Annotated in this window: 41 protein-coding genes, 2 rRNA genes, 8 pseudogenes and 2 riboswitches; of the genes and pseudogenes, 31 read left to right on the forward strand and 20 right to left on the reverse strand. The window is 69.5% G+C overall.

The window, feature by feature from the left end:
• The 12 genes and pseudogenes from G412_RS0129050 to G412_RS0129105 all read left to right on the forward strand — a co-directional run.
• Positions 1 to 136 (forward strand): 23S ribosomal RNA (locus G412_RS0129050); the annotation flags it as partial.
• A gap of 74 nt (positions 137 to 210) precedes the next feature.
• Positions 211 to 327: ribosomal RNA gene (gene rrf, locus G412_RS0129055) — 5S ribosomal RNA — on the forward strand.
• 146 nt (positions 328 to 473) lie between these two features.
• Positions 474 to 1,082, forward strand: a complete 609-nt coding sequence (gene clsA / locus G412_RS0129060) for a cardiolipin synthase ClsA (RefSeq protein WP_028815120.1) — start codon at positions 474 to 476, stop codon at positions 1,080 to 1,082.
• A gap of 118 nt (positions 1,083 to 1,200) precedes the next feature.
• Entirely contained in the window at positions 1,201 to 3,696 is a 2,496-nt protein-coding gene (locus G412_RS0129065; protein ID WP_028815121.1) for a mannose-1-phosphate guanyltransferase, read from the forward strand.
• Positions 3,697 to 3,793: 97 nt separating this feature from the next.
• Positions 3,794 to 4,714, forward strand: a complete 921-nt coding sequence (locus tag G412_RS0129070; protein WP_037650193.1) for a DUF881 domain-containing protein — start codon at positions 3,794 to 3,796, stop codon at positions 4,712 to 4,714.
• Positions 4,711 to 5,043, forward strand: a complete 333-nt coding sequence (locus G412_RS0129075) for a small basic family protein (RefSeq protein WP_023543062.1) — start codon at positions 4,711 to 4,713, stop codon at positions 5,041 to 5,043. The genes G412_RS0129070 and G412_RS0129075 overlap by 4 nt, the downstream gene beginning before the upstream one ends.
• Positions 5,044 to 5,048: 5 nt before the next feature.
• Positions 5,049 to 5,880: pseudogene (locus tag G412_RS36495) on the forward strand (DUF881 domain-containing protein).
• A gap of 82 nt (positions 5,881 to 5,962) precedes the next feature.
• Positions 5,963 to 6,871, forward strand: a complete 909-nt coding sequence (locus G412_RS38655) for an FHA domain-containing protein (protein ID WP_078607491.1) — start codon at positions 5,963 to 5,965, stop codon at positions 6,869 to 6,871.
• Positions 6,872 to 6,888: 17 nt separating this feature from the next.
• Positions 6,889 to 7,641: a transcriptional regulator FtsR gene (gene ftsR, locus G412_RS0129090; RefSeq protein WP_028815124.1), complete on the forward strand. Its 753-nt coding sequence runs from the start codon at positions 6,889 to 6,891 to the stop codon at positions 7,639 to 7,641.
• Between the two features lie 53 nt (positions 7,642 to 7,694).
• A complete protein-coding gene (locus tag G412_RS0129095) occupies positions 7,695 to 8,168 on the forward strand; it encodes a bifunctional nuclease family protein (RefSeq protein ID WP_006123076.1) in 474 nt (157 codons plus the stop codon).
• 169 nt (positions 8,169 to 8,337) lie between these two features.
• Complete coding sequence (locus G412_RS0129100; RefSeq protein WP_028815125.1) at positions 8,338 to 8,958, forward strand: MerR family transcriptional regulator; 621 nt, start codon at positions 8,338 to 8,340, stop codon at positions 8,956 to 8,958.
• A gap of 69 nt (positions 8,959 to 9,027) precedes the next feature.
• Positions 9,028 to 10,509: a DNA polymerase IV gene (locus G412_RS0129105; protein WP_028815126.1), complete on the forward strand. Its 1,482-nt coding sequence runs from the start codon at positions 9,028 to 9,030 to the stop codon at positions 10,507 to 10,509.
• Here the strand turns inward: G412_RS0129105 and G412_RS0129110 are convergent.
• Entirely contained in the window at positions 10,413 to 10,802 is a 390-nt protein-coding gene (locus G412_RS0129110; protein ID WP_028815127.1) for a PRC-barrel domain-containing protein, read from the reverse strand. The two genes, G412_RS0129105 and G412_RS0129110, sit on opposite strands and share 97 nt — an antisense overlap.
• A gap of 114 nt (positions 10,803 to 10,916) precedes the next feature.
• Positions 10,917 to 11,013, forward strand: a riboswitch (glycine riboswitch).
• A 1-nt stretch (position 11,014) separates the two neighbouring features.
• Positions 11,015 to 11,181: riboswitch (glycine riboswitch) on the forward strand.
• Between the two features lie 66 nt (positions 11,182 to 11,247).
• On the opposite strand from G412_RS0129110, the gene gcvP reads away from it, so the two are divergent.
• Positions 11,248 to 14,133 (forward strand): aminomethyl-transferring glycine dehydrogenase, encoded by a 2,886-nt coding sequence (gene gcvP / locus G412_RS0129115; protein WP_028815128.1) that lies wholly within the window; start codon positions 11,248 to 11,250, stop codon positions 14,131 to 14,133.
• A gap of 146 nt (positions 14,134 to 14,279) precedes the next feature.
• Here gcvP and G412_RS0129120 read toward each other — a convergent pair whose 3' ends face one another.
• On the reverse strand, positions 14,280 to 14,477 hold the full coding sequence (locus G412_RS0129120; protein WP_028815129.1) for a DUF5999 family protein: 198 nt from the start codon (positions 14,475 to 14,477) through the stop codon (positions 14,280 to 14,282).
• A gap of 325 nt (positions 14,478 to 14,802) precedes the next feature.
• On the reverse strand, positions 14,803 to 15,405 hold the full coding sequence (locus G412_RS0129125) for a hypothetical protein (protein ID WP_028815130.1): 603 nt from the start codon (positions 15,403 to 15,405) through the stop codon (positions 14,803 to 14,805).
• A 493-nt stretch (positions 15,406 to 15,898) separates the two neighbouring features.
• Between G412_RS0129125 and G412_RS0129130 the strand changes: the two genes are divergently transcribed.
• Together G412_RS0129130 and G412_RS0129135 are read left to right on the forward strand one after the other, a co-directional pair.
• Complete coding sequence (locus tag G412_RS0129130) at positions 15,899 to 17,407, forward strand: glutamate-cysteine ligase family protein (RefSeq protein ID WP_028815131.1); 1,509 nt, start codon at positions 15,899 to 15,901, stop codon at positions 17,405 to 17,407.
• A gap of 172 nt (positions 17,408 to 17,579) precedes the next feature.
• Positions 17,580 to 18,386: a CPBP family intramembrane glutamic endopeptidase gene (locus G412_RS0129135; RefSeq protein ID WP_037650196.1), complete on the forward strand. Its 807-nt coding sequence runs from the start codon at positions 17,580 to 17,582 to the stop codon at positions 18,384 to 18,386.
• Between the two features lie 54 nt (positions 18,387 to 18,440).
• Here G412_RS0129135 and G412_RS0129140 read toward each other — a convergent pair whose 3' ends face one another.
• Positions 18,441 to 19,259, reverse strand: coding sequence for a PhzF family phenazine biosynthesis protein (locus G412_RS0129140; RefSeq protein WP_028815133.1), 819 nt, complete (start codon positions 19,257 to 19,259; stop codon positions 18,441 to 18,443).
• Between the two features lie 139 nt (positions 19,260 to 19,398).
• Here G412_RS0129140 and G412_RS0129145 point away from each other — a divergent pair, with 139 nt between their 5' ends.
• On the forward strand, positions 19,399 to 19,986 hold the full coding sequence (locus tag G412_RS0129145; protein ID WP_078607494.1) for a PadR family transcriptional regulator: 588 nt from the start codon (positions 19,399 to 19,401) through the stop codon (positions 19,984 to 19,986).
• A gap of 159 nt (positions 19,987 to 20,145) precedes the next feature.
• Here G412_RS0129145 and G412_RS0129150 read toward each other — a convergent pair whose 3' ends face one another.
• The gene (locus tag G412_RS0129150) at positions 20,146 to 20,574 is read right to left on the reverse strand and encodes a type II toxin-antitoxin system Rv0910 family toxin (RefSeq protein ID WP_028815135.1); all 429 of its coding nucleotides are present in this window, start codon (positions 20,572 to 20,574) and stop codon (positions 20,146 to 20,148) included.
• A gap of 246 nt (positions 20,575 to 20,820) precedes the next feature.
• Here G412_RS0129150 and G412_RS0129155 point away from each other — a divergent pair, with 246 nt between their 5' ends.
• The 3 genes from G412_RS0129155 to G412_RS0129165 all read left to right on the forward strand — a co-directional run bounded on the left by G412_RS0129155 (position 20,821) and on the right by G412_RS0129165 (position 23,562).
• The gene (locus G412_RS0129155) at positions 20,821 to 21,339 is read left to right on the forward strand and encodes a Clp protease N-terminal domain-containing protein (RefSeq protein ID WP_028815136.1); all 519 of its coding nucleotides are present in this window, start codon (positions 20,821 to 20,823) and stop codon (positions 21,337 to 21,339) included.
• A 58-nt stretch (positions 21,340 to 21,397) separates the two neighbouring features.
• Entirely contained in the window at positions 21,398 to 22,414 is a 1,017-nt protein-coding gene (locus G412_RS0129160) for an EamA family transporter (RefSeq protein WP_037650198.1), read from the forward strand.
• A gap of 161 nt (positions 22,415 to 22,575) precedes the next feature.
• Positions 22,576 to 23,562: a DMT family transporter gene (locus G412_RS0129165; protein ID WP_037650200.1), complete on the forward strand. Its 987-nt coding sequence runs from the start codon at positions 22,576 to 22,578 to the stop codon at positions 23,560 to 23,562.
• A 141-nt stretch (positions 23,563 to 23,703) separates the two neighbouring features.
• On the opposite strand, the gene G412_RS0129170 is transcribed toward G412_RS0129165, so the two are convergent.
• Together G412_RS0129170 and G412_RS0129175 are read right to left on the reverse strand one after the other, a co-directional pair.
• A complete protein-coding gene (locus tag G412_RS0129170) occupies positions 23,704 to 24,369 on the reverse strand; it encodes an FMN-binding negative transcriptional regulator (RefSeq protein ID WP_028815139.1) in 666 nt (221 codons plus the stop codon).
• 12 nt (positions 24,370 to 24,381) lie between these two features.
• Entirely contained in the window at positions 24,382 to 25,056 is a 675-nt protein-coding gene (locus G412_RS0129175) for a pyridoxamine 5'-phosphate oxidase family protein (protein WP_028815140.1), read from the reverse strand.
• A 23-nt stretch (positions 25,057 to 25,079) separates the two neighbouring features.
• Here G412_RS0129175 and G412_RS0129180 point away from each other — a divergent pair, with 23 nt between their 5' ends.
• Positions 25,080 to 26,414 carry an aminotransferase class I/II-fold pyridoxal phosphate-dependent enzyme gene (locus G412_RS0129180; protein ID WP_028815141.1) on the forward strand — a complete coding sequence of 445 codons (1,335 nt, stop codon included), beginning with the start codon at positions 25,080 to 25,082 and terminating at the stop codon, positions 26,412 to 26,414.
• 50 nt (positions 26,415 to 26,464) lie between these two features.
• On the opposite strand, the gene G412_RS0129185 is transcribed toward G412_RS0129180, so the two are convergent.
• The gene (locus G412_RS0129185) at positions 26,465 to 27,526 is read right to left on the reverse strand and encodes a DMT family transporter (protein WP_028815142.1); all 1,062 of its coding nucleotides are present in this window, start codon (positions 27,524 to 27,526) and stop codon (positions 26,465 to 26,467) included.
• Between the two features lie 38 nt (positions 27,527 to 27,564).
• Here G412_RS0129185 and G412_RS0129190 point away from each other — a divergent pair, with 38 nt between their 5' ends.
• On the forward strand, positions 27,565 to 28,470 hold the full coding sequence (locus tag G412_RS0129190) for a LysR family transcriptional regulator (RefSeq protein ID WP_028815143.1): 906 nt from the start codon (positions 27,565 to 27,567) through the stop codon (positions 28,468 to 28,470).
• Positions 28,471 to 28,650: 180 nt separating this feature from the next.
• On the opposite strand, the gene G412_RS0129195 is transcribed toward G412_RS0129190, so the two are convergent.
• Complete coding sequence (locus tag G412_RS0129195) at positions 28,651 to 29,118, reverse strand: pyridoxamine 5'-phosphate oxidase family protein (RefSeq protein ID WP_028815144.1); 468 nt, start codon at positions 29,116 to 29,118, stop codon at positions 28,651 to 28,653.
• A gap of 106 nt (positions 29,119 to 29,224) precedes the next feature.
• Here G412_RS0129195 and G412_RS0129200 point away from each other — a divergent pair, with 106 nt between their 5' ends.
• Positions 29,225 to 29,890, forward strand: coding sequence for a cysteine hydrolase family protein (locus G412_RS0129200; RefSeq protein ID WP_028815145.1), 666 nt, complete (start codon positions 29,225 to 29,227; stop codon positions 29,888 to 29,890).
• Here the strand turns inward: G412_RS0129200 and G412_RS0129205 are convergent.
• On the reverse strand, positions 29,877 to 30,365 hold the full coding sequence (locus G412_RS0129205; RefSeq protein WP_028815146.1) for a Rieske (2Fe-2S) protein: 489 nt from the start codon (positions 30,363 to 30,365) through the stop codon (positions 29,877 to 29,879). The two genes, G412_RS0129200 and G412_RS0129205, sit on opposite strands and share 14 nt — an antisense overlap.
• A gap of 318 nt (positions 30,366 to 30,683) precedes the next feature.
• Between G412_RS0129205 and G412_RS39900 the strand changes: the two genes are divergently transcribed.
• Both G412_RS39900 and G412_RS36500 read left to right on the forward strand, forming a co-directional pair.
• Positions 30,684 to 30,827 carry a hypothetical protein gene (locus G412_RS39900; protein WP_157839188.1) on the forward strand — a complete coding sequence of 48 codons (144 nt, stop codon included), beginning with the start codon at positions 30,684 to 30,686 and terminating at the stop codon, positions 30,825 to 30,827.
• Positions 30,824 to 32,586: pseudogene (locus G412_RS36500) on the forward strand (beta-galactosidase). The gene G412_RS39900 and the pseudogene G412_RS36500 overlap by 4 nt, the downstream one beginning before the upstream one ends.
• A 237-nt stretch (positions 32,587 to 32,823) precedes the next feature.
• Here the strand turns inward: G412_RS36500 and G412_RS0129220 are convergent.
• A complete protein-coding gene (locus G412_RS0129220; protein WP_028815147.1) occupies positions 32,824 to 35,667 on the reverse strand; it encodes a glycoside hydrolase family 3 C-terminal domain-containing protein in 2,844 nt (947 codons plus the stop codon).
• A 337-nt stretch (positions 35,668 to 36,004) separates the two neighbouring features.
• Here G412_RS0129220 and G412_RS41670 point away from each other — a divergent pair.
• The 6 genes and pseudogenes from G412_RS41670 to G412_RS0129245 all read left to right on the forward strand — a co-directional run.
• Positions 36,005 to 36,103 (forward strand): annotated as a pseudogene (locus G412_RS41670) (twin-arginine translocation signal domain-containing protein); the annotation flags it as partial.
• Positions 36,082 to 36,351: pseudogene (locus G412_RS38670) on the forward strand (carbohydrate ABC transporter permease); the annotation flags it as partial. The pseudogenes G412_RS41670 and G412_RS38670, both read left to right, overlap by 22 nt.
• 85 nt (positions 36,352 to 36,436) lie before the next feature.
• Positions 36,437 to 38,659: a WD40/YVTN/BNR-like repeat-containing protein gene (locus G412_RS0129230; RefSeq protein ID WP_028815149.1), complete on the forward strand. Its 2,223-nt coding sequence runs from the start codon at positions 36,437 to 36,439 to the stop codon at positions 38,657 to 38,659.
• Positions 38,659 to 40,626: a beta-galactosidase gene (locus tag G412_RS0129235; RefSeq protein WP_028815150.1), complete on the forward strand. Its 1,968-nt coding sequence runs from the start codon at positions 38,659 to 38,661 to the stop codon at positions 40,624 to 40,626. The genes G412_RS0129230 and G412_RS0129235 overlap by 1 nt, the downstream gene beginning before the upstream one ends.
• Positions 40,623 to 42,833 (forward strand): glycosyl hydrolase family 95 catalytic domain-containing protein, encoded by a 2,211-nt coding sequence (locus G412_RS0129240; protein WP_028815151.1) that lies wholly within the window; start codon positions 40,623 to 40,625, stop codon positions 42,831 to 42,833. Before G412_RS0129235 ends, G412_RS0129240 begins: the two co-directional genes overlap by 4 nt.
• Before the next feature lie 38 nt (positions 42,834 to 42,871).
• A complete protein-coding gene (locus G412_RS0129245) occupies positions 42,872 to 43,588 on the forward strand; it encodes a glycoside hydrolase family 12 protein (protein ID WP_028815152.1) in 717 nt (238 codons plus the stop codon).
• 80 nt (positions 43,589 to 43,668) lie between these two features.
• Here the strand turns inward: G412_RS0129245 and G412_RS0129250 are convergent, their stop codons facing one another.
• The 8 genes and pseudogenes from G412_RS0129250 to G412_RS36515 all read right to left on the reverse strand — a co-directional run.
• The gene (locus tag G412_RS0129250) at positions 43,669 to 45,423 is read right to left on the reverse strand and encodes a cellulase family glycosylhydrolase (RefSeq protein ID WP_028815153.1); all 1,755 of its coding nucleotides are present in this window, start codon (positions 45,421 to 45,423) and stop codon (positions 43,669 to 43,671) included.
• Positions 45,424 to 45,487: 64 nt separating this feature from the next.
• Positions 45,488 to 47,002, reverse strand: coding sequence for a glycoside hydrolase family 43 protein (locus tag G412_RS0129255; protein WP_051338682.1), 1,515 nt, complete (start codon positions 47,000 to 47,002; stop codon positions 45,488 to 45,490).
• A gap of 44 nt (positions 47,003 to 47,046) precedes the next feature.
• Positions 47,047 to 47,346, reverse strand: coding sequence for a hypothetical protein (locus G412_RS0129260; RefSeq protein ID WP_028815155.1), 300 nt, complete (start codon positions 47,344 to 47,346; stop codon positions 47,047 to 47,049).
• A gap of 98 nt (positions 47,347 to 47,444) precedes the next feature.
• Positions 47,445 to 47,975, reverse strand: a pseudogene (locus G412_RS36505) (SGNH/GDSL hydrolase family protein); the annotation flags it as partial.
• Between the two features lie 518 nt (positions 47,976 to 48,493).
• A pseudogene (locus G412_RS0129270) lies at positions 48,494 to 48,667 on the reverse strand (ATP-binding protein); the annotation flags it as partial.
• Between the two features lie 361 nt (positions 48,668 to 49,028).
• Positions 49,029 to 49,652: an SGNH/GDSL hydrolase family protein gene (locus G412_RS36510; RefSeq protein WP_244283292.1), complete on the reverse strand. Its 624-nt coding sequence runs from the start codon at positions 49,650 to 49,652 to the stop codon at positions 49,029 to 49,031.
• A 10-nt stretch (positions 49,653 to 49,662) separates the two neighbouring features.
• A pseudogene (locus tag G412_RS41200) lies at positions 49,663 to 50,582 on the reverse strand (RICIN domain-containing protein).
• Between the two features lie 433 nt (positions 50,583 to 51,015).
• A pseudogene (locus tag G412_RS36515) lies at positions 51,016 to 51,768 on the reverse strand (transposase); the annotation flags it as partial.
• Positions 51,769 to 52,733: 965 nt separating this feature from the next.
• On the opposite strand from G412_RS36515, the gene G412_RS0129285 reads away from it, so the two are divergent.
• Positions 52,734 to 53,408, forward strand: a complete 675-nt coding sequence (locus tag G412_RS0129285) for a DUF642 domain-containing protein (RefSeq protein WP_157839189.1) — start codon at positions 52,734 to 52,736, stop codon at positions 53,406 to 53,408.
• 151 nt (positions 53,409 to 53,559) lie between these two features.
• Here G412_RS0129285 and G412_RS0129290 read toward each other — a convergent pair.
• A partial coding sequence (locus G412_RS0129290) for an IS5/IS1182 family transposase (protein WP_028814333.1) occupies positions 53,560 to 53,857 on the reverse strand: 298 nt, incomplete at its 5' end.

The following is a 53,857-nucleotide window of genomic DNA, read 5'->3' on the forward strand; positions in this document are numbered from 1 at the left end:
GCCTGCTTCGAGATGAGTGTTCCCACCCCCTTTGAGGGGTTAAGGCTCCCAGTAGACGACTGGGTTGATAGGCCAGATGTGGAAGCCCGGTAACGGGTGGAGCTGACTGGTACTAATAGGCCGAGGGCTTGTCCTCAGTTGCTCGCGTCCACTGTGTTAGTTCTGAAGTAACGAACTGTGCCAACATCCGGTTCGATATCTTCATAGTGTTTCGGTGGTCATAGCGTTAGGGAAACGCCCGGTTACATTCCGAACCCGGAAGCTAAGCCTTTCAGCGCCGATGGTACTGCAGGGGGGACCCTGTGGGAGAGTAGGACGCCGCCGAACAATCATTGTGGGAAAGCCCCGCACCTTTCATGGTGCGGGGCTTTTCTGCGTTCAGGTCCGGTCCGTACCCCTGTGTGCCCGGCTGACGTGGCTGAGGGTAAGGTCAGGGGCGCATCATCGACACCGTTCCCACAGGAGGCCCCCGGGTGGAGGTCCAGGAGACCCGCGTTCAGACGGACCGGGTGCTCACCATCCCGAACATCCTCAGCATGGCCCGCCTCGCCGGCGTGCCTCTGTTTCTGTGGCTGATTCTCCTGCCTGTGTTCGGTGGGCCCAAGAGTGACGGCTGGGCCTTGCTGGTGTTGATGCTCAGCGGCATCAGCGACTATCTCGACGGAAAGCTTGCCCGTCGCTGGAACCAGATCAGTAAGCTCGGGCGCCTGCTGGACCCCGCTGCCGACCGGCTGTACATCCTTTCCACCTTGCTTGGCCTTACATGGCGAGAGATCCTGCCGTTGTGGCTCACCGCTGCCCTTTTGGCGAGGGAGCTGATGCTTCTGGTGATGGTGGGCATCCTCCGCAAGCACGGCTATCCGCCGCCGCAGGTGAACTTCCTGGGGAAGGCCGCGACGTTCAACCTGATGTACGCCTTCCCGTTGCTGCTTCTCAGTGACGGAAACGGGTGGCTGCCGTCACTGGCTGCTATTTTCGGATGGGCGTTCGCCGGATGGGGTACAACTCTGTATTGGTGGGCAGGAATCCTTTACGTGGTCCAGGTCCGCCGGCTGGTGAAGGCGGAGACCGCGGCCGACTGAGCCTGCCGATGACTGGTGCTGCCCAAGCGCCTGATTGTCTGCGCATGATGCCTCTCAGGCAGTCCCGGACGGGCGAAGTCGGCTAGACCGTCGTCTCTTCGAGGAGGACTTTCCCGACATGAAGGCCGTCGTGATGGCTGGTGGCGAGGGCACTCGCCTTCGCCCCATGACCTCGAGCATGCCCAAGCCGCTCCTGCCGGTCGCCAATCGGCCGATCATGGAGCATGTGCTGCGGCTGCTCAAGCGGCATGGGCTCAGTGAAACCGTCGTAACCGTGCAGTTTCTGGCCTCGCTCGTCAAGAACTACTTCGGTGACGGCGAAGAGCTCGGAATGGAGCTCACCTATGCCAATGAGGAGAAGCCACTCGGCACTGCGGGCAGCGTAAAGAACGCCGAGGAAGCATTGAAGGACGATGCTTTCCTTGTTATTTCTGGCGATGCTCTCACCGACTTCGACCTCACTGACCTGATCAGATTCCACAAGGAGAAGGGCGCGCTGGTCACGGTGTGCCTGACCCGGGTGCCGAACCCTCTGGAGTTCGGCATCACGATTGTCGATGAGGCAGGAAAGGTCGAACGGTTCCTGGAGAAGCCCACGTGGGGGCAGGTCTTCTCGGACACCGTGAATACGGGCATCTATGTCATGGAGCCCGAGGTGTTCGACTATGTGGAAGCGGATGTCTCTGTCGACTGGTCCGGTGATGTCTTCCCTCAGCTGATGAAGGAAGGCAAGCCGATCTACGGCTACATCGCCGAGGGTTACTGGGAGGATGTCGGCACCCACGAGAGCTACGTCAAGGCGCAGGCCGACGTGCTCGAGGGCAAGGTCGACGTGGATCTCGACGGTTTCGAGATCTCTCCCGGTGTGTGGGTGGCCGAAGGCGCCGAGGTGCATCCCGACGCGGTGCTGCGCGGGCCCCTCTACATCGGTGACTACGCCAAGGTCGAGGCCGGCGTGGAGCTGCGTGAGCACACGGTCGTGGGGTCCAACGTCGTCGTCAAGAGCGGCGCGTTCCTTCATCGGGCCGTCGTGCACGACAACGTCTACATCGGCCAGCACAGCAACCTGCGTGGCTGCGTGATCGGTAAGAACACCGACATCATGCGGGCCGCGCGGATCGAGGACGGCGCCGTCATCGGTGACGAGTGCCTCGTCGGCGAGGAATCGATTGTCCAGGGCAATGTGCGGGTCTACCCGTTCAAGACCATCGAGGCCGGTGCTTTCGTCAACACCTCGGTGATCTGGGAGTCGCGGGGGCAGGCGCATCTCTTCGGTGCGCGTGGTGTCTCCGGGATTCTGAACGTCGAGATCACCCCCGAGCTTGCGGTCCGCCTCGCGGGCGCCTATGCCACCACACTCAAGAAGGGCGCGACGGTCACCACCGCGCGTGACCACTCGCGTGGTGCGCGTGCGCTGAAGCGGGCGGTTATCTCCGCCTTGCAGGCGAGTGCCATCGACGTACGCGACCTGGAGAACGTGCCGCTGCCTGTGGCGCGTCAGCAGACGGCGCGAGGTAGCGCCGGCGGCATCATGATCCGTACGACTCCCGGTGTGCCGGACTCCGTCGACATCATGTTCTTCGACGAGCGGGGCGCGGACCTGTCGCAGGCCGGGCAGCGCAAGCTGGACCGGGTGTTCGCGCGGCAGGAATACCGGCGGGCCTTCCCCGGAGAGATCGGTGACCTGCACTTCCCGGCCAGTGTCTTCGACTCCTACACCGGGTCGCTGCTGCGGAACCTGGACGTCACCGGCATCGCCGACTCAGGGCTCAAGGTCGTCGTCGACGCCTCCAACGGAAGCGCCGGTCTTGTCCTGCCCAGCCTTCTCGGGCGGCTCGGGGTCGACGCGCTGACCATCAATCCCGGCCTGGACGAGTCCAGGCCCACCGAGACGAGCGATTCGCGCCGTTCCGGTCTTGTCCGGCTCGGGGAGATCGTCGCTTCGGCGCGGGCCGCCTTCGGTGTGCGGTTCGACCCGGTGGGTGAGCGGTTGTCGCTGGTCGACGAGCGCGGCCGGATCATCGAGGACGACCGGGCGCTGCTCGTCATGCTCGACCTTGTGGCAGCCGAACGGCGCAGTGGGCGGGTCGCGCTGCCGGTGACCACCACCAGGATCGCCGAGCAGGTGGCGGCGTACCACGGAACGCAGGTGGAGTGGACGACCACCTCGCCGGACGACCTGACACGGGTCGGCCGTGAGGAGTCCACCATCTTCGGTGGTGACGGGCGCGGCGGCTTCATCATTCCCGAGTTCAGCAGTGTCTTCGACGGCGCCGCCGCCTTCGTGCGGCTGATCGGGCTGGTGGCCAGGACGCAGCTCACGCTGAGCCAGATCGACGCGCGGATACCGCGAGCCCATGTGCTGCGACGTGACCTTGCGACGCCGTGGGCCGTCAAGGGGCTCGTCATGCGCCGCGTGGTCGAGGCCGCCGGAGATCGGTTCGTGGACACGACCGACGGCGTGCGCGTGGTCGAGGCGGACGGGCGCTGGGTGATGGTGCTGCCCGACCCCGCGGAGGCTGTCACTCATCTGTGGGCCGAGGGGCCCGATGACGATTCGGCCCAGGCGCTGCTCGACGAGTGGTCCGCGGTCGTGGACAGCGCAGGTCACTGAGGTGTGACCGGTGTGCCGGACGGAGTGTGACAACGCCGTCCGGCACACCGGAGGGGCCATTCGGCGGTAGCCGCCGCGACGTGCGACGATGTGCGGCATGTCGCAGCAGTCCCCTGATCGGAGCACGTCTTCGCCACCTCGGCGCCCCGACGCGTCCATGTCGCTGCTGACCAATGTGATGGACCACAGCCTCGACGACGGGTACGCGGAGGCTACCGCCCGCAGGAAGGCAGACGGCAGCGCGGGCATGCCGCGCACGCTGCGCGCGAAGCTCGGACTGGCGGCCGGACTGGTGCTGGCCGCCCTGGTCGTCACGGTGGGTGCGGCGCAGGCGCGGATAGAGGCGCCGGTGATCGCCAAAGAGCGTGAAGAGCTCATCAATCGCGTGGAGGCGGAGACTTCGGCGGCCGACTCGCTGGAGCGGAACGTCGAGAAACTCCGGACCGAGGTGGGGGAGCGGCAGCGCAAGGCGCTCCAGAAGCATGGTGGTGACCAGGGCGGGCTGGTGGCGCTGCTGTCCGGGGCGACGGTGGTGCAGGGGCGTGGGGTGAAGCTCGTCGTCGACGATGCCAAGAACAGCGACGAGGGCGGCGGCGAGCCTCGGGAAAGCAGCAGCTTCTCCGACACGGGCCGGCTGCGGGACCGGGACATGCAGCGGGTCGTCAACGGTCTGTGGTCCTCGGGCGCCGAGGCGGTGGCCATCAACGGGCAGCGGCTGACATCCCTGTCGGCGATCCGGGCAGCCGGCGACGCCATACTGGTCGACAACAGGCCGCTGGTGCCGCCGTACACGGTGCTGGCGGTGGGGGACGGGCAGCGGCTGAGTAGCGCTTTCCAGGACAGCGCCGATGGCCGGTACCTGCATGTCCTGCAGGAGAGCTACGGCATCAGGACGAGCATTTCCGCTCAGGAACAGGTACGGCTTCCCGCCGCGCCGAGCCTGATCGTACGTACAGCAGAGCCGCTGGTCGCGGGCGCCGGGCAGGCCGCGGCCAACACAGGGAAGGGCACATCGTGATCGCCGTACTGGGCCTCGTCGTGGGAGTCGTGGTCGGGCTGTTGGTCCGGCCCGAGGTGCCGGCCGTGGTCGAGCCGTATCTGCCGATCGCCGTCGTCGCTGCGCTCGACGCGGTCTTCGGTGGCCTGCGGGCCATGCTCGACGGCATCTTCGTCGACAAGGTCTTCGTCGTGTCCTTCCTGTCGAATGTCGTGGTGGCGGCCCTGATCGTGTTCCTGGGGGACAAGTTGGGCGTCGGTGCGCAGTTGTCCACGGGTGTGGTCGTGGTGTTCGGCATCCGGATCTTCTCCAACGCGGCGGCGATTCGCCGTCACGTGTTCCGGGCGTGAGGCAGATGAGTACAGAAGACAACCCTCGGCGCGACGAAGAAGAAGCGCAGACCTCCCAGGCACCACAGCATGCGGCCCAGGATCCGGCGGCTCAAGAGCCGGTGGCGCAGCGGCCAACGACGGGGCGTCAGCGACTGCTCGCGGGGCTCTGGCCGCCGCGTGTCACGCGGGCGCAGTTGATCGTGGCGCTGCTGCTGTTCGTGCTCGGGCTCGGACTCGCCATCCAGGTCAGGTCGAACAGCGACGACAGTGCGCTGCGCGGAGCGCGCCAGGAGGACCTGGTGCGCATCCTCGACGAGCTGGACGACCGTACGCAGCGGCTCGAGGACGAGAAGCAGAAACTCGACGACCAGAAGACCGAGTTGGAGAACAGCTCGGACCAGGCGGAAGAGGCGCGCAAGCAGACGCTGGAGAAGGAACGTCAGCTCGGGGTGCTGGGCCGGCACGGTGGCGGCGCAGGGGCCCGGAATCACGTTGACGATCACGGACCGGCACTCCACAGTGGAGGCGGACATGCTGCTGGACGCGATCCAGGAACTGCGGGCGGCGGGCGCGGAAGCGATCCAGGTCAATGAGGTCAGGGTTGTCGCGGACACGTACTTCCTGAACAGCGGCGGCGGCATCCAGGTGGACGGGAAGAAGATCGCAGCCCCGTACCGCTTCGAAGTGATCGGCAAGCCGCAGGATCTGGAGCCCGCGCTCAACATCCCCGGTGGCGTCGTTCAGACGCTGGAGGAGGAGCGGGCGGTCCCTACCGTCACCCGCTCCGGGAAGATCGTCGTGGATGCCTTGCGACCGGCGAAGCAGCCTGACTACGCTCAGTCGTCACCGCGGTGAGGCGGGGGCGCATGGGGGCACGGGGACAAGGGCATGAGGTTGCGGGGGGTCGGCGCATCGAAGGTGCGGTGCGTGGTGGAAACTGTTTGGTGGCTACGGACGTTGTGAAGATGTCCGGTTCGGCAGGTGTGTTCATTCAGGGTTCGTCCTGCCCCACGGGCGGGTCTGTTTCAGTCAAGGGGAATCGCCCGTGAAGTTGTTTGCGAAGTTGTTCGGCAAGAGTGCACGCGAGGACGGTGCGAACAGCACGGCCCGTCACCGTGCGCCGCGTGGTGAAGAAGTCGATGAGCAGGGTGGCGAGCGGCCGCTCTTCCGGGACGAGGTCGCTGGTCCGGGCGGTGGCATTTCGGGTGGACCGGGCGCGTCGTCTGTTGACCCCGCCGGTCCCGGCCGCATAGGTTTCGGGGAATCCGATGCCTCCCAGGGGCAGCCGCGGCAGGAGGATCCGTCCATGTCGGCCTTGCCGGTTTGTACGAGGTGCGGGCACCGCAATGCCGAGGCCAGTCGTTTCTGTTCCAACTGCGGGGCGCCGCTGCGGCCGGGAGTCGCCGCCGAGCGTCCCTCGGAGACGACGTCGACGATCTCCATCTCCGGGCTCGAGGCGTACGAGGCCGAGGCGACGGGACAGACCTCCGCTCCCTCGCTCTCGCCGGAGGCTCAGGCGGCCGTCGACGCCCTTCCGCTCGGTGCGGCGCTGCTCGTGGTGCGACGCGGTCCGAATTCGGGCAGCCGCTTCCTCCTGGACAGCGAGCTGACCACGGCCGGCAGGCACCCGCAGAGCGACATCTTCCTGGACGACGTGACGGTATCGCGTCGGCATGTGGAGTTCCGCCGGGGCGCGGACGGCGGATTCACCGTCTCCGATGTCGGCAGTCTCAATGGCACCTACGTCAACCGTGAGCGGATCGACTCGGTCCCGCTGTCGAACGGCGACGAGGTGCAGATCGGTAAGTACCGGCTGGTCTTCTACGCGAGCCAGCGGGCCATCTGACCCGTACGGGAAGGTCCATGCAGCGAACACCGACGGGCGGTGCCGGAAACGGCACCGCCACCGCGGGCGAGCGGCTGGTGAGTATCGGCACCGTGCTGAACCTGCTGCGTGACGAGTTTCCCGAGGTCACCATCTCCAAGATTCGTTTTCTGGAGACCGAGGGACTCGTCGAACCGCAGCGGACCGCCTCCGGCTACCGCAAATTCACCCCCGACCATGTCGAGCGGCTGGCCCAGGTGCTGCGTATGCAGCGCGATCACTACCTCCCGCTCAAGGTCATCCGTGAGCACCTCGACGCGCTGGAGCGCGGTGAGCAGGTGCGCCTTCCGGCTGCCGGTGGGCCGGGGGAACCGCACGACGGCGCGCCCGGCGCCCCCGGCGACGGAACGGACCGCCCGACCGCGGCCCGGATCGGCCGGGAGGAGCTCCTGGCGGCCGCCGAGGTCGGCGAGGAGGAGCTCGAGGCCTGGGAGTCGTACGGCTTGATCTCGCCCCTGCCGGGCGGCGGCTATGACGCCGAAGTCGTCACGGTGGCCAGGCTTGTCGCCGAATTCGGCCGGTTCGGTCTGGAGCCGCGGCATCTGCGCGCGGTGAAAGCGGCGGCGGAGCGCGAGGCCGACCTGGTCGAACAGGTGGTCGCGCCGCTGCGCCGGCACCGGAATCCGCAGACCAGAGCCCATGCGGAGGCTACGGCCAAGGAGCTGGCCGAGCTGTCCGTCAGGCTCCATTCGGCCCTCATTCAGGCAGCACTCGGCGTGCGGCTGCACTGAGCTTGGGGGATCCCGACTACCCAAACCTGCCAGGCACGTCCTAGGGTTGCTGTGTGAACGAGCTCGACGTCGTAGGTGTCCGGGTAGAAATGCCCTCGAACCAACCGATCGTGCTCCTGCGCGAAGTGGGAGGCGATCGGTACCTCCCCATCTGGATCGGGCCGGGGGAGGCGACCGCGATCGCCTTCGCCCAGCAGGGGATGGCCCCTGCCAGGCCGCTGACCCATGACCTCTTCAAGGATGTACTGGAAGCGGTCGGCCAGGAGCTCACCGAAGTCCGCATCACCGACCTGCGGGAAGGGGTCTTCTACGCCGAGCTGGTCTTTGCCAGCGGAGTCGAAGTGAGTGCGAGGCCGTCCGACGCCATAGCGCTCGCGCTGCGTACCGGAACGCCGATCTACGGCAGTGACGGGGTGCTGGACGACGCGGGCATCGCGATTCCTGACGAGCAGGAGGACGAGGTGGAGAAGTTCCGCGAGTTCCTCGACCAGATCTCTCCCGAGGACTTCGGGACCAACAGCCAGTGAGCCGCGAGCGCCAGGCGCTGTCCGCGCATTCGAGTAGCCCTTCCCGGAAGTGAGGCACGGGAAACCACCCTCAGGGTGATTATCACTCGGCGTGCCGAGTGTGGCGATCGTTGACGCACCCCGGGTGACTGCCTACCGTCGACAGGGCAGGTCAAGGACGGAGGTCGGCGTGAGAAGCAGCGGCGACGGTACGGTGGCGGGCGGGCCGTATCCGCTTCACGGCAGTGTGGTCGACCCTCTGGCGGGGCGGCAGGGCGTGACGTCGGCCATGGGCGGGGCCACGGCGGCCGACAGCACCCAGAGCGTCGGGTACCGGGGGCCTACCGCGTGTGCGGCGGCGGGGATCACGTACCGGCAGCTCGACTACTGGGCGCGTACGGGACTGGTGGAGCCGAGTGTGCGGCCGGCTTACGGGTCGGGCACGCAGCGTCTGTACAGCTTTCGCGATGTAGTCGTCCTCAAGATCGTCAAGCGTTTCCTGGACACCGGTGTCGCGTTGCAGAACATTCGCGCCGCCGTCCAGCACCTGCGGGCCCGCGGATTTCAGGACCTGGAGCGGATGACGCTCATGAGCGACGGCGCGACGGTGTACGAGTGCTCGTCGCCCGACGAGGTCGTCGAACTGCTCCAGGGTGGCCAGGGCGTCTTCGGAATCGCCGTGGGCGTGGTCTGGCGGGACGTGGAGAGTGCCCTGTCCCAGCTCCACGGTGAGCGCGTCGACACCGGCGAGACGCTGGTCGGGCACAACCCCACCGACGAGCTCGCACGGCGCCGCAACAAGGCCGGCTGACCGGGCGCTCCGGCTTCCGGCCGCGCCGCAGGCCGCCGATTGTCAGTGCCGTACGGCAGCATCGATGGTGTGAGATCCGCGCCGACCATCCTGCATCTGGACATGGATGCCTTCTACGCCGCCGCAGAGCAGGCAGCGAAGCCGAGTCTGCGCGGAAAGCCTGTGGTGGTCGGCGGTATCGGAACCCGTGGAGTCGTCGCCACCGCCTCGTACGAAGCCAGGCGTTTCGGGGTGCATTCCGCGATGCCGGTGGCCCAGGCGCGCCGGCTGTGCCCGAACGCCGCTTACCTGATGCCGCGCTTCGCCCTCTACCGGTCGGTGAGCGAACAGGTCATGGAGCTTCTCGGCCGGCTTTCCCCCTTGGTGGAGCCGCTGAGCCTGGATGAGGCCTTCGTCGATCTGGAGGCGGGCGGGGTGGCGGACGACTCGGTCTCGGCCCGCAGGGCCGGAGAGCGGCTACGGGTGGACATCAGAGCTGTCACCGGGCTCACGGGGTCTGTGGGGCTCGCCGGGTCCAAAATGCTCGCGAAGATCGCTTCGGAGCAGGCCAAGCCGGACGGTCTCGTGCTCATCGAGCCGGGGACCGAGCGCGAGCTGCTGGGGCCCATGCCCGTGCGGATACTGCCGGGCGTGGGGCCTGCGACCGGCGAGCATCTGCGGCGGGCGGGAATGACGACCGTCGCCGACCTGGCGGAAGCGGGCGAGGACGAGCTTGTACGGCTGCTGGGGAAGGCGCACGGGGTCTCGCTGTACCAAATGGCCCTCGGGCACGACGATCGGCCCGTAGTGGCCGAGCGGGACGCGAAGTCGGTGTCGGTCGAGGACACCTTCGAGGTCGACCTGCACGACCGGGTCCGGGTCAGGAACGAGGTGGTACGGCTGTCCGACCGGTGCGTGCAGCGGCTGCGGGCGGCCGGGCGCTCGGGCCGGACCGTGGTGCTCAAGGTGCGCAGGTACGACTTCTCGACGCTGACACGCTCGGAGACGCTGCGTGGGCCGACGGACGATCCGACGGTGGTGCGGGAGGCCGCGGGGCGGCTGCTGGAGTCGGTGGACACCACGGGCGGGGTGCGGCTGCTGGGCGTCGGGGTCACCGGGCTCGCCGACTTCACTCAGGAAGACCTCTTCGCGCAGGCGGCGGGTGAGCGCGCGGAGGCGGCGGAAGAAGCGGAGGACAGCGAGGCGGGCGAGGCGGGCAAGGCGGGCGGGGCGGGCGGTGGCGGGGAGCCGGTGGCGCCGGTGCCCGAGCCGCCACCGGAACGCCGGTGGCTGGCCGGGCAGGACGTGCGGCACTCCGTGTACGGAGCGGGGTGGGTGCAGGGCAGTGGCGTCGGACGGGTGACGGTGCGGTTCGAGGAGCCGACATCGCCGCCGGGGCGGGTGCGGACCTTCAAGGTGGACGATCCGGATCTGGTGCCCTCGGACCCGCTCCCACTGGTGCGGGCGGCCGGCGATCAGGTGGGGTCGTCGCCGGCCAGCCGCCCGAAGTCCCCGTCGGAGGCGGCTGCGTCGGAGGAGGCGGCGTCGGGAGAGGCGATATCGAGCCCGTAGTGGTGGTAAAGCTGCAGCTCCTGCTCGGGGGAGAGGTGACGGCCGACCCCGAAGTCGGGGGCATCCCGGATCAGCGCGCGGTCGTAGGGCACGCGGAGGGAGTCGTCGACGACCTTGCTGGGCTCCAGGGGGACGAAGGCATCCCGGCTGAAGAGGCCGGTGCGTACCGCGGCCCATTCGGGGACGCCGGTGGCGTCGTCGAGGTACACCTCGTCGACCGTTCCGATCTTGTTGCCGTTGCGGTCGAACGCCTTGCGGCCGATCAGGCTGCGCGGATCGATGTCGGTCTGCACGGTCCCTCCAACTGATCGCAGCTGCTCCCTAGACCCTACGAAAGGGCACAACTGTGGACTCGGCCACTCGAGGGATCGACGACGGGCCTCGCTGGTAGGCTGGCCAGTGGCTGCTGACCCCGTGCGGGAGAGTCTCCGGTGAACGTGCCGGAGGCGCCGAAGGAGCAACTCCTCCCCGGAATCTCTCAGGCCCCCGTACCGCACGGACGAGGTCACTCTGGAAAGCAGGGCGGGCGTCGGACGGGTATGTGCTCGAAGAGGGCACAGCACTTGTTACGGATCCCTCCCTCACCGACGGTGAAAGCCGGAACGACCCCGACGTCAGCGACGTTCCCACGGTCTTCCGGTGAAGCTCTCAGGTTGAGATGACAGAGGGGGAGGCCGTCCGGGTACCCGTGCCGTGGTGCCCCTCGCAGGTCGCGTCAGACCAGGAGGCCTTCCGCAGATGACCGCAAACCGCATTCCGCTCTCACAGCTTGAGCGTGGCATCCCCTTCGAGCAGCGCCACATCGGGCCCGATGCCGGAGCTCAGGCCAAGATGCTTGCCCAGGTCGGTTACGGCTCGCTCGACGAGCTGACCGCGGCCGCGGTGCCGGAGGTCATCAAGAGCGCCGAGGCGCTCGGACTGCCCGACGCACGCACCGAGGCCGAAGTCCTGGCCGAGCTGCGCACGCTCGCCGACCGCAACCAGGTGCTCGCCCCGATGATCGGGCTCGGTTACTACGGCACCTTCACGCCGCCGGTCATCCTGCGCAACGTCATGGAGAACCCGGCCTGGTACACGGCGTACACGCCCTACCAGCCGGAGATCTCGCAGGGCCGTCTGGAAGCGCTGCTCAACTTCCAGACCATGGTCGCGGACCTGACCGGACTGCCGACCTCGGGCGCGTCGCTGCTCGACGAGGGCACCGCCGCCGCCGAGGCGATGTCGCTCGCGCGCCGCGTGGGCAAGGTCAAGAACGGCGTCTTCCTGGTTGACTCCGACACGCTGCCGCAGACCGTCGCCGTGATTCAGACCCGCGCCGAGCCGACCGGTGTCGAGGTCGTCGTCGCCGACCTGTCGGACGGTATCCCGGCCGAGGTGGCCGAGCGCGGTGTCTTCGGTGTGCTGCTTCAGTACCCGGGTGCCTCCGGTGCCGTACGGGACATCAAGCCCGTCATCGAGCAGGCCCACGAGCTCGGGGCGATCGTCACCGTCGCCGCCGACCTGCTGGCACTGACGCTGCTGACCTCGCCCGGCGAGCTCGGCGCGGACATCGCGGTCGGCACCACCCAGCGCTTCGGCGTGCCGATGGGCTTCGGCGGTCCGCACGCCGGGTTCATGGCCGTACGGGAGAAGTTCGCGCGCAGCCTGCCGGGGCGGCTCGTCGGTGTCTCCGTCGACGCCGACGGGAACAAGGCGTACCGGCTGGCGCTCCAGACCCGTGAGCAGCACATCCGTCGCGAGAAGGCCACCAGCAACATCTGTACGGCGCAGGTCCTGCTCGCGGTGATGGCCGGCATGTACGCCGTCTACCACGGCCCCGACGGGCTGCGCGGCATCGCCCGCCGCACCCACCGGTACGCGACGCTGCTCGCCGAGGGCCTGTGCGCCGGCGGCGTCGAGGTCGTCCACGGCGCGTACTTCGACACGCTCACCGCACGCGTCCCCGGCAGGGCGGCCGACGTCGTCGCCGCGGCCCGCGAGGGCGGCGTCAACCTGTACCTGGCCGACGCCGACCACGTCTCCATGGCCTGCGACGAGACGACGGGCCGCGCGCAGATCGCCGCGGTCTGGGCGGCCTTCGGGGTCGACGCCGACATCGAGGCGCTCGACGCGACGGTGGCCGACGCGCTGCCCGAGGGGCTGCTGCGGAGCGACGAGGTTCTCACGCACCCCGTCTTCCACCAGCACCGTTCCGAGACCGCGATGCTGCGCTACCTGCGCAGGCTCGCCGACCGCGACTACGCGCTCGACCGCGGCATGATCCCCCTCGGCTCGTGCACGATGAAGCTCAACGCGACCACCGAGATGGAGCCGGTCACCTGGCCGGAGTTCGGTGCGGTCCACCCCTTCGCGCCGGTCGAGCAGGCCGAGGGTTATCTGACGCTCATCCACGAGCTGGAGGAGCGCCTCGCCGAGGTCACCGGCTACGACGCGGTGTCGATCCAGCCCAACGCCGGTTCGCAGGGCGAGCTCGCGGGCCTGCTGGCGGTACGGGCGTACCACCGGGCCAACGGCGACGACCAGCGCACGGTGTGCCTGATCCCGTCGTCCGCGCACGGGACGAACGCCGCCAGCGCGGTCATGGCGGGCATGAAGGTCGTCGTGGTCAAGACCCGCGAGGACGGCGAGGTCGACGTCGAGGACCTGCACGCCAAGATCGAGCAGTACCGCGACGAACTGTCGGTGCTGATGATCACCTACCCGTCCACGCACGGGGTGTTCGAGGAGCACGTCGCCGACATCTGCGCGACGGTGCACGAGGCCGGCGGTCAGGTGTACGTCGACGGCGCCAACCTCAACGCGCTGGTCGGGCTGGCCAAGCCGGGCAAGTTCGGCGGGGACGTGTCCCACCTGAACCTGCACAAGACCTTCTGCATCCCGCACGGCGGCGGTGGCCCCGGCGTCGGGCCGGTCGGCGTACGGGCCCACCTCGCGCCGTACCTGCCGAACCACCCGCTCCAGCCGGCAGCCGGCCCCGAGACGGGCGTGGGGCCCATTTCCGCCGCTCCCTGGGGCTCGGCGGGCATTCTGCCGATCTCGTGGGCGTACGTCCGCCTGATGGGCGGCGAGGGGCTCAAGCGCGCGACGCAGGTCGCCGTACTCGCGGCGAACTACATCGCCAAGCGCCTGGAGCCGCACTACCCCGTGCTCTACACCGGTCCGAACGGACTGGTCGCGCACGAGGCCATCGTCGACCTGCGGCCGCTGTCGAAGGCGACGGGCGTCAGTGTGGACGACGTAGCCAAGCGGCTCATCGACTACGGCTTCCACGCGCCCACCATGTCGTTCCCGGTGGCCGGGACGCTGATGATCGAGCCGACCGAGAGCGAGGACCTGGCCGAGATCGACAGGTTCTGCGACACGATGATCGCTATTCGTGCGGAGATCGAGAAGGTCGCGTCGGGCGAGTGGCCCGCGGACGACAACCCGCTGCGCAACGCGCCGCACACGGCGGCCGCGCTGGGCGGCGAGTGGGAGCACGCGTACAGCCGTGAGGTGGCGGTCTTCCCGGCGGGGGTCTCGGCGGCGGACAAGTACTGGCCGCCGGTGCGCCGGATCGACGGTGCGTTCGGTGACCGCAACCTCGTCTGCTCGTGCCCGCCGCTGGACGAGTACGACAACTGACGGACGCGGTACGCGTCGCTCGGCGCGGACATGCGCAGGGGGCCGGTTCGGAGGATTTCTCCGGGCCGGCCCCTCGTCGTATCGGTGTGGCGGTGTGGCGGTGTGACGGTGTGGCGGTTTCTCGGTGTGACGGTGTACCGGCCGGGTCAGGCGGCCCTGACCACGTCAAGTGGACGGTGCGGAGCGATGATCTGGCCGTCCGGCAGCAGCTCACCGGTGTCCTCGAAGACGAGAACTCCGTTGCACAGCAGGCTCCAGCCCTGCTCGGGGTGGTGCGCCACAAGCAGGGCGGCTTCCCGGTCGGCGGAGTCGGCAGTCGGGCAGGCTGGCTGGTGCTGGCACATGGAAGGGTTCTTTCGCTGCGTTGTGGTGAGTGTCCTGCGGCTCGATGCGGTGTTCATTGCCGCCCCCCGTATCAGTCGGTCCGGTCCCCAGTGTTGCCCCACGGGCGTCGATCCGCAGGGATTTCACGGCAGCTCTCCTTACTGATTAATGACGCGTCACTCGTGCGGACGGTTCAGCTCAACAGGGGTGTCCCTTCGGGTGGTTCGGGGTGGCCGATACGGGCTAGTCCGGATGGGGGGGCGTGAGGACGGCACTGTGCCCCGTGGCCGGGGCGGGCACGGGGCACAGCGGACGGGCGGGGCACCCGCGAACGGGTTGTTGTGGTCAGGCGGACTGGCTGAGGAGCGGAACGGCCGCCGGGGGCGTGAGCCGGTGGGTGAGAAGCGGCAGCAGGTCGGCGACCCGGTGCGGGCGGTGTGAGGCGATGCCGGGCGGTGCCGGCGCCAGTGGTACGAGCAGGTCTGTCGGAAGCGGCATGGTGTCGGTGGCTTCGGCACCGGTTTCCGGGCCGTCGTGCAGCCACAGGGTGAGCATGTAGAGCTCCGGTACGGACAGCAGGCGTGGCTGGTAGCGCGAGGTCATCGCCTCGGCCTGGCGCAGCGCGAGCACGCTGGAGGCGATGTACGGGCCTTCGCAGAAGTGCGAGAAGGCCCAGCCGTCGGGGGTGAGCATGGTGTCGGCGGCGGCCACCGTACGGTCGCCGCTTCGGATGAGGAACCGCCAGCCGGTCAGCCGGGTGCGCGGCGGCCTGCTCGACGGGATGATCCCGTCCAGTACGTGGAAGGGAAGCGGGAACTCGGGGCTGAGGGGTCCCTGAGCCGCACGGAGGGCCGGGGGACGGGCCTCGCGGACGGCGGTGGGGGAACTGAGTGCCGCGAGAACGCTGCGCAGGGCGGGCGCGGGAGCCGGGGGGACAAGCAGCGGCATGGTGGGTCGCCTCTCACTTGGGAGACACGGTGATGCGTGGGTGTGCGTGGGCGGTGCGGACGGCGCTGTCTGCGTTCCGGGGTCAGAGGGGGGCCGGGGCGATCGCCGGGCGCCAACTCTCTGCCTCGTCTGCGGAGTTTATACGAGCCGTGTTCACATGGTGTTTCTGCTAGCCGTCGTCCGCATTTCGGGCAAGGCGGTATCCGGACCTTTTCCTGCGGAGAATATACCCATTCTTCTGGAGCGCAGGCCCGTGGCCTGGAGAGCTCCAGCGCCAGCGGTAGGCCGAAACTCATAGGCTTTTTTCACCAGCAGCAACCGGGTGGTATCTGCTTTCTGCCGCATGCCGAGTGAATGTGCCACTGAAGTCCTCCAGGGAGGGTACTCGGTCATTGGTGGCCGTGGGGCGTTACTGATCAGCTCGTTGGGGCATCATCGACCGTGACATGAGTGCCCGATGCTGTGAGCCGCCCACTCGAGGAGGGATGCTTCGATGGGGGAGAAGGTCGTGGCAGGCGGGTTCGACCTGTCGGACCGGCAGAGATACCGGAAGAAGCTCCACCAGTGCCTGGAGGGGCTGGGGCGGCTGCTGGAGGAGAAGCGCTTCGACCGTCCCAAGAACTTCATGGGACTGGAGATAGAGCTCAATCTCGCCGGGTCCGACGGTATGCCGATGATGATGAACGCGGAGGTACTCGAACGGATCGCGAGCCGTGATTTCCAGACCGAACTCGGAATGTTCAATCTGGAAGTAAATATCGTTCCGCACCGGCTCGGAGGACGCGTCCTCGATCAGCTGGCGGAAGAGCTGCGCACAGGCCTTGGATACGCGCACAGGAAAGCCAAAGAGGTCGACGCGGGCATCGTGATGATCGGAATTCTGCCGACGCTCGGACGCCACGACCTGGTCTCGGCGAATCTCTCCGACGTCGACCGCTACCAGCTCCTCAACGATCAGATCGTCGCCGCGCGAGGTGAGGACTTCACCCTTGACATCACCGGCGTGGAGCATCTGACCTGCACCTTCGCCTCCATCGCGCCCGAAGCCGCCTGCACGTCCGTGCAGTTGCACCTCCAGGTCACGCCGGGCCGTTTCGCGGACGTGTGGAACGCGGCGCAGTCGATCGCGGGCGTGCAGATCGCACTGGGTGCCAATTCGCCGTTCCTCTTCGGCCGCGAGCTCTGGCGCGAGTCCAGGCCGCCCCTCTTCCAGCAGGCCACCGACACCCGGCCGCCGGAGCTCCAGGCCCAGGGCGTACGGCCCAGGACGTGGTTCGGCGAGCGGTGGGTGGACTCGGCGTACGAGCTCTTCGAGGAGAACCTGCGCTACTTCCCGTCCCTCCTGCCGATCTGCGACGACGAGGACCCGCTCCTCGTGCTCGACGACGGCGGGGTGCCGCGGCTCCAGGAGCTCGTACTGCACAACGGAACGGTCTACCGCTGGAACCGGCCCGTGTACGGGCTGGCCGACGGCGTACCGCATCTGCGGGTGGAGAACAGGGTGCTGCCCGCGGGGCCGACGGTGACGGATGTGATCGCCAACGCGGCTTTCTACTACGGGCTCGTGCGGGCTCTGGCCGAGGACGCGCGGCCGGTGTGGAAGCGGATGTCCTTCGAGGCCGCGGAGGAGAACTTCGACACCGCCTGCCGGTACGGGATCGACGCGGAGATCATCTGGCCGAAGCCGGGCCGCGCCGGCGGGACGGCGCGGGTACCGGCCGTCAAGCTCGTACGGGACGAACTGCTGCCGCTGGCCGCAGCCGGGCTCGACGCCTGGGGAATCGAGCCCGCGGACCGTGACTACTACCTCGGTGTCATCGAGCAGCGGTGCAGGAGGCGCGTGAATGGCGCTTCCTGGCAGGTTGATACGTACCACCGCGCCCTGGACGCCGGTCTGGAGCGCGAAGCCGCGCTGGCCGCCACGACCCGCCGCTACAGCGAGCTGATGCACCAGGGCGATCCGGTGCACACGTGGCCGGTGGGGTTTCCGGGGCGGGCGTAAGGCGCGCGCACGGGCCTGGTGTCGGCGTTCGGTTCGTTGTCGGGCAAGCTGTGACGTCCCATGGCAGTGGAGCCTTTCCTCGGATCTCGAAGATTTCAAACGTTCTCGGAGAATCTCGAAGTATCTAGAACAAAGAAAAAGGGGGCTCGCTGCTGCTGAACTGGAGGCTGGTGTGCAGGCAGAGGCGGGGCGGGTGGCCGAATTTCCTCCTGGGCGGGAGGTGACGCGACCGATCTTGCGGACCGAGGTCCTGATCGTGCTCGCTCTCTCCCTGGGTGCGAGCGGAGTGTCGTCCCTGATCAGATTTGTCGGAGCCGTCACGAAACCGGGCGGGCTCCAGGACCAGGCGGCGAAGCTCAACACCTCCGCCACGCCCGGTCGGCCGTGGCTGGATCTCGCCTGGCAGTTGTTCGGCATCACGTCGGCGCTGGCGCCTGTCGTCCTGGTCGCGTACCTGCTGATGCGGGAGGGGGCGGGGCTGCGCACGATCGGGTTCGACCGTTCGCGGCCGTGGCCGGACCTCGGGTGGGGCACACTGGTGGCGGCGGGCATCGGCAGTGCCGGGCTCGCCTTCTATCTGGTCGCCGTCGAGTCGGGATTCAACCTGACGGTGGTGCCGGATTCGCTGCCGCCGGCGTGGTGGAAGTTCCCCGTACTGGTCCTTTCCGCGATGCAGAACTCCGTACTGGAGGAAGTCATCGTCGTCGGGTATCTGCTGCGCAGGCTCGACCAGCTGGGATGGTCGCCGGTGGGCGCTCTGGCGGCGAGCTCGGTGCTGCGAGGCTCGTACCACCTGTACCAGGGGATCGGCGGCTTCATCGGCAACATGGTGATGGGCGCCGTCTTCGTGCTGCTGTACCGGCGCTGGGGGCGGGTCGGTCCGCTGGTGGTGGCACACACGCTGCTGGATGTGGGCGCATTCGTGGGGTACGCGCTGCTGGCGGGCAAGGTGGGGTGGCTGCCGACTCTGGACAACTGAGGAGGCGGGGCGAGGAGGGGGCGTACGGAAGTTTCGTACGCCCCCTTCGGTCTGTCAGGCGAGCAGCTCGCCGTCGATGACGGTGACGGCGCCGCCGGTCAGGAGGGTGCGGTCGCCGCGCAGTGAGGTGACGACCAGGCCCGAGCGGGCGGAAGCCTGGAGGCCGGTCAGCTCGTCGCGGCCGAGGCGCGGGGACCAGAACGGGGCGAGGGCCGTGTGCGCGCTGCCGGTGACCGGATCCTCGTCGACGCCGACGCGGGGGAAGAAGCCGCGCGAGACGAAGTCGTAGCCGCGGGAGGGGTCTTCGGCGGCCGCTGTGGCGATGATGCCGCGTTCGGAGTGGGCCACGAGGCCGGCGAAGTCGGGCGTGAGCGCGCGTACGGTCCGTTCGTCGGCCAGCTCGACCAGCAGGTCGCCGATGTGCGGTCCGGTGTCGTGGGCCGAGAGGACCTCGGCGCCCAGGGCTTCGGCGACGCCGCCGGGGACCGGGACCGCGGTGAGCGGCGCGGTCGGGAAGTCGAGGGTGAACGCGTCGCCGCTGTCCTGTGGTGTCGCGGTGAGGATGCCGCAGAGCGCCGAGAAGCGCACGGTGCCTGCGGCGGCGCCCGTGGAGTGCAGGACGTGGGCCGTGGCCAGCGTGGCGTGGCCGCACATGGCGACCTCGGCCGTGGGGGTGAACCAGCGCAGCGCCCAGTCCGCATCGCCGCCCGCAGGGAGCGGGTGGGCGAAGGCGGTCTCGGAGAGGTTCACCTCGGCGGCCACCTGCTGGAGCCAGGCGTCGTCGGGGAACGTGCCGGTGTCCAGCAGCAGCACTCCGGCCGGATTGCCGGCGAAGGGCCGGTCGGTGAAGGCGTCGACGATTTGAATTCGCATGGACATGAACGTAGGGGCGGAGCAAAGCCGCAGGCCAAGGCCAATTTCGGGTGGCTGGACTCTTTGATGCTTGTCGGAGGAGAGGTTCCGATATATCGTTGGAGTATCGCGACAGATCAACGATGGAAGGAGCGTAGTGATGCGTTCACATGGACATGGGGACTGCGGGCCCGGCCATCGCGGTCGGGGTGACTTCGAGGGGCGGCGTGCCGCCTTCGGTCCATTCGGGCCGCCGTTCGGCGGGCCGTGGAGTGGTGGCGGACGGGGCAGGGGCGGACCCAGGGGCCGGGCGCGGCGCGGTGACGTACGCGCGTCGATCCTGGCGCTGCTGGCCGACCGGCCGATGCACGGCTACGAGATGATCCAGGAGATCGGCGAGCGCAGCGGCGGGGCCTGGCGCCCCAGTCCCGGCTCGGTCTACCCGACGCTCCAGCTGCTGGAGGACGAAGGCCTGATCGTCAGTGAGAGCGAGGGCGGCAAGAAGCTGTTCACGCTCACCGACGCCGGGCGTACCGAGGCCGAGGCGGGGCCGCGGGCTCCGTGGGAGGAAGCGGGGCGCGGCGTCGACTGGGAGACGATGAACGAGGTCCGGCAGGCGGGATTCGGCCTGATGGAGGCGTTCGGCCAGGTCTGGAAGACCGGCTCCGCCGAGCAGCGGCAGAAGGCTCTCGCCGTCATCAACGAGTCCCGCAAGAAGCTCTACCTGATCCTCGCCGAGGAGGACTGAGACGACGACGCCTCGCGGGCAACCGCGGGGCGTCGACGTGTACGGCGCCTCAGGTGGCCGGGCCGTCTCAGGTGACGCGGTCGTCTCAGGGTGGCCGGGTCGTCTCAGGTGACGCGGTCGTCTCAGGGCGGCCGGGTCGTCTCAGGTGACGCGGTTGTCTCAGGTGACCAGGCCGTCGAGCCTGCGCAGCGACTCGCTCAGAGCGGCGCCCGCCGAGTCCTTGAGCTTGCCCGCCATCAGGGAGACGGCGGCGCCGGTGAACTCCCCGTCGATGCGTACCATCGTGCCGTCGCCGTCAGGGGTGAGGGAGTAGCGCATGGCGAGGCTGACGCCCATGGGGCCCTTGCCCGTGGTCGCGAGCAGCCGGGCCGGCTCCAGCTCCTCGACCGTCCAGGTGACCTCCGCGGGAAAACCCATGAGCTTCATGTTCTCCTCGTACGTCGCCGAGACTTCGAGCACGGCGGGTCCGCCCTTGGGGAAGCTGGTGTGGGTCGCGTTCCACTCGGCGTACGACGTGAAGTCCGTCAGCCGCGCCCAGATCTTCTCGGCCGGCGCCCCGATGCGTGCCTCCGCGCTGGCTTCGGCCATGCGACCACCCCTTTTCGTCGACTGTCGTCGGCCGTCCTCGGCTGTGTGTCGCGGAACGTAGCCGGGGGCGGTGGAACATTCAATACTGATGAACCGTCAGATATGGCGGATTCTCGGGTTGTCCCGATATCCCTGATCTCATCCGTAAGGAGGAGAACCCGGGCGGGGTTGCCCAACTTCGGTGGGATGCGCGAATGCTTCCCGGCGGGGATGCTCCCGCCGACGGCGGCTGATGAGGTGGGAGGTGTGCAAAGCCGTACACCGCGGGGTCCCCAGCAGCCCGCTCCACACTGTGCAGACATCGAAGCAAGGCTCACCGCGGAGCTCGCCTCGGTGGTCGCGGGCGCGCGCAGGCGGGCGCTGCGGGACGGCGACCGGCAGATCGACACCGCGCATCTGCTGCACTCGGTGATCGAGACGGACCCCGAGGCCAGAGCCGCGTTCGACGGCGGTACGCCGCAGGTCGCCAGGGTGCTCGGCTATCTCGTGCAGCGCAGCATCGGCTACGGGCTGCGCTGGCAGGGTGCGGTGGAGGATTCGGGCGCCGTGGCCGTGGTGCGGGACTCGCCGGGCGCAGCGGGCTGGTCGCCCGCCGCTGTCACGGCCATGGAGGGCGCCCTGGAGCGCGCGGCGGCGCGCGGTGACGAGCGCGCCGGCGGGCTCGACCTGCTCGCCCTGCTCGCTGCGGATCCCGACTGCCGGGCGGTCGAGGTCCTGCGGCGGGCCGGTGTGGACACGGAGCTGCTGGCCGGGCGCCTCCACTGAGCGTCTCGACAGGTGTCACCGGGATGACGCTCCTGACCCCAACTGGCATGATGTGCCGATGCAAGCGTCTCAGGGGAGGAGCGCCGGCCTGGGACTAGCCCTGGCATCGGCGTTCGCATTCGGTGGTTCGGGTGTCGCGGCCAAGCCGCTGATCGAAGCGGGGCTCGACCCGCTGCACGTGGTGTGGCTACGGGTGGCGGGCGCGGCTCTTGTCATGCTGCCCGTGGCCTGGCGTCATCGTGATCTGCTACGGCGCAAGCCCGCCCTCCTCGCCGGCTTCGGCCTGCTCGCGGTCGCCGGTGTGCAGGCCTTCTACTTCGCCTCGCTGTCCCGGATACCGGTCGGTGTCGCCCTGCTCATCGAATATCTCGCGCCGGCACTGGTGCTCGGGTGGGTCCGGTTCGTGCAGCGCAGGCCGGTGACGCGGGCCGCCGCGGCGGGTGTGGTGCTGGCCGTCGGCGGCCTGGCCTGCGTCGTCGAGGTGTGGGCCGGGTTGAGCTTCGACGCGCTGGGGTTGCTGTTCGCGCTCGGCGCCGCCTGTTGCCAGGTCGGTTACTTCGTCCTGTCCGACCAGGGCAGTGCCGACGAGGACGCGGCAGATCCGCTCGGCGTCATCGCGTACGGACTGCTCATCGGCGCCGCGGTGCTGACCGTGGTGGCGCGCCCGTGGGGCATGGCCTGGTCGCTGCTCGCGACGGACGCCGACATGGGCGGGGCGGATGTTCCGGCCGCGCTGCTGCTCGGCTGGATCGTGCTGATTGCCACCGTCGTCGCGTACGTCACCGGTGTGGTGTCGGTGCGCAGACTGTCGCCGCAGGTGGCCGGTGTGGTGGCCTGCCTGGAGGCGGTCATCGCGACCGTACTGGCGTGGGTGCTGCTGCGTGAGCACCTGTCCGCGCCGCAGATCATCGGTGGGGCCGTGGTGCTGATCGGTGCCTTCATCGCACAGTCGTCGGCGCCCAAGACTCCCAGCGGGCCCGTCGCGGGCGGGCCGGTGGCAGCGGGCGGAGCGGCTGCCGACGCGGATTTCCAGCCTGCGGAAAGGGAGTTGTCCGCGAGGCGGACCGCGCCTTAGGGTGACGATCATGCATGTGACTGTGCTTCCGCCTCCCGCCGCGTAACGCGGGCGGCATTGCCGAAGACGAAGACCGGGTTCGGGCAGTCCCCGAGCGGTTCGTCGCTGCCCGCGTGCGGAGCCGAGCGACCACCTGTCCCGTCTTCACGCGGAGAAGTCACGTGTCGAAATCTTCCTGTCCTTCCTCAGGCCTGCCCGTCGGGCGTGGCCTGATCTATCTGATCGTTGCCGGAACCGCCTGGGGGACCGCTGGAGCGGCCGCCTCTCTCACCTTCCTGGCCAGCGACATAGGGCCGCTCGCCCTGTCCTTCTGGCGTTGCGCCGGTGGGCTGGTGCTGCTCGTGGCGGCCCGTGCGCTGCGTCGGCGGCGCGTTGTCGCGGCGGCTGAGGCGGTTGTCGCGCCCGCCGAACCCCGCAGGCGGCGGCTGACGCGCATTCTCGTCACCGGGCTGGGGCTCACCGTTTTCCAGAGCGCGTACTTCGCGGCTGTCCAGGCCACCGGGCTCGCCGTCGCGACCGTCGTCACCATGGGCGCGGGGCCGGTGCTGATCGCGCTGGGTGCCCGGCTGACCATGGGGGAGCGGCTGGGGCGCGTCGGCGTACTGACCGTGGTCGGTGCGGTTGTCGGGCTCGGCGTGATGGTGCTGGGCAGCGGCGATACGGCCGTGCGGCCCGCCGGTGTCCTTTTCGCGCTGCTCTCGGCCGGTGGATACGCGGCGATGACACTGCTCACGCGGCGGCTCGGGCGCGACGGGGGCGGGGCCGATCCGTTCCACACGACCGCGTGGGCGTTCGTGATCTGCTCGCTGTGCCTGTTGCCGTTCGCGGCTGCCGAGGGGCTGCTGCCGCACACGGGCGACCCGGTGCGGGTGGTGTGGCTGCTGGTGTATGTGGCGGCGGTGCCGACGGCGCTCGCGTACGCGCTCTACTTCGCCGGGGCGGCGGTGGTCCGGTCCGCCACCGTTTCGGTGATCACGCTGATCGAGCCGGTGAGCGCGGCCGTCATCGCGGTTGTCCTGCTGGGTGAGCACCTGACGGTGGCCACCGTGGCGGGGACGCTGCTGCTGCTCGCGGCGGTGGCCGGGCTCGCGTTCGCGGAGGCGAGGACGGCGGCGCTGGGCCGTAGGGCGGCTGGGGCGCTCGTGTAGGCGGAGGGCTGGGGCGGGGCGGTTGTTCCCCGGCTGGGGGCGGTTCTTCCCCGCCCCGGCCCTGCGCGCCTCGCCCCGCGGTTCGCTGTCTGTGCCCCGCTCCGGACCTTCGCTGTCTGTGACCCGCCCCGGACCCGTTTCTCAAGCGCCGGACGGGCTTGGAGGCGGGGGCGGTGTGCGGCGACGGTGGTGGGCGTGGGCCGCAAGGTCGTTCGCGTTCGCGCGTCCGCTCAGGCCCGCTGCCGTTCGGTCCTGTACGTCCTGCGGTTTGTGGCTGCCGTACTTGAACTTGGCCCGGACTTCCGTCACCTCCAGGCGCAGGCCGCGGATGCCCGACAGCAGGCGGCCGTACGGTGCTTCCCCGACGGCCGCGCGGGCCGAGCCGCCCTCCGGCTGGAAGTGGGCGACCTGGCGGTTGAGCAGGCCGGCCTTCTCCGCCGGGTCGTCCACGAGGTGCGCCGTGCAGCGCAGCTGAACGGCGGCGTAGAAGCTGGTGGGCACGCCGTGTTCGGGCGGGGTGTCCGCCGGTGCCTGCCACGGGCCGGGGATGAAGGTGTAGTCGTCCACGACGCTCACGACGACGTGCGGGTCGGTTTCGAGCACGTCGCAGAGTGGGTTCGGACGGGCCAGGTGGGTGAGGACCTCGCCGTACCGGCCGCGTTCGGCGTCGTACAGGAAGTGTGTCGGCTGGACGGACGGGGCCTCGCCCGGCGGTCCGTTGACCGCCAGTTGCCCGAAGTCGTGGATGGCCAGCCACTGCTGCCACTCGCTGTCGCTGTGCGGCGCGTCCCAGGGGTGAATGAGCATGACCGGACCTCTTCAGAGCGTGGTGAGGTAGTCGGGGAGTGTGATGGCCGGATCCAGGTCGGCTGCCGGGACCGGGGCGCCGTAGCCGCGGGTCAGGGGGACGACACCCGTCCAGTGGGGGAGTGCGGCGTCCTCGGGCTCGTCGTTGGGGCCACCGGTGCGTACCTTCGCGGAGACCTCCTCCAGGTCGAGGCGGATCACCGCGGTCGCCGCGAGCTCCTTGGTGTTGGCCCGGCGCGAGTCGTGGGAGCGGCCTGGCACGACATGATCGACGAGCGCGTCCAGGGCTGTGCGGCGCTCTTCCTCGTCCACGACCTCGTGGGCGATGCCGTGGACCACCACGGACCGGTAGTTGATGGAGTGGTGGAAGGCGGAACGGGCCAGCACGAGGCCGTCGACATGGGTGACCGTCAGGCAGACAGCGAGGCCGGGGTCGGCCTGGCCGGCCATGCGCAGGGGGCGGGAGCCCGTGGAGCCGTGCACGTAGAGGCGGTCGCCGACGCGGCCGTAGAGCGTCGGCAGGACGACGGGGGCGCCGTCACGGACGAAGCCGAGATGGCAGACGTAACCCTCGTCGAGTATCGCGTGCACCAGGTCGCGGTCGTACGAGGCGCGTTCCCGCGAGCGAGTCGGGACGGTGCGCTCCGAAGGCGCGTAGGAGGTGATGTCCGGCATTGCGTTCCCCATTGCACTAGTGCATAGTTGTCTTTGTGCTAGGAGACTATAGGATCAGCGGGCGGCGCGCATCGGAGATTGCCGCGAGCGTGGAGCGCGCGGTGGGTTCCGGCGAGCTGGCACCCGGGCAACTGCTGCCGCCAATGAGGGAGTTGGCGGGAGAGCTCGGGGTCAATCCGAATACGGTCGCGGCGGCGTACCGCACGCTGCGCGAGCGTGGGGTGATTGAGACCTCGGGCCGCCGTGGCAGCCGGGTGCGTCCCCGGCCGGCCAGTACGGCGCGGGATTCGATCAGAGTCGACGTACCGCCCGGTGTGCGGGACCTGAGCGAGGGCAACCCCGATCCGGCGCTGCTGCCGCCGTTGCATGACGCGTTCGCCGCTGCGGCGCGGCGCAATGCGGAGCGGCCCGGGTTGTACGGACAGGATCCCGTCGACCCGGAGTTCGCGCGGCTCGCGCGGGCCGCTTTCGACGCGGACGGTGTGCGGGCCGGGCCCGTCGCCGTCACCTCGGGGTCGCTGGACGCGATCGAGCGCGTCCTGGCCGCGCATCTGAAGCCGGGTGACGCGGTCGCCGTCGAGGATCCGGGGTGGAACAGCCTGCTCGACCTCATCCCCGCGCTCGGGCTGCGGGCCGTACCGGTCGGGCTCGACGACGACGGGCCGCTGCCCGGCGAGGTCGAACGGGCGCTCCGGGGCGGGGCCCGCGCGCTCGTGATCACCGACCGGGCGCAGAACCCGACCGGCGCGGCGGTGGGCATCGCGCGAGCCCAGGAACTGCGCGGGGTCCTGATGATGTTTCCGGGGGTGCTGCTCATCGAGGACGACCACGGCCACGGCATCGTCGATCTGCCGCTGCGCCCGCTCGCGGGTGTCACGGACCAATGGGTGTTCGTGCGGTCCGTCGCGAAGGCATACGGGCCTGATCTGCGGCTCGCCATGATGACCGGCGACCCGGTCACGGTGGACCGGGTGATGGGGCGGCAGCGGCTCGGGCCCGGCTGGGTCAGCCGGCTGTTGCAGCGGGCGGTGGTCGAGCTGTGGGAGGCGGGCGCCGTGGATGTACGGGCCGTCTCGCGCGAGTACGGCAAGCGCCGGGACGCACTGGTGCGGGCGCTGGCGGAGCGGGGGGTCGAGGCGCACGGACGCAGCGGGTTGAACGTGTGGGTGCCTGTGGCGGACGAGACGGGGGTGGTGGCGCGCCTGTTGCACGCGGGGTGGGCCGTCGCGCCGGGGGCGCGGTTCCGGATGGCTGCGCCGCCGGGCGTGCGCGTCACCGTTTCGGCGATGACGGCGGCCGACATCACCCCGGTCGCCGACGCCGTCGCCGCGGCGACGGGGCCGGCTCCGGGGGGACGGCGTTATGTGTGAGGTGGGGGGTGGGCGGGGCGTGAGTTCGGCGGGCGGAAGGGCTTCCCGGTTCAGTTGCGGTTCGGGTCGGTGCTTCGGGTTCGGGTGCGGCTCTGGGTCAGTGCCGCGCCGGCCAGGACGATCAGGGCGCCCACCGGGGTGTTCCAGCTGAGGTGTTCGCCCAGCAGAGTGACACCCGCGACGGTGGCGATCACCGGGATGAAGTACGTGACCATCTGGGCGGTCGTCGGCCCGACCTCAGCCACCAAGTCGTACTGGACGAGCATGGCCAAACCGGTGCCGAGCGCGCCCAGTGCCACCACGGCGAGCAGTGGGACGACCGGGAACGAGCTGGGCATGGTCGTGAACAGGGGGGTTACCACAGCCAGTTGGACGGTTCCGAGGAGGAGCTGCGCGCCCGTCATGGAGAGAGCGGAGTTGCCGCTGCCGCCGAGCGTACGGCGCAGATAGATCCAGCCCACCGGGTAGCTGAGGGAAGCCAGCAACGCCATCGCCGTACCGCCGAAGTCCAGGCCGGAAAAGCCCTGCCAGGCACCGAGCACCGTCAGTACGCCGATGAAGCCGATGCCGAGCCCCGCCACGCGGCGGCGGGTCGGGCGGTCCTCGGAGAACGCCACCACCGAGAGCACCATGCCCCACAGCGGCGAAGTGGCGTTGCAGATTCCGGCGAGCGTCGAGGGGATCGTCAGCTCGGAGTAGGCGAAGAGCGAGAACGGCAGGGCGTTGAGGAAGAACGCCGCGACGGCGAGATGGCCCCACGTCCGGGCGCCGCGCGGCAGGCCCACCCGCTTCACCGCCATCGCGGCGGCGAGCACGGCCGTACCGAAGAGCAGGCGCCCGAGGGTGACTTGGAAGGGTGCGTACGCCTCTGTGCCGACCTTGATGAGCAGGAAGCTGAAGCCCCAGATGAGCGCGAGCGCCGCGAAACGGATGCGCCAGTCCAGTGCCGGGCGGCGGGCGGGCGCGGGAGGCGCGTCGACAGAGGCAGACGTGGCGGAGGTGGCGGAGGTGGCGGAGGTGGCGGAGGTGGCAGACGTGGCGGGCAGCGTGGCGCGGGGTGTGCGGACGGGGCTCATGGTGCTTACCCTCGCCCGCTCAACTTCGTAGCACAAGCGAGATTTTGTGGAGCTGATCGCTTAGTATCGCTTATATGTTGAACCTTGAGCGCCTGCGTACGCTCGACGCCCTCGCTCGGCACGGCTCGGTCAGTGGCGCAGCCGAGGGCCTGCATGTGACGACCTCCGCTGTCTCCCAGCAGATGGTCAAGCTGGAGCGCGAGGTCGGCGAGCCCCTGCTCGCCAAGAACGGCCGCGGCGTGCGTCTCACCGACGCCGGGCGGTTGCTCGCCGACCACGCCGCCCGCATCCTCTCCCAGGTCGAGCTGGCCCAGTCCGACATCGAGGCGCAGCGCGGCCGGGTCGTCGGGGACCTCACCGTCGCCGCCTTCCCCACCGCTGCCCGCGGTCTGCTGCCCGCCGCCCTCGCCGCCCTGCGCGTCGAGCACCCCCAGCTTCGCGTGCGAATGCGGGAGCTGGAGCCCGCCGATTCGGTACGCGGGGTCGTGCGGGGCGACTTCGATCTCGCAGTCGTGCTCGACTGGTACAACAGGCCGCTGTCCATGCCCGAAGGGCTCGCCAAGCAGGAGTTGCTGCACGACCCCGCCGATGTCGCCATGCATGTCGGTCATCCGCTTGCCGGCCGCGCCACCGTGGATCTGGAGGAGTTCGCCGACGACGACTGGGTCACCTGGGCGGAGGGCGAGTTCTGTCACGAGTGGCTGATGTTCACCCTGCGCGGCAAGGGCGTCGAGCCCCGCATCGCGCATGTGGCCGAGGAGCACGCCACCCAGCTCGCGCTGATCGCCGAGGGGCTCGGGGTCTGCGTGGCGCCCCGGCTGGGGCGCGGTCCCGTGCCGGATCGGGTCCGCGTCGTACCGGTGCGGCACGCGATGCGGCGGCATGTGTACGCCGTCTGGCGCGCGGACGCGGACCGGCGGCCTTCCATTCGCGCGGCGGTCGACGCGCTGTGCGCCGCGGGCGCGGACGTCGTCAGCTGAACCCGGCTCGGGTGCAGGACCGTGGCTCGGGCGTTGGACTGAGGCTCGGGCGTCGAACCCCGGCTCGGGCGTTGGACTGAGGCTCGGGCGTCGGTCCCCGGCGCGGGTGCCGGACGGTGGCTTTGGTGTCGGAGCGCCGCTTGGGTGTCGGGCGTGGGGTCCCGGCATCCGGACCGGGGCTCAGGCGTCGCCGAGCTTGCGGAAATCCCAGGACGTCACCGCGTCCGGGGTAAGCCGCAGCCAGGCGTGCCGTCCGTCGTGCGGCATCTGCGTCATGCCGAAGTACTTCTGGGAGAAGAGTCGTTCCGGCACGTCGAGTTCGGGGCACGGCTCACCCGTACGTGGCGCCTCCCCCACGAAGACGGCGGTGCCGGACAGCTCGATGCCGCGCAGTTCGCCGTACTCCACGCCGTCGTCGACGAGCACGGCCAGCCGGGCGTCCTTACGGAGCTGGGCCCAGCGGCGGCTGCGTGTGATCGAGTACAGCCACAGCGAATGCCCGTCCCAGACGAACCACAGGGCACCCACGTGCGGGCTGCCGTCCGCCGAGACCGTCGCCACCCGGCAGGTGCGCTGTTCGGTGAGGAACGCGTCCCGTTCGGCGTCCGTCATCATGATGCGGCGGCCTCTGCGCTGTGTGGCGGTCATCGGTGTCCCCCTTCAGAGTTTCTGACTCACTGTCAGAAATCATGGGGTCTCTTCCCTCATCACGCAATGGCCGTTAGCCTCGCGCGCTCGGACCCGAGGGGGAACCTTGCCGTCGTACGAACAGCTTGCCGAGCAGCTCGATCCGGCGACCACCGTGCTGCTCACCGTGGAGTGCCAGCAGGGGGTCGTCGGCAAGGACAGCGCCCTGCCCGAACTCGCCGGGGCCGCCCGCTCCTCGGGGGCCCTGTTGCGCATCGCGCGGTTGGTCGCCGGTGCCCACGAAGCGGGTGTGCAGGTGCTGCATGCGGTGGCGGAACGGCGTTCCGACGGGCGCGGCGCCAGCAACAACGCACGACTGTTCCGGGCCGCCGCGCGACTGCCCGTACAGCAGCTCTCGGGAACGACCGCGGTGCGCGTCGCGGAACCGATCGAAGTCGCGGATGAGGACCTCGTCGTACGACGGCTGCACGGCCTCTCGCCGCTCTCCGGTACGGACGTAGACGCCCTGCTGCGCAACCTCGGCTGCCGAACCCTGCTCGTGACGGGCGTCTCGGCCAATGTGGCGATCCCGAACGCCGTCTTCGACGCGGTCAATCTCGGCTACACAGCCGTCGTCCCCGCGGACGCCATCGCGGGGGTGCCCGCCGACTACACCCCCGCAATGGTCCGCAACACGCTCGCCCTCGTCGCCACGATCACCACGACCGACGAGGTGCTCGCCTGCTGGAAGCACCCGCGACGGGTCAGGGTGAGCAGGATCAGGCAAGGGTGATCGAGTCGCCCTCGACTTTGATGGCGCTGGCGGGGAGCGGCGTTTTGGCCGGGCCGGCCTTCACGCTGCCGTCCGTCGCGTCGAACATGCTGCCGTGACAAGGGCAGTTGATCATCCCGTTCGTGACGTCCTTGACGGCGCAGCCCTGGTGCGTGCACTTCGACGAGAACGCCTTGAACTGTCCCGCGGTGGGCTGGGTGACGACCAGCCCCTTGTCGGCGAAGACCTTGCCGCCGCCCTCCGGGATGTCGGCGGTTTTGGCGAGCACGGCACCGGCGTCGCCACCGCTGCCCGTCTCGCCCGCCCCACCCGTCCCGCCCGTCCCGCCTGCCGGCTTCTCGGCGGCGGTGCCGGACGGGCTGTCACTGTCCGACCCGCCGCACGCCGTCAGTGCGGCGGCGACCCCGGCGGCGCCCACCGCGGCGACGACCGTACGGCGGCCGAACAGCCGCCCTGTCTCCTGAGATCCCGTCATACCGGCACTCCTCTTCGACGACTGGCTGTGGGCTGTTGTACGCGGGAGCGGACAGCGGCGTTCAGCAGCCGAGCGTTTTCTTCAGGAAGTCGTGAAGAGCGCGGGGGTGCGGAAACGGAACGGCCGCCGGCCGACGGCGGGAAAGAAAGAGAACCCACCGGAGGGCCACCTCAGCGGGCGGGAGAGGCGTCGGTTAGTGAAGCGCTTCGATTTCCTGCCACTGCGTGAGGTGTGATGTCAATGCCTGGCTAGGAAGGCGGTTCCATTGCCTGCAGCCTCTTGTTTCGCCTGAAATTCCTCATTACCTTGCGTCCTCAGGTGAAGCGCTTCGACGAACCTACCGCCGTCCTCACCCACCACGTGACCAAGCCCGGTACGTCCGTGACCGGCTCGACCTCCACCACCCACCACCTCCCCGTCCCGGCCGCCGGGACCCATACGTCTGTCGCGGACTTCGCATGACTGAGCTGCCCGCGCGCGTCCTGTTCGGCGCCGCCTACTACCACGAGTACCAGCCGTACGAGCGGCTCAAGACCGACCTCGATCTCATGGCGGAGGCGAAGTTCACCGTCATCCGCGTCGGCGAGTCGGTCTGGTCCACCTGGGAACCGGAAAACGGCCGGTTCGAACTCGACTGGCTGCAACCCGTCCTCGACGGCGCCCACGAGCGCGGCATCCGCGTCGTCCTCGGAACTCCCACCTACGCGGTGCCGCCGTGGCTGGCCCGGCAGTACCCGGAGATCGCCGCCGAGGACGCCACCGGGCGCCGCGCCGCGTGGGGCGCCCGGCAGGAGGTCGACTTCACGCACCCGGCCTTCCGTTTCCACGCGGAGCGGGTGATCCGCGCGATCGCGGCCCGTTACGCCGCCCACCCCGCGATCATCGGCTTCCAGGTCGACAATGAACCCGGCCCGCGACTGCCGCACAACCACGGTGTCTTTCAGCGGTTCGTGGACGACCTGCGGCAGCGGTACGGCGATGTGGAGACCCTCAACCGCGAGTGGGGGCTGGTGTACTGGTCGCACCGGCTGACCACCTGGGCCGACCTGTGGACCCCGGAGGGCAACGCGCAGCCGCAGTACGATCTGGCCTGGCAGGCGTTCCAGGCGCGCCAGACCACCGAGTTCATCGCCTGGCAGGCCGGCATCGTGCGCGAGTACGCGAGGCCCGGCCAGTTCGTCACCACGTGCCTCGCCTACTCCCGCACAGCGGACGACCGGGGCGCGCGTATCGCGAACTCACCCGACTGGGCGCCGAGTTAGAGCGGGCCGGGGACCTGGTTGCCGGGATCACACCGGACGCGGACATCGCGATGGTGTACTCGGCGCCGAGCAAGTGGCTGATGCGCAAGCACCCGCCGCTCGCCGGCCCCGACGGCGGCCCGGACGCCTGGGCGTACGAGGGCATCTTCGAGCCGTTCTACCGGGGCGCGTTCGAGGCGGGGCGCCAGGTACGGATCATGCACGCCCGTCAGTTGCACGACCCGCGCGGCGAACGTCCAGGGATGACACCGGAGTCGGTGGCCGAGCTGCACCCCGTGCTCATCGCTCCCGCGCTGTACGTGGCGGACGACGGGATGCTCGACTGGCTCGGCGCATACGCGGAGGCGGGCGGCCACCTCGTCCTCGGGCCCCGCACCGGCTACGGCGACCATGAGGCGCGGGCGCGCCACGAGGTGACACCGGCGCGACTGGTCCGGGCCGCGGGCGTCCGGTACGACGAGTACAGCAACCTGCATGCCGACCTGCCGCTGCGCACCGCACCGGACAGCCCGCTCCAGCTATCGGCCGACGCGGTGGCCACCCGTTGGGTGGAGGGCCTGGCCGTCGAGGACGCCGATGTCCTGGCCGAGTACGACCACCCGCACTTCGGGCGCTGGCCGGCCGTCACCACCCGCCGCCACGGCGCGGGCCGCGTCACGTGCGTGGGCACCGTGCCCGGCCGCGACCTGGCCCGCGCGCTCGCCGCGTGGCTCGCGCCCTCCCCGTGCAGCGGCTGGCAGGGCCTGCCGGACTCGGTCACCGCCGCCACCGGCACCGCCCCCGACGGCCGGCGCGTCCATGTCGTACACAACTGGAGCTGGCAGCCGGCCACCGCCCAGGCACCGGTGGACCTGACCGATGCCCTGGACGGCAGCGTGGTCCCGGCCGGTACGCCCGTGCGGCTCGGTGCCTGGGACGTCTGCGTGCTCGCCGCCGCACCGGGAACTGCCGCGGAGTAGCGATGACACCCGCCACCGCGGCACCGGGAACAGGCCGGCAGGAGCGTCTCCAACGACACCCCTCGGGCGTGGTGACACACCCCACAGGGTCGTGCGTTCGGTGGTCCCTGCGCCCGAACGGTCCGGGCGACGAAGACCATGGCGAACGCAGGCCTGAAGAGCCGAGTCCGGCACCGAAGCCTTCCGGTGCCGGACTCCTGCGTGGCGACTCCCCTGCACACGGGGTCGATGTGGACCTCAGACGGAGAAGGCGACGCGCGCGAGCCGCACCGGGCCACGCAGTCCGAGGCGGACGTCGTGCACACCGGCAGCCACGGCGACGGGGGTGCTCACCGTGGTGTAGTCGTAGGGCCCGGCCGTACCCGGGGAAAGCGCGAGCACCGCCAGTATCGGACCGTCACCCAGTGACACTTCGACCGTGCCCTCACCCGCGGCCTCCACCGTGATCCCGGCAGCCCCCTTTCCGAAGTCACAGTCACGGAACACCAGCTCGCCCCTGCGGCCGGCCACAGGGGCGACGGAGTCACCCGAAGTCTTCGCGCGGTCCACGATCTCCGTGTCGCTCTGGTCGTCGAAGTCCACCGCGTCCAGGCCGCCCGCCATGACCGGCCGGGGCACCGACGGCTCGCCGTCAAGGCCGACGGTCCGGGCCAGGCGAATATCCTCGCTGGACGCTCCGACGAGGAGCTCGTAGCGGCCAGGTGCCACCCGCTGACGTCCCTGCGCCACGTCCCAGAACGCGAACGCCGACATCGGCACCCGGAAGGCGATCTCCGTGACCTCGCCGGGCGCGAGCGTGACACGCTGGTGCGCCGCCAGTTCCCTGCGGGGCCGTGGCCCCGACGGCTCCACGGCCCTGGTGTAGAGCTGGGCGACCTCGTCCGCGGTGACGTCACCGGTGTTGCCGACCGTGAAGGACACGTGCAGTGCCCCGTCCTCGACGCGAGTCGTGAGGTCTTCGTAGGAGAAGGACGCGTACGACAGGCCGTGGCCGAACGGGAAGAGAGGCGTGCCCTCGAAGTAGAGGTACGTCTGGCGGCCGCCGATCACGTCGTAGTCGAGGAGGTCGGGCAGGTCGGAGTCGTCGGCGTACCAGGTCTGCGGGAGGCGGCCGGCGGGGGAGACGTCGCCGGCCAGGATCCTGGCCAGGGCTGTGCCGGCCGCCTGGCCACCGTGGGCCGTCCACAGCACCGCCGGCACCTTGGCGTGATCGACCGCGTACGGGTACGCCGAGACCAGCGCCAGCACCGTGTTTAGGTTGGCCGTGCGGGCCGCGCGCAGGAGGCGCTCCTGGTGGGCGGGGAGGGCCAGGGTCGTACGGTCTTCGGTCTCGCGTCCGTTGATGTGCGGATCGTTGCCCGCGACCACCAGGACCACGTCCGCCTGCGAGGCGACCCTGTTCACCGCGTTCTCGCCGCTTTCGACGACGACGACCTCGAAAATCTCCCCGTTTCCGTCGGCAACCTTCAGGCCGTCGGCGGCGACAGAGATGAGGCGACCCGTACCGATGTGCCGAAGAAGGTGTCCGTTCTCGTGTGGTTCCAGGCGGAACGTCTCCTGGACGACCCAGCCTCCGGGCTGGTCGGCGGAGGCGCGGACATGGCCGTCCTCGGCGACGGAGAGATAGCGGCCGTCGGGGGCGCGCAGGGTCAGCACGCCCTCGCCCCAGTCGACGAGGGAGAGTTCGGTGCCGGTCGCGTCGGTGGTGAGTGGGGGCAGGTCCGTCCGGCCCGCGAGCAGGGCCGGGTCGAGGGGGCCCTCGGCGCCGCGCACCTCGTCGCCGGCGTCCGCCTCGGGAACGTGCAGGAAGGTTCCGGCCGAGGTCTTCAGCAGGATCCGGTCCACGCCCTCCGCGAACTCCACGCGCTCCGAGCCGAACCGCTCGTACAGGCCCGCCAGCGGCGTGCGGCGGTGCAGGAGTGTGCCGCTGTACCAGTCGAGCTTGCACTCGTCGGCGAGCAGGCCGACCACCGCGAGCCGGGTGCCGGGCGCGAGCGGCAGCAGGCCACCGGTGTTCTTGAGCAGCACGACCGCCTGCTCGGCCGCCTCCCGGGCGAGGGCCCGGTGGGCCGGGGTGTCGAAGTCCGTGGTGTGCGCGTACGGGTCGTACTCCGGGTCGAACTCGCCGAGGCGGAAACGGACCGAGAGCTGGCGGCGGACCGCCGCGTCGACATCCGGCTCGGTCAGCAGGCCCTGCTCCAGGGCGCCGCGGACCCGTGCGGTGATCTTCGAGCTGTCGGTGCCATGGTCGGTGAAGCTGTCGACGCCGGCCAGCAGCGCGGCGGCCGTCGCCTCCTCGTGGGTGTCGAAGTAGTGCTCGGAGTCGACCAGGTTGGAGGGCGCGCCCGCGTCCGAGCAGACCAGCAGGTCCTCGTCGGTCCAGGTGCGCAGGTGCTCGCGCAGATACGGGGAGACGTGGTTCGGGCGGCCGTTGACCAGGTTGTACGCCGGCATCACACCGGCCACGGCGCCCGCCTCGACCGTCTCGCGGAAGGCGCGCAGGTCGTATTCGTGCAGGACGCGCGGGCGGACCGAGGAGGACGTGACGTCGCGGCCCGTCTCGTTGTTGTGGGCCAGCCAGTGCTTGAGGACGGGCGCGGTGCGCCAGTACGTCGGGTGCTCGCCGCGCAGGCCGAGCGTGTAGGCGGTGGCGATCGCCGAGGTGAGTTTCGGGTCCTCCGAGTAGCCCTCCTCGTTGCGGCCCCACAGCGGGTGGCGCAGCAGGTTCACGGTCGGGGCCCAGACGTTCAGCCCCACGCGGTCGTCGCGGGCACGCATCACCCGGACCTCCTTGGACACCGCCTCGCCGACCCGTCGTACGAGTTCCGTGTTCCACGTCGCGCCCAGGCCCACCGCCTGCGGGAAGACGGTGGCCGCACCCATCCAGGCCACGCCGTGCAGGGCCTCCTGACCGGTGCGGAACGCGGCGACGCCGAGCCGCTCCACGGCGGGGGCGAACTGGTGCAGGAATCCGGTCTTCTCGTCGAGGGTGAGCCGCGACAGAAGGTCGTCGACGCGCTTCGCGAAAGGCAGCTGCGGGTCGCGGAAAGGTGGTGGTGTGTGCGGCGTATGTGCTGACACGTGGGGTCCCCTTGAGATGGAGCGGCAAGCGCCTTCGAAGCGCTTCGATGCTCATCAGACACCAGGGCAAGTGTCAAGGGCTCTACACCGCTCTATCAAGCAAGACATACGAAGAGGCTCTTCCAAACCTTGGAGGAATCTTGGAAGCGACCCTTGTGCGCTTATGGGTGTTCACTTAACCTCGCAGCAACTTCGAAGCGCTTCGACTGCGAATCGCGTCGCAGTGGTTGGATGTCCGCTTCTTGGATCTCCGGTTCAGTTCAGCCAGTTCCCGTCACGACACCGCGGCCGACGGCCCACCGCCGGGTGTCCGGGTGCGCCATGAAGGGTTGACGCAATGACGCCGAATGCCGCCTCCTCCGGACCGAGCCGGAGAAGCTTTCTCGCCTCCACGGCAGTCGCCACCGCAGCGGTGCGGTCGGCTACTGGAGCGCCTGGTTCAACGCGTCCATCTACCTCACCGACCAGGAGATGATGCCGCTGCAGAACGTGCTCATCCAACTCGTCCAGAAGAACACCGAGGCGCCGACCGGCCTCCAGCAGGCGGTCCGCACTGGACAACTCTCCTCCCTGGGGCTCCAGATGGCCGTCATGGTCCTCGCGCTGATCCCCGTCGCGGCTGCCTCCCCCTTCGTCCAGCGGCACTTCAAGAAGGGCATGCTCACCGGAGCCATCAAGGGCTGAAGCCCTTTGGCCCGAGTCCCGCCGCAGAGCCTTCCGTCGTATGGCCCCAGCTCGACTTCCCCCTTCGTGAAGACCGAGGTATGTCATGAGCACGTTTCACCTGAGCAGACGCTCTGTTCTTGCCGGTTCCGCTGCCGCCGCCGCGGTCGTCTCCCTGCCGACGGTTTCGGGGCGGGCTCAGGCCGCCGCTCCCGCGGCCGTCGCGAAGAGCGGCTACCGGTGGCGCAACGCCGTCATGGGCGGCACCGGGTTCATCACCGGGGTGCTGTTCCACCCGTCGGTGCGCGGGCTCGCCTACGCCCGGACCGACATCGGGGGCGCCTGCCGCTGGGACGACCGGACCGACCGCTGGATCCCGCTGACCGACCACCTCGGCTGGGACGACTGGAACCTCCTCGGCGTCGAGGCCATGGCCGTCGACCCCGCCCACCGCAACCGTGTCTATCTCGCCCTCGGCGCCTACACCCAGTCCTGGGCCGGCAACGGGGCCGTGCTGCGCTCCGAGGACCGGGGTGCCACCTGGAAGCGCACCGACCTCACCGTGCGGCTCGGCGCCAACGAGGACGGGCGTGGATGCGGTGAACGGCTGCTGGTCGACCCGCGCAACGGCGACACCCTGTGGCTCGGCACCCGGCACGACGGGCTGCTCAAGTCGACCGACCGGGGCGCGACCTGGAAGGCCGTGAGCTTCCCGGCCACCCCGAGCGCCACCGGCCAGGGAATCACCCTCCTCGTCGCCGCGGGCCGCGGCGTCTACGCCGGCTGGGGCGACTCCGACGGCACCGCCGGCCACCCCAACCTGTACCGCACGTCCGACGGGAAGATCTGGGAGCCCGTCCCCGGACAGCCCACCGGCGCCGCCACGAAGGTGCCCATCCGCGCCGCGTACGACCGCCATACCCGCGAGCTGTACGTGACGTACGCCAACGCCCCCGGCCCCAACGGGCAGTCGGACGGCAGCGTGCACAAACTGCGTACCGCCGACGGCAAGTGGACCGATGTCACCCCGGTGAAGCCGGGCGGGACCACAACCGACGGCTCCACCGACGCCTTCGGCTACGGCGGTGTCGCCGTCGACGCCCGCCGGCCCGGAACGCTCGTCGTGTCCACCAACAACCGCTGGGCCGAGATCGACACCGTCTTCCGTTCCACCGACGGCGGCCGCACCTGGAAGTCCCTGAAGGACGAGGCCGTCCTCGACGTCTCCGAGACCCCCTACCTCAAGTGGGGTAACGACAAGCCCAAGTTCGGCTGGTGGATCCAGGCCGTCGGCCTCGACCCGTTCGACTCCGAGCACGTCGTCTACGGCACCGGCGCGACCCTGTACGGCACGCGCGACCTCAAGCGCTGGGCCCCGCAGATCCGCGGTCTTGAGGAGGCGTCCGTGGTGGCGCTCGTGTCGCCTCCGACGGGAGAGGCCCACCTGATCAGCGGATCGCGGGACATCGGCGTGCTCTACCACGAGCGGCTGACCGCCTCACCGTCGCGCGGCATGGCCACGAACCCCGTGTTCGGGTCCTCCACCGGAATCGCCCAGGCCGCGGCCAAGCCCTCGTACGTCGTACGCACCGGCTCCGGCGCCAACGGCAACGGCGCCTGGTCGAACGACGGCGGAAAGACCTGGGCGCCCTTCGCGTCGCAGCCGGCCGCCGCCAAGGACGCGCCCGGCCCGATCGTCACCAACGCCGACGGCAGTGTGCTGCTGTGGTCCCTCGCGCACTGGGACGGCACCGTGTACCCGGCGCACCGCTCGGCGGACAACGGCGCCACCTGGGCCGAGGTCGCCTCCCTCCCGAAGGGCGCCGTCCTGCTCGCGGACCCCGTGGACCCGACGTACTTCTACGCCTACGACACGAGCGCCGGCACGCTCTACGCCAGCACCGACAGCGGCCTGACCTTCACCGCCCGGGCCACCGGCCTGAGCTCGGGCGACGCCGGGTTCCAGCTTGCCGCGGCCCCCGGACGCTCCGGCGAACTGTGGCTCAGCGCCAAGGCGAACGGGCTCTACCGCTCCACCGACGGCGGCGCAGGCTTCACCAAGGTCGGCAGCTGCCGGGCCTCGCACACCCTGGGCTTCGGCAAGGCCGCCAAGGGCGCCTCCTACCCGGCGATCTTCATGGCCGGCGGGATCGAGGACTTCAACGCCATCTACCGCTCCGACGACGAGGCCAGGACCTGGACGCGGATCAACGACGACCGGCACCGGTGGGGCTGGACAGGCGCGGCCATCACCGGCGATCCGCGCGTCCACGGCCGGGTCTACCTCGCCACCAACGGGCGCGGCGTGCAGTACGGGGAGCCCGTCTGATGCCCGGCCTGAGCGACGCGACACGAGGCCGCCTGCTCTTCGGCGGCGACTACAACCCGGAGCAGTGGCCCGAGGAGACCTGGCACGAGGACGTACGGCTGATGAAGGCGGCCGGGGTCAACTCGGTCACCCTCGGTGTCTTCTCCTGGTCGACGCTGGAACCGGAGCCGGGAGCACGGGAGTTCGGCCGGCTGGACACGCTGATGGACCTGATGCACGAGAACAGCATCGGCGTCGTCCTCGCCACCCCGACCTCCTCGCCCCCGCCCTGGATGGGCCGGCTGCACCCGGACACCCTGCCCGTCACCGAGGACGGCCGCACCGAGTGGTGGGGCGGCCGGCAGCACTTCTCGCACTCCAGCGCCACCTACCGGCGCTACGCCGCCGCCATCACCGAGGACCTCGCCGCCCGCTACGGCGCCCACCCGGCCCTCACCATGTGGCACATCAACAACGAGTACTGCACCTTCGACTACGGCGACGAGGCCGCGGCCGCCTTCCGCCGCTGGCTGCGCGAGAAGTACGGCACCCTGACCGCCCTCAACGAGGCCTGGGGCACCGCCTTCTGGAGCCAGGGCTACGACACCTGGGACGGCATCCTGCCGCCCCGCCTGCCCCACTACATGCGCAACCCCACCCAGGTGCTGGACTTCCGGCGCTTCACCTCCGACATGCTCCTGGAGTGCTACGCCGCCGAGCGGGACATCGTCCGCCGCCACACCCCGCACGCGCCGGTCACCAGCAACTTCATGCCGTTGTGGATCGGCCAGGACGCCTGGCGCTGGGCCGGGGAGGAGGACGTGGTCTCCGTCGACATCTACCCGGACCCGCGCGACCCGCAGGGTGCCCAGAGCGGCGCGCTTGTCCAGGACATGACCCGCTCCCAGGCCCGCGGGCCGTGGATGCTCATGGAGCAGGCCGCCGGGCCCGTCAACTGGCGGGGCGTGAACCACCCCAAGCCACGCGGCCTCAACCGGCTCTGGTCCCTGCAGGCCGTGGGCCGGGGCGCCGACGCCGTCTGCTACTTCCAGTGGCGGCAGTCCCGGCAGGGCGCGGAGAAGTTCCACTCCGGCATGGTCAGCCATGCCGGGGAGGAGGGCCGTACGTACCAGGAGGTCAAGCAGCTCGGCGCGGAGCTGGAGCGGATCGCCGCCGAGGTGACCGGCCGGAACATCACCGCGGACATCGCGGTCCTGCACGACTGGCACGCCTGGTGGGCCGGCGCCCAGGACGGCCGCCTCTCCCACCAGGTGGACTACCCGGACATCCTGCACGCCTGGCACCGAGCCCTCTGGCAGGCGCACCTCACCACCGACTTCGCCCACCCCGAGCACGACCTGACGCCGTACTCCGTGGTCATCGTGCCGCAGCTGTACGCGCTGACCGACGCGGCGATCGACAATCTCCTCGCCCATGTCCGCCGGGGCGGCACCCTCGTCTGCGGCTTCCAGACCGGCGTCGCCGACGAGGACGACCGGGTCCGCGCCGGCGGCATGGATCCCCGGCTGCGCGAGCTGTTCGGCATCCGCACCCTGCACGAGTGGTGGCCGCTGGACGCGGGGGAGACCGTCACCTGCGAGGGCTTCAGGGCGTCCCTGTGGTCCGAGGAGCTGGAGGCCGACGGCACCGCCGAGGAGACCGTGCCGTACAAGGGCGGTGAACTCGACGGACTGCCCGCCGTCCTGCGCAAGGGCCGGGCCTGGTACGTCTCCACGCTCCCGGAACCTGAGGCGCTGCGCGACCTGCTGGCCCGGATCGCCTCCGGCGCGGGCGTCCGGCCGGTGCTCGACGGCCTCCCCGAGCAGGTCGAGGCCGTCCGCCGGGGCGAGGCGCTGTTCGTGCTCAACCACGGCCGCGAGCCGGTGACCGTGGAGGTGCCCGGCACCCACCACGACCTGCTGACGGGGACGGCCGTCACCGACCGGGTCACCCTCGGCCGCTACGGCGTGGCGGTGCTCCGGCCATGACCGCGACCAACGGGCCCGTCCACGGCACGTGGGAGCCGCACCCGGCCGCCCGCTGGGAGGACGGGTTCCTGAGCGGTAACGGCCATCACGGCGCCCTTGCGTTCGGTGATCCGAACGCTGAGCGGGTCGTCGTCACGCATCACACCCTGGTACGGCCGAGCGGCGACGGCGTGCACCGGCGGCCGCCCCGGCTGGCCGCCGGACTCCCCGCGCTCCAGGACCGCCTCCTGGCGGGCGACCGCACTGCCGCCGAGGGTTTCACCGACGGCCGTCCGCACCAGTGGGCGCAGCCCTTCCACCCCGCCTTCCAGGTCAGCCTGGTCCGGCCCGCCGGCGACGGTGGTGACTACCGACGCGACTACCGCCGCGACGTCGACTTCACGACGGGCGTCGTACGGGCGGCCTGCGCCGGCTGGACCAGCCGGGTCTTCGTCTCCCGCGCCGACGACGTGATCGTCCAGCACGTGACGGCGCCCGGCCTCACCCTCGACATCTCCCTCGACCACCGGCTCCCCGGTGCCCCCGCCGGGCTGGCCGTCGGCCACGGCGCCGTCGTCGCCCCCGAGGGCGCCCTGCTGAGCCTGCGCGCCCGCTACCCGGAGGGCGACCGCGCCTTCACCGGCGTCACGCTCGTCGTCGCCACCGGCGGCACGTTGACCCTCGCCCCGCCCTGCGCGCACGTCGAGGGAGCGCGGTCCGTACTACTCCTCACCCGCGTCCGGCGGCACACCGGTGAACTGGACGTGACCGTGCGGGGCCGCGCGCTGCGCGACCTGCCCATGGACTACGACGAGCTCCTCGACCGCCACGCCGCCCTGCACCGCCCCGCCTACGCGCGCGTCACCCTCGACCTCGCCGCCGGCCCGGCCGAACGGGCCCTGCCGGGCTCGGAGCTGCTGAAGCGCCCGCGTGACCCCGCTCTGCTGGAGCGGCTGTTCGCGGCCGGCCGCTACCACCTGCTGTCCTCCGGCGGCCTCTTCCCGCCCCGCCTGACCGGCCTGTGGACCGGCGACTGGAACACGGCCTGGTCGGGGGCGTTCACCAACGACGCCAACCTCAACCTCCAGACCGCCTCCGCCGTGGCCGCCGACCTGCCCGAGGTCACCGAGGCCCACGCCGCGCTGATCCAGCGCCAGCTGCCCGACTGGCGCGACAACGCCCGCGCCGTCTTCGGCACCCGCGGCGTGGTCGCCCCCGCCCACACCGACGGCGAGTCCGGCCACTCGTACCACTTCAGCCGCGAGTACCCGCTGCACCTGTGGACCGCGGGCGCCGACTGGCTGCTCAAGCCGCTCGTCGACCACGACGAGACGCAGGGCACCCGCGACCCGCGCACCGCCTCCGCCCTCGCCGAAGTCGCCCTGTTCTACGACGACTTCCTCACCCGCACCGACGGCAACGGCCGGCTCGTCATCGTCCCCTCCTACTCACCCGAGAACCGCCCGGCGAACGCGAGCTGGGGCACGATCAACGCGGCCATGGACCTCTCGGCGGCCCGCCACGCGCTCCTGACGGCAGCCCGGTACCACCCCGAGCACGCCGACCGCTGGCGCGCCCTTGCCGGCCGGCTCCCGCCGCACCGGATCAACGAGGACGGGGCCCTGGCCGAATGGGCCTGGCCCGGCCTGGCGGACTCCTACGACCACCGCCACCTCAGCCACCTCTACGGCGTCTGGCCGCTGGAGGAGATCACCCCCTACGACACGCCCGACCTGGCGGCCGCCGCCCGCCGCGCCCTCGAACTGCGCGGCGCCGAGAACGACTCCGCGCACGGCCATCTGCACCACGCGCTCATCGCGGCCCGGCTCCGGGACGGCGACCGCGTCACCCACGCCCTCGGCCAGGTCCTGGACGGCGACTTCTTCCACGCCTCCCTGATGAGCGCCCACTACCCGAACCGCCACGTCTACAACGCCGACGCCGCGCACACCCTGCCCGCCGTACTGATCGAGATGCTTCTCCAGTCGACTCCCCACCGACTGGTCCTCCTGCCCGCGCTGCCGCCGTCCCTGCCGGCGGGTCGGCTCGCGGGCGTACGCACGCGGTTCGGCGCCGAGGTCGAACTGACCTGGGCGCCCGGCCGGGCGACGGCGGTTCTGAAGCCGACGCGCACGGCTCGTATCGAAGTCAGGACTTCTTCCGGCGACGCGCAGCCGATCGATCTCGTCGCCGGAGAGGACCACGTCCTCAGCATGGGGGCGTGGTAGACCCCCCACTTCCCCCCCCCACCCGTGGAAGGGACACCATGGTCAGAAGCACGATACGCAAGATCACCATGGCGGTGCTGGCACCGGCGATGGCTCTCGGTGCCACCGTCGGCCTGGCCTCCGCCCCCGCTTCGGCAGCAGTCTGGAACTCCTGCGACCGATGGGGCAACACCAGCCTGAACGGCTACAGGCTCTACAACAACATCTGGGGCTCCGGCGCGGGCAGCCAGTGCGTCTGGGCCAACTCCGGGACCAACTGGGGTGTCTGGGCCAACCACCCCAACACCGGCGGCATCAAGTCCTACCCCAACTCAACGAAAACGATCAACAAGACGATCGACTCCCTCGGCTGGCTCACCAGCAACTACAACGTCAGCGTCCCGTCGTCCGGCGCGTACAACACGTCGTACGACATCTGGGACACCGACCACCAGTACGAGATCATGCTCTGGGTCAACGACAACGGAGCCGTCGGCCCGATCGGCACCTGGCAGGCCAACGTCACGCTCGGCGGCCACAACTGGAACGTCTACAAGGGCAGCAACGGGTCGAATCAGGTGTTCTCGTTCCTGCGGACGTCCGACTCCAGCTCCGGCACCGTGGACATCAAGCCGATCCTCAACTGGATCGCCTACACCAAGGGCTGGATGTCCGGCAACGAGACCATCGGCGACGTCCAGTTCGGCTATGAGGTCACCTCGTCGTCCGGCGGACTCAACTTCAACACCAACAACCTGACCATCAACGGCGGCTGAACCCAACATCAGGGCCGAGGTCGGTCCGCGTCCTTCCCTGGACGCGGTCGACCTCGGCCCGCAGTGTGTTGCGCGGTAGGTCAGGAGACCGTGCCCGTGACCGAGCTGCCGGACTTGGTGACGTGGTAGGTGACGGTGGCGCCGCTGTAGAAGTGGAAGACCAGTGTCGCCGGCTCCCCGTCGCGGAGCGCGTTGAGGAATTCGGGGGTCAGGATGATCGCGCCGTTCCGGTAGTCGGGCGAGAAGGCCTTGTTGAACTCCTGGAAGGGGGTCCAGTCGGTCTGGCCGGCGTTGGTGCCGTCGGCGTACGTGGCGTGCATGGTCGCCAGGTCGTTGCCCCGGTACTGGGTGGGAACGGTGAACGAGCCGGTGGTGCCGGTGGCGTCCGACAGCGCCGGGACGTCGTTGGTGACGATGTCGATGTTCCAGGGCAGCCCACGGGTGAACCGGGCCTGGAGCGTCGAGTTGACGCCGTAGGCGCGGTCGCCGACCAGGCGGGTCAGCGCCTTGGCGGTGAAGGTCAGCCGGTTGCCGGAGACGGTGTAGTCCCGTCCCGCGGCCAGCTTGGTGGCGCCCTGCCACACCCCTCGGAACGTGGTGCCGTTGAGGTTCAGGGTGAGCGACTTGGCGGTGACCGGGCTGGACTTCGGCACGAAGACCTTGTCGAAGGAGGCCGTACCCGAGCGGGTCGTCCAGCTCGACTTGATGGCGGCGAACAGGGCCGGGTCACGCCACTCGAGGGTCTCGCGGTTCAGGTAGGAGAACGGGTCCCACAGGGCGGTGGTGATGCCGTACTTGCGTGCCCCGTAGCCGACATGCTCGTAGTACTTCAGTGCCTCGCCCCGCTCGACGCGGGAGGGGTGGAAGTGATTGGGATAGTCGAGCAGACCGTACTCGCCGAGATAGAGCGGGATGCCCTTGGCGACGAAGGTGTGGTGCAAGTTGGCGAAGGTGTCGTCCAGGTGCTTTTGCGCGGCGGCGTCGTAGTGGGTGCCGCCCGCGACGTTCACGCTGAACGGGTACCAGCTGTAGAAGTGCACCTGCGCCACGAGCTGACTGTCGTTCAGCGCGGCGATCGTGGTGTACAGGTTGTTCAGGTGGACCTGGTCACCGCTGCCGCCCGGCGTGGTCAGCGACAAGATGCGGCTCGCGTTCGCGCCACCCGAGGCGCGGACCACGGAGTGGAACGAGGTCTGCAGCTCGTTCAGGTAGTGGACCTTCTGGGCGTCCGTGGAGTTGGCGAAGCTCGGCTCGTTGATGCCCTCGAAGATCAGACTGCGCGGCTCGTCACGGAAGGTCGTGGAGATCTGGGACCAGGTGGAGTCGAACCGGGCCATCACGTTGTCGTGGTCGCTCGGGATCTTCTCTACCCACATCCACGAGTCGTGGTGGACGTTGAGCACGACGTAGAGGCCGCTGTCCTGCGCCCAGTCGACGAGCTGCTTGACGCGGGCCATGTAGGTGGCGTCGATGGTGTACGGCGCGGTGGCGGACTGGTGGTCGCTCCAGGTCACCGGGATGCGGACGCTGCGGAACCCTTCCGCGGCGATCTTCTCGAACGTCGCCTTCCTGGTCTGCCCGTTGCCCCAGGAGTCCTCGTTAGGGATGGCGTCCAGGGTGTTGCCCAGGTTCCAGCTCGGCTGCATCGCCGCGACCGCGTCCATGGCGGAAGCCGGAACACTGACCGCCGACGGTGACGCCTTCTTCGTGCCGTCGGGTGCGGCCAGCGCGGTGCCGCCGGTCAGCCCCAACATGACGGCCAGCGTCAGCAGCAGGGCGGCCAGGCGTCCTGGGCCCCGGCCGCGGTGCCGCGCGGGGTGCCGTATGTCCTTCATGTGTCATGCCTTTCGGTCGCTCGTGCGGGTGTGATGTGTGTCGTGGTGCGGAGGGGGCCAGGGATCAGCCGTCGAGGGGCTCGTAGTCGAACCAGTCGAAGTGGACGGTGCCTTCCGCGGCGTACATACCGATGACCCGGCCCGTGAAGCCGCCGGCGACCTCGGTCGACAGGTAGCGGCCGTCGAGGGCCGCGAGTTCGGTGAACGTGCCGTCGGGCTGCTCGACGCCGAGGGAGACGACGTCGGGTCCGGTGCACGGCCCGTGCGGAGACGGCGGTTCCGTGATCGTGACGGCGAGGACCACCGGCCCGGCAGGCACGGACTGTTCGGCCACGACCGCGCGCAGGGAGCCGACGCGCACGATGACCCGTACCTCCGTGCCGGACACCTCGATCGCGTAGTGGTGGTGCTCGTCGAGCCGGACGGCGAGGCCGCCGCGGCCTTCCGACGGGTCGGTCAGGGTCCGTGCCCGGCACGCGAGGTGCTGCTGGCGCCGGCCGGTGAACACCACGTCGGGCTCGTCCAGGGAACCGCCCCGCGCGCGCAGGGTCAGCCAGCCGGGGCGCTCCTTGGTGGTGCAGTGTTCGGCGGGCCGGTCGCGCAGGGAGATCCAGGACGGTCGCAGTTCGGCGAGTTCGAAGTCGTCCCGCTGCTCTTCGACCGGGCCGGGGGAGAGCGACCACGGGAGTTCGGGCAGGTCCAGGGCGACCTCGCCGACGACCGGCCAGTCGTCCACCCAGGTCACGGGTGCCAGGAAGGTCTCCCGGCCGAGCACGTGCCAGCCCGGCGTGCCGCCGCCCGGCCGTACGCCGAGCAGCACCATCCACCAGGAGCCGTCGGGGCCTTGGACCAGGTCGGCGTGCCCGGTGTTCTGGACGGGATGGTCGGTGCCGCGATGGGTGAGGATCGGGTTGGCCGGGCACGGCTCGAACGGGTCGGCGGGCGTACGGCCGCGGGCGATCGAGACACCGTGGCCGCGCTCGGTGCCGCCCTCGGCGATGAGCAGGTACCAGTAGGCGCCGATCCGGTACAGGTGCGGCGCCTCCGGGGCCTTGGCGCCGGGCCCGCCGGACCAGAGCCTGTGCGGTGTTCCGTACGTCTGCCCGGTAGCCGGGTCGATACGGACCTGCGAGACCCCGGCGACCGTGCACCAGCAGGTGCCGTCCTCGTCCCAGACCAGGTCGGGATCGATGCCGGGGACACCGGGCGCCCAGATGGGGTCCGACCACGGTCCGGCGGGGTCGGTGGCCGTGACGATCAGGTTGCCGCCGCCCTCGCTGCAGTTGGTGACGATCAGCCAGAAGCGGCCGTCGTGGTGGCGCAGGGTGGGGGCGTAGATCCCACCGGAGGACGACATGGAGGCGGGCAGACGCAGTTGGTCCGGCCGGTCCAGGGCGTTGCCGATCTGCGTCCAGTGCACCAGGTCACGGCTGTGGAACAGGGGGACGCCAGGGAAGTACTCGAAGCTGGAGCAGGCCAGGTAGTAGTCGTCGCCGACGCGGCAGACGCTGGGGTCGGGGTGGAGGCCGGGGATCACGGGGTTGGTGCAGCGTCCGTCCGGCCGGTGCAGAGGGGGCACCCGATGGGTCCTCTCGTCGATTCGTGATGCGGGCGTGGGGTGGTTCATGGAGCGCCGGGATCCGTGGGGGCGGTGATGCGGAGCAGGACGGCGGACGGCGCGGTGGGCAGGGTGAGGCTCAGCTCGGGCGTGTCGGGCGTCCAGGCGGAAACGGCCCGGCCGGCCGAGGGGTAGAGCAGGTCGACACGGGCGGCGGTGTCCCGCAGGTGGGGCAGGTGAAGCGCCGCCGTGGTGTCGGCTCCGGGGCGGCGCCAGGCGGTGAGGTAGGTGGTGGCGGGAGTACGCAGGGCCAGGGCGATCCAGGGGTCGTCCCAGGCGGGAAGGCCCAGTGGCCAGGACGGCACGGCGTGCGGCAGGTCGGCGCGGGTGGCCTTGTACGCCGCTACCGCCTCGTGGACCAGGGCGCGGGCCTCAGGCTCGAGTTCGGGAACGCGGCCGGAGAGGGGACGGCCTGGTTGTACGAGGCGCGGTACTGCTCCACCGTGCCGCTGGTGGACACGACCAGGGAGGCCACGAGGACGGTTGCGTCGGGGGCGGCGGTGGTGATCTGGTCGACCAGCGACTTCAGCCGAGCGGTGGCGGTGGAGGACTCGTAGTTCCCGTTGAGGTCATTGGTGCCGATCTCCAGCGTCACGACGTTGGGCCGGTAGCGGGTCAGCGAGGCGTCGACAAGTGCGGCGATCTGGTCGATGCGGTGTCCGGAGTGGCCTTCGTTGTCGGGGTCGGACATCGAACCACCCCGCAACGTGCCGACGAAGTCCAGCGGATGACCGTCCGCCGCGAGCTTGTCCCACAACGGACCCCGGTAGCCGTTGCCCGTACTGCTTCCCACGCCCCAGGTTATCGAGTCGCCCAACGGCATGACCCGTAACGGCGTGGTGGAGGCGGCGGAGGCAGGGGGCGCACCAGCCGCCGTCACCCCGAGCGCGGCAGTGACAAGGGTGATGAGGGGTAAAGTCCAAGGATTTCTCATTCAGGCGTCCTCTCAGGACGAGTGAGTGCTGAATCAACGGGGCTGAATCGCCGTTCGAGTGGGCAACTCGGCCGTCGTGCCGCCCGGTTGGCGTCGGCGGCCGCCCTGACGTACTGGCAGAACGGCCTGGCGGCGAGCCTCTTGCGCTGTGACCGTTGACAACACCGAGCCATCCGGTGTCCCGTCTGCCCCGGCCGTCCTGTACCGAGCGGCTTCGGCCTTGGGGTGGCCCCTCAAGGCGCACTCGTACAGATATCACGCAAATTCCTACCTGTACATCCCATGGATGCCACAATTTGGGGTCGGCCGCACAGGCGCGAGCTCTGCGCCGTTTCGTCTAGTCGTCGCTGCTCCGACGGCCCGCTCGCCGTTCTGTCCCTCTCCGACCCTGACTCATTAACATCCCATGTCTGGCTGCTGGTGTTCGACCCAGCCGATCGTGCCCGGCCCAGGGTCGGCTCCCCGTCGTGCTCGTTCCAAAGTGGCCGAGCCCGGCGATGGCCCGCCGGGCTTGGATCTCATCGCGGCTCGGGCTCGGGGAGGGTCTGTGCGCACCAGATCGTCTTGCCGTCGGTGGTGTGCCGCGTACCCCACCCCTGGGTGAGCTGGGCGACGAGCAGTAGGCCCCGGCCGCCCTCGTCGAAGGCGCGGGCCCGGCGTAGGTGCGGTGCGGTGTTGCTGGCGTCGGAGACCCCAAAGGAGACGAAGTCGACGAACCCCAACGGCCGCCGGACGTTCATCGCTAGCGGCAGCCCCGCCGGCCGGTGCGTTCCTGACCGCCGGGTGCAGGGCTGAGCGGGGGGCGGCGCCGACACACCGGCAGCGCGAGTAACGCGCGGCGGGGAGCCGGCCCGGCTCTGCCGCGCATCGTCGGACTCGTCGCGGTCGGCACGGGACTCGTCGCCGTCGGCGCGCCGGTATCCCTGCCGGTGCGCCCGGGCACGCGGCGCGGTGACGGTGGTCGGCATTCCCGGCCGCCGGGTCGAGCCGCAGCACATCAGGAGTCGGATGTCCCGTAGCCGGATCTGTGGTGCTCGTGGGCGGTCGGTGCCGTCACCGGCCCATCGGCAGACCGGCGACGAACGAGGTGAGCCGGTCGGAGATGACTCGGTCGTCGTGGGCCGAGTAGTGCCAATGGCAGCCGAGGAAGTCCAGGTCCGAGTCGTCGAGGAACCAGTAGCGAACCCGGCTGTCGCCGGCGTCGTCGCGCGCCTTGACCACCTGCTGGACCTGGCCGGCGAACTGGCCGGTGCCCACGGCCACGATGGTCGTGGCGGCCCCGTAGCGCGTCCGCAGGTTCTGGAGGAAATCGCCGTACGCGCTGCGGTAGGCGGCCGCGAGGCGGTCGGGCGTCCACGGCTCACCGGGGTTGACGGCGGTCGAGAAGTCGTTGGTGCCGAGGTTGACCACCACGAGCTGAGGGCGCCAGGTGCCCGGGTTCTGCCAGACGTCGCCGGACACGTTCAGCAGGGCACGATCGTAGAAGGTCCGGTACGTGACATCCGGCGAGCCTCCGTTGTAGTTACGCACCATGCCGAGACCCGAATAGCCGTTGATCTGGTAGTCGGCATTCAACTGCCGGGCGGTGAGGGCGCCGTAGCTCACGTCGGCGTTGGTGGTCCGCTTGACCTGGTCCGAGGTGCAGTCGCGGGAGGTCGAGAGGTTGCCGTAGCCCACCGTGAGGGAGTCACCGATGAACTCGATCTGGCGGTTGCGGGCCGTCGGTTTGCTCAGTACGGCACCGCCGGGCGCGGCCAGGAAGCCCCCCGAACGTGCTGGTGTCTCCTGGGGTGTCGTTGCGCTTGACGAGCCGGACGGTGTGCTCACGGTTCTGCAGCCCCTCGATCCAGTGCGTGGTGTCGCCGGGCGTGACGAGTGTGGCGACGGTGGTTCCGTCGACCTGGACGTCGTAATCGGCGGCCGAGTCATTGAGCACGATGCCCACGCCGGTGCCGCGGACGCGGCCCTCGAAGTACACGCCGGGCCAGCTGTACTGCACGGTGTTTCCGGCGTCCTTGACCCGCCCCGCGGTGTGCACCTGTGCCAACGCACCTGTAGCGGGGGCCAGTTGCCACTGCTGGTTGGCCCCGCCCCAGTCGGTGAACTGCACGACCTTGGCACCGTCCGCGGTGGAGGCGTTCTGAACCTCGACAGCCTTGCCGCTGTTGCGGTTGATCAGCCGGACGTAACCGTCCGACGAATCAGCCAGCCGGAACTGCTGGTTGACGCCACCCGCATCACCCCACTGCACGATGCCCGCATGGTCCGCGCTGGAAAAGTTGTAGACGTCCAGCACCTTGCCCGAGTGCTGCGCCTTCAACCGGTAGTAACCACCACCCGAGTCAACGAACTGGAACCCTGATTGGCCCCGCCATGACGCGCCCACCGCGACAGACCCGCCCCGTCGGCACCACTCGCACCCGACACATCGAGCACCTTGCCGCTGCCACGATTGACCAGCACATACCAGTCGTTCGTATCCACCGTCGCCGCGTGCGCCGCCCCGGCGGCACCGACCCCACTCAAAAGCGCCGCCAGTAAAGCGGTCACCGCGGCCAGCACCCCCGTACGCCCCCAACGCCCCCACCACGGTGCGCTGAATGTCATATGCATGCCATCTCTCTGCATTCGTGTCCCTTTCACTTGAGTGTGGCCGCCCGCCCTCGGGACACGCGCCTCGAGGCAGGCGCGCAGAAGTGGCGTGGCTGCTGTGCATGGGGGCGTCGCTTGTTCCGCATGAAGGTCCGTCATATCTCCCTGGGATGTCAACTGGCATGCAGGGATGAAAAGCATGGATTGGTCAGGCGATTTGCTCTACTGGCCAGCATTTGTCATGCATTACGACCAGTTAGACATGGCATGTCTGGCAAGCTTTCCTGGCTAGAGTCTGTCTCTTTGACCCGTGAGTCCCCTGGTGGGACCGATTGCTACCTTGACGGGACACCAATACAGCTGCTGACGCTGGTGGTGATCATGGTCGGCTAGCGCGCCACTTTAGACGGTGTCCGTTGTGAGGCAGATGAGAAGCTCCTATAGAGGGTCAAGTGGTCTGTGGGAGGGTTCGTGAGATGTGGATCACGTGAGGTAGGTGGCGGTAGATCTCGCGGGCGACGAACCGTTTCAGACAGCACATGATGACCATGCCCTCTGCGGTGCGTCGGGCGACGTACTCCTGGGTGCGCTGGTCGCATTTCATGCGGACGAGGACGATCGTGTGCAAGGCGTTGTTGGCCGCGCGGTCGCCGCTCCGGTTGAGCCGGTGGCGGTTGGTGCGGCCGGAGCTTGCGTGGACGGGGGCCGCTCCGCAGAGGTGTGCGAAGGCTGCTTCTGAGCGGAGCCGGTCGGGATTGTCACCCGCGGTCGTCAGCAGCTGGCCGGCGGTTTCGGGGCCGACCCCGGGCAGCGCGACGAGCCGGGGTGCGGCCTGGGTGACCAGCGGTCCGATCTCCTTGTCCGCGTCCTTGATCTCCTCGTCGAGCACTTGGTAGCGGCGGGCGAGCCGCCGGAGTGCTGTCCTGACCGCGCAGGTGGGGGCGTCGAGGTCGTCGGTGGGACGGGAACGGGCGAGGGCGTCGATCAACTCGCGTGCGGACAAGCCGCGCAGTTTGTCGCGTCCTTCGGAAGGGGCGGTGACGATGAGGGTGCGGATCTGGTTGATAGTCTGGGTACGAGCCTTGACCGCACTCTTGCGGGTCACGCGCAGGACCCGGATCGCCTCCACGATTCCGTCGCGGCTCTTCGGAGTTCCCGTGGCCCGGCCGGACAGGACCGCGGTCGCGGCCGCGTAGGCGTCCCCGAGGACAGGGCGAAAGCCCCGGGCCCACTCCATCGCGGCAGGTCAGGCAATCAGCAAGTCAGAGGGGGCATCCCACTTCCAGGGTGCCCCATCTGCATGGGCGCTGTCTCACCTTGAGGCGCCTCTGTCACGCCCGTTCCAGACAAGAGTGACGCCTCTCGGGGCACGTTCCAGGATCGGAGCTCCCATCCGATCCTTATATGCGACTTAATCACCCACATGAGTAATGCGCCGCCAACACGGCTCAATGTGCTGTCAATGTGATGGGGAAGGCATCGTGCGGGGGCCGACTGTACTGGGCCGCATCCGGTCCGGCGTTTGGTCCCTCCCCGCAGGGTGTACTGGGCTTCATGGAAGGCAGCACGATGCGCCGGTCCTCGCTCTCCACTTCCACTCTGACAACAGCGCCAGCCGGCCCCCGAGCGGACTCCGCCCGCAGATCAAGAACGCCAGTTGCTCTGGCAGCGATGTCCATATCGCGTCCCGTGCCAACAGCACCCATCTGCGGAACGCGGCTTCTTTGCACCCCGCCAGTTCTAACCGGGTCCTCCACAAACCCGTTTTTCAGCTTTTCGCCAACACGTAACGCAGCCCCAAGCGTCTTCATGGCCGGACTCTTGTCCAGTCGCCGGGCAACGGGTCTTAACGAGTCAACATACCGACGCCGTTGGCCTGGCACCCGAAACAAGCAGTGGTCTACCGCGCGGAACGTTCTCGCGTGCCGCCTCACGGACCTGCCGCGCGCGAGCACGCTTGTGCCCACTCCGCGGGCCGCCGCTGCACAGCTGTTCAAGACATTGACCTCGTGGGCGGTGCCGTCGTTCACCGCTGTAAATCACGACATCCGTTCGCAGGCAATGGACGGACCAGGAAGGAGGTGACCTGCGCGCGAAGGGTGCCCTGCCGCTCTGTGTCCGTAGTCAAGTGCGGTCCCCGACTGCCATCAGGTACGGGTCCGCCACGTGGAAAGGCTCAAAATGAACTCTTGCCCGAAGAACGCTCGTCAGCGGAAGCGCTCGGCGTCGTCTGCCGCAGCGCACGCCTGTGCGGCAGCTGCGGTGGCATTGGCCTTGGCGGCGGCGCCGGCCGCTCAGGCCGCGAGCGCCCAGCCTCCCGACAACGCCTATCCGGTGGAAGTCGTCAACGGCGACTTCGCCCAACCGCATCAGGTCGGCCAGTACACAAGTATCGCCCCCGCCACCGGCATTGAGGGTTGGACGCTCATCGGATCCGGGATCGACATGTACTCGGAGACCCTGTGCAACCGCGACGACGATCAGCAATGCCTCGACCTGAACAATCAGTACAGCCCAGGGGGACTGAGCCAAGTGCTCCACGTCACTCCGGGAGCCTGGGTCCACGTCAAGTTCGAGTCAACGCGGTCGATGTACGGCAGCTGCTACAACTGGGGGCCTAACGGCGGCGCCGTGCCCTTCAACGTCAAAATTGAAGGGAAAGAGCCGTATCGGGTAGACCCGCCCGCCCGCAGCTCGGCTCAGCCCGCCGTTTGGGAGTCGCACAACGTCTCCTTCCTGGCGACCAAGGCCACTCACCGCCTCACCTTCGAGTCCGTTCAGCGCACCCAAGGGACGTGCGGAGCGGTGATCGCCGACGTGAGCGCGTTCGAGGTGTACTGACGGGATGACGAGTGTCGGCAGATGACCCTGCCGACACTCGCACCAGTGAACGCGTTGCCGGCGGATGTGCTGAGGTGTTGGGAGCGGGTGGCGGCGACAGGTGACCAATCGCCATGGTCGAACTCCTTAGAGGTCGTTTCATCCTGTTGTTTCATCCTGGGATGCGGCTTTGATGTGCTGGTGTCGGGTCGCGCCAGGAGATGGTGTTCTCGCCGGTGAGGCGGCGGGCCATGAGGTCGGTCATGGCGAGGTGGATCATGGCTTCGGAGCGGTGTGGGTGGGTTTCGTAGTCGCGGGCCAGGCGGCGGTGGAGCATGAGCCAGCCGTAGGTCCGCTCGACCGCCCACCGCTTCGGGATGGGGGTGAAACCCCTGGTCCCGGGGGTGCGGGTGGTGATTTCCATGTCGATGCCGAGGGCGGCGGCATGTTCGACGAGGTGCTGGCGGTAG

Source organism: Streptomyces flavidovirens DSM 40150 (genome assembly GCF_000429085.1).
GTDB classification, from domain to species: Bacteria; Actinomycetota; Actinomycetes; order Streptomycetales; family Streptomycetaceae; genus Streptomyces; species Streptomyces flavidovirens.

Excerpts from the sequence above, each read along its gene's own strand:
- G412_RS0129065 (WP_028815121.1), top strand. The coding sequence starts at position 1,201 with ATGAAGGCCGTCGTGATGGCTGGTGGCGAGGGCACTCGCCTTCGCCCC.
- G412_RS0129070 (WP_037650193.1), top strand. The coding sequence starts at position 3,794 with ATGTCGCAGCAGTCCCCTGATCGGAGCACGTCTTCGCCACCTCGGCGC.
- ftsR (WP_028815124.1), top strand. The coding sequence starts at position 6,889 with ATGCAGCGAACACCGACGGGCGGTGCCGGAAACGGCACCGCCACCGCG.
- gcvP (WP_028815128.1), top strand. The coding sequence starts at position 11,248 with ATGACCGCAAACCGCATTCCGCTCTCACAGCTTGAGCGTGGCATCCCC.
- G412_RS0129120 (WP_028815129.1), bottom strand. The coding sequence starts at position 14,477 with ATGTGCCAGCACCAGCCAGCCTGCCCGACTGCCGACTCCGCCGACCGG.
- G412_RS0129125 (WP_028815130.1), bottom strand. The coding sequence starts at position 15,405 with ATGCCGCTGCTTGTCCCCCCGGCTCCCGCGCCCGCCCTGCGCAGCGTT.
- G412_RS0129130 (WP_028815131.1), top strand. The coding sequence starts at position 15,899 with ATGGGGGAGAAGGTCGTGGCAGGCGGGTTCGACCTGTCGGACCGGCAG.
- G412_RS0129140 (WP_028815133.1), bottom strand. The coding sequence starts at position 19,259 with ATGCGAATTCAAATCGTCGACGCCTTCACCGACCGGCCCTTCGCCGGC.
- G412_RS0129145 (WP_078607494.1), top strand. The coding sequence starts at position 19,399 with ATGCGTTCACATGGACATGGGGACTGCGGGCCCGGCCATCGCGGTCGG.
- G412_RS0129150 (WP_028815135.1), bottom strand. The coding sequence starts at position 20,574 with ATGGCCGAAGCCAGCGCGGAGGCACGCATCGGGGCGCCGGCCGAGAAG.
- G412_RS0129160 (WP_037650198.1), top strand. The coding sequence starts at position 21,398 with ATGCAAGCGTCTCAGGGGAGGAGCGCCGGCCTGGGACTAGCCCTGGCA.
- G412_RS0129170 (WP_028815139.1), bottom strand. The coding sequence starts at position 24,369 with ATGCTCATTCACCCCTGGGACGCGCCGCACAGCGACAGCGAGTGGCAG.
- G412_RS0129175 (WP_028815140.1), bottom strand. The coding sequence starts at position 25,056 with ATGGGGAACGCAATGCCGGACATCACCTCCTACGCGCCTTCGGAGCGC.
- G412_RS0129190 (WP_028815143.1), top strand. The coding sequence starts at position 27,565 with ATGTTGAACCTTGAGCGCCTGCGTACGCTCGACGCCCTCGCTCGGCAC.
- G412_RS0129195 (WP_028815144.1), bottom strand. The coding sequence starts at position 29,118 with ATGACCGCCACACAGCGCAGAGGCCGCCGCATCATGATGACGGACGCC.
- G412_RS0129205 (WP_028815146.1), bottom strand. The coding sequence starts at position 30,365 with ATGACGGGATCTCAGGAGACAGGGCGGCTGTTCGGCCGCCGTACGGTC.
- G412_RS0129230 (WP_028815149.1), top strand. The coding sequence starts at position 36,437 with ATGAGCACGTTTCACCTGAGCAGACGCTCTGTTCTTGCCGGTTCCGCT.
- G412_RS0129235 (WP_028815150.1), top strand. The coding sequence starts at position 38,659 with ATGCCCGGCCTGAGCGACGCGACACGAGGCCGCCTGCTCTTCGGCGGC.
- G412_RS0129240 (WP_028815151.1), top strand. The coding sequence starts at position 40,623 with ATGACCGCGACCAACGGGCCCGTCCACGGCACGTGGGAGCCGCACCCG.
- G412_RS0129245 (WP_028815152.1), top strand. The coding sequence starts at position 42,872 with ATGGTCAGAAGCACGATACGCAAGATCACCATGGCGGTGCTGGCACCG.
- G412_RS0129250 (WP_028815153.1), bottom strand. The coding sequence starts at position 45,423 with ATGAAGGACATACGGCACCCCGCGCGGCACCGCGGCCGGGGCCCAGGA.